This is a genomic window from Aeromonas sp. FDAARGOS 1411 (assembly GCF_019047125.1).
GTDB lineage: Bacteria > Pseudomonadota > Gammaproteobacteria > Enterobacterales > Aeromonadaceae > Aeromonas > Aeromonas veronii.
Window position 1 is genome coordinate 3799519 of record NZ_CP077214.1, and the last position, 57484, is coordinate 3857002.

Annotated in this window: 50 protein-coding genes, 1 tRNA gene and 1 pseudogene (2 of these 52 running past the window's edge); 27 read left to right on the plus strand and 25 right to left on the minus strand. The window is 59.5% G+C overall.

Going from position 1 to position 57484, the window contains the following annotated elements; translation table 11 throughout:
• From bacA to I6L41_RS17195, 5 genes and pseudogenes are all read right to left on the minus strand, one after another.
• Nucleotides 1–625, minus strand: partial view of an undecaprenyl-diphosphate phosphatase gene (bacA, locus tag I6L41_RS17175; protein WP_005355537.1) — the 5' portion only. The gene continues 191 nt to the left of window position 1, outside the view; the window shows 625 of its 816 coding nt (coding positions 1–625); its start codon is at nt 623–625; its stop codon lies off the left edge, out of view.
• 115 nt (nt 626–740) lie between these two features.
• A pseudogene (locus I6L41_RS17180) lies at nt 741–872 on the minus strand (galactose-1-epimerase); the annotation flags it as partial.
• Nucleotides 873–906: 34 nt separating this feature from the next.
• Nucleotides 907–1230 (minus strand): SemiSWEET transporter, encoded by a 324-nt coding sequence (locus tag I6L41_RS17185; protein ID WP_254203327.1) that lies wholly within the window; start codon nt 1228–1230, stop codon nt 907–909.
• A 264-nt stretch (nt 1231–1494) separates the two neighbouring features.
• On the minus strand, nt 1495–2841 hold the full coding sequence (locus tag I6L41_RS17190; protein WP_139408886.1) for an MFS transporter: 1347 nt from the start codon (nt 2839–2841) through the stop codon (nt 1495–1497).
• A 65-nt stretch (nt 2842–2906) separates the two neighbouring features.
• On the minus strand, nt 2907–4001 hold the full coding sequence (locus I6L41_RS17195; protein WP_254203329.1) for a cellulase family glycosylhydrolase: 1095 nt from the start codon (nt 3999–4001) through the stop codon (nt 2907–2909).
• A gap of 291 nt (nt 4002–4292) precedes the next feature.
• On the opposite strand from I6L41_RS17195, the gene I6L41_RS17200 reads away from it, so the two are divergent.
• Nucleotides 4293–5333: a LacI family DNA-binding transcriptional regulator gene (locus tag I6L41_RS17200; protein ID WP_139408882.1), complete on the plus strand. Its 1041-nt coding sequence runs from the start codon at nt 4293–4295 to the stop codon at nt 5331–5333.
• A gap of 305 nt (nt 5334–5638) precedes the next feature.
• Here the strand turns inward: I6L41_RS17200 and I6L41_RS17205 are convergent, their stop codons facing one another.
• From I6L41_RS17205 to galE, 4 genes are read right to left on the minus strand one after another with little or no spacing between them, the layout of a single operon-like run.
• Complete coding sequence (locus I6L41_RS17205; RefSeq protein ID WP_216960281.1) at nt 5639–6610, minus strand: aldose epimerase family protein; 972 nt, start codon at nt 6608–6610, stop codon at nt 5639–5641.
• Complete coding sequence (gene galK, locus I6L41_RS17210; protein ID WP_216960284.1) at nt 6607–7758, minus strand: galactokinase; 1152 nt, start codon at nt 7756–7758, stop codon at nt 6607–6609. Before galK ends, I6L41_RS17205 begins: the two co-directional genes overlap by 4 nt.
• On the minus strand, nt 7755–8813 hold the full coding sequence (locus I6L41_RS17215; protein ID WP_216963995.1) for a UDP-glucose--hexose-1-phosphate uridylyltransferase: 1059 nt from the start codon (nt 8811–8813) through the stop codon (nt 7755–7757). The genes galK and I6L41_RS17215 overlap by 4 nt, the downstream gene beginning before the upstream one ends.
• A gap of 60 nt (nt 8814–8873) precedes the next feature.
• Nucleotides 8874–9887: a UDP-glucose 4-epimerase GalE gene (galE, locus tag I6L41_RS17220; RefSeq protein WP_216960287.1), complete on the minus strand. Its 1014-nt coding sequence runs from the start codon at nt 9885–9887 to the stop codon at nt 8874–8876.
• Between the two features lie 202 nt (nt 9888–10089).
• Between galE and I6L41_RS17225 the strand changes: the two genes are divergently transcribed.
• The 6 genes from I6L41_RS17225 (at nt 10090) to I6L41_RS17250 (ending at nt 19966) form a co-directional block, all read left to right on the plus strand.
• On the plus strand, nt 10090–11097 hold the full coding sequence (locus tag I6L41_RS17225; protein WP_076494102.1) for a substrate-binding domain-containing protein: 1008 nt from the start codon (nt 10090–10092) through the stop codon (nt 11095–11097).
• Nucleotides 11098–11286: 189 nt separating this feature from the next.
• A complete protein-coding gene (locus tag I6L41_RS17230; RefSeq protein ID WP_216960290.1) occupies nt 11287–14346 on the plus strand; it encodes a beta-galactosidase in 3060 nt (1019 codons plus the stop codon).
• A gap of 244 nt (nt 14347–14590) precedes the next feature.
• On the plus strand, nt 14591–15580 hold the full coding sequence (gene mglB, locus I6L41_RS17235) for a galactose/glucose ABC transporter substrate-binding protein MglB (RefSeq protein WP_216960293.1): 990 nt from the start codon (nt 14591–14593) through the stop codon (nt 15578–15580).
• A gap of 53 nt (nt 15581–15633) precedes the next feature.
• The gene (gene mglA / locus I6L41_RS17240) at nt 15634–17154 is read left to right on the plus strand and encodes a galactose/methyl galactoside ABC transporter ATP-binding protein MglA (RefSeq protein WP_033136359.1); all 1521 of its coding nucleotides are present in this window, start codon (nt 15634–15636) and stop codon (nt 17152–17154) included.
• A 16-nt stretch (nt 17155–17170) separates the two neighbouring features.
• Nucleotides 17171–18181, plus strand: coding sequence for a galactose/methyl galactoside ABC transporter permease MglC (mglC, locus tag I6L41_RS17245; RefSeq protein ID WP_005342585.1), 1011 nt, complete (start codon nt 17171–17173; stop codon nt 18179–18181).
• A gap of 51 nt (nt 18182–18232) precedes the next feature.
• A complete protein-coding gene (locus tag I6L41_RS17250) occupies nt 18233–19966 on the plus strand; it encodes a methyl-accepting chemotaxis protein (protein WP_216960296.1) in 1734 nt (577 codons plus the stop codon).
• A 67-nt stretch (nt 19967–20033) separates the two neighbouring features.
• Here I6L41_RS17250 and trmA read toward each other — a convergent pair whose 3' ends face one another.
• Complete coding sequence (gene trmA, locus I6L41_RS17255; protein ID WP_139735457.1) at nt 20034–21167, minus strand: tRNA (uridine(54)-C5)-methyltransferase TrmA; 1134 nt, start codon at nt 21165–21167, stop codon at nt 20034–20036.
• Nucleotides 21168–21337: 170 nt separating this feature from the next.
• Between trmA and I6L41_RS17260 the strand changes: the two genes are divergently transcribed.
• Nucleotides 21338–22480 carry a DUF5610 domain-containing protein gene (locus I6L41_RS17260; RefSeq protein ID WP_216960299.1) on the plus strand — a complete coding sequence of 381 codons (1143 nt, stop codon included), beginning with the start codon at nt 21338–21340 and terminating at the stop codon, nt 22478–22480.
• Between the two features lie 89 nt (nt 22481–22569).
• Nucleotides 22570–23103 carry an ATP--cob(I)alamin adenosyltransferase gene (locus I6L41_RS17265; RefSeq protein ID WP_216960301.1) on the plus strand — a complete coding sequence of 178 codons (534 nt, stop codon included), beginning with the start codon at nt 22570–22572 and terminating at the stop codon, nt 23101–23103.
• Between the two features lie 99 nt (nt 23104–23202).
• On the opposite strand, the gene malZ is transcribed toward I6L41_RS17265, so the two are convergent.
• The 9 genes from malZ to I6L41_RS17310 all read right to left on the minus strand — a co-directional run bounded on the left by malZ (nt 23203) and on the right by I6L41_RS17310 (nt 31478).
• Complete coding sequence (gene malZ / locus I6L41_RS17270; RefSeq protein WP_216960304.1) at nt 23203–25032, minus strand: maltodextrin glucosidase; 1830 nt, start codon at nt 25030–25032, stop codon at nt 23203–23205.
• 5 nt (nt 25033–25037) lie between these two features.
• Nucleotides 25038–25886, minus strand: a complete 849-nt coding sequence (locus I6L41_RS17275; RefSeq protein WP_064341032.1) for an HDOD domain-containing protein — start codon at nt 25884–25886, stop codon at nt 25038–25040.
• Between the two features lie 70 nt (nt 25887–25956).
• The gene (locus tag I6L41_RS17280; protein WP_005340725.1) at nt 25957–26373 is read right to left on the minus strand and encodes an META domain-containing protein; all 417 of its coding nucleotides are present in this window, start codon (nt 26371–26373) and stop codon (nt 25957–25959) included.
• Nucleotides 26374–26538: 165 nt separating this feature from the next.
• Complete coding sequence (yegD, locus tag I6L41_RS17285; protein ID WP_216960307.1) at nt 26539–27900, minus strand: molecular chaperone; 1362 nt, start codon at nt 27898–27900, stop codon at nt 26539–26541.
• A gap of 92 nt (nt 27901–27992) precedes the next feature.
• The gene (locus I6L41_RS17290) at nt 27993–28982 is read right to left on the minus strand and encodes a 2-hydroxyacid dehydrogenase (protein ID WP_005340720.1); all 990 of its coding nucleotides are present in this window, start codon (nt 28980–28982) and stop codon (nt 27993–27995) included.
• Nucleotides 28983–29056: 74 nt separating this feature from the next.
• On the minus strand, nt 29057–29551 hold the full coding sequence (locus I6L41_RS17295; RefSeq protein ID WP_047436441.1) for a CreA family protein: 495 nt from the start codon (nt 29549–29551) through the stop codon (nt 29057–29059).
• Nucleotides 29552–29577: 26 nt separating this feature from the next.
• Nucleotides 29578–30024, minus strand: coding sequence for a DUF962 domain-containing protein (locus I6L41_RS17300; protein WP_216949964.1), 447 nt, complete (start codon nt 30022–30024; stop codon nt 29578–29580).
• A gap of 62 nt (nt 30025–30086) precedes the next feature.
• Nucleotides 30087–30944, minus strand: coding sequence for a hypothetical protein (locus tag I6L41_RS17305; RefSeq protein ID WP_042081792.1), 858 nt, complete (start codon nt 30942–30944; stop codon nt 30087–30089).
• Between the two features lie 147 nt (nt 30945–31091).
• The gene (locus I6L41_RS17310; RefSeq protein ID WP_005356952.1) at nt 31092–31478 is read right to left on the minus strand and encodes a TraR/DksA C4-type zinc finger protein; all 387 of its coding nucleotides are present in this window, start codon (nt 31476–31478) and stop codon (nt 31092–31094) included.
• A gap of 480 nt (nt 31479–31958) precedes the next feature.
• Here I6L41_RS17310 and I6L41_RS17315 point away from each other — a divergent pair, with 480 nt between their 5' ends.
• The 9 genes from I6L41_RS17315 to I6L41_RS17355 all read left to right on the plus strand — a co-directional run bounded on the left by I6L41_RS17315 (nt 31959) and on the right by I6L41_RS17355 (nt 41243).
• Nucleotides 31959–33290: a glutamine synthetase family protein gene (locus I6L41_RS17315; protein WP_013723370.1), complete on the plus strand. Its 1332-nt coding sequence runs from the start codon at nt 31959–31961 to the stop codon at nt 33288–33290.
• A gap of 276 nt (nt 33291–33566) precedes the next feature.
• Nucleotides 33567–34928, plus strand: coding sequence for an aspartate aminotransferase family protein (locus tag I6L41_RS17320; protein ID WP_115521507.1), 1362 nt, complete (start codon nt 33567–33569; stop codon nt 34926–34928).
• Nucleotides 34929–34981: 53 nt separating this feature from the next.
• Entirely contained in the window at nt 34982–36079 is a 1098-nt protein-coding gene (locus tag I6L41_RS17325) for an extracellular solute-binding protein (protein ID WP_005340709.1), read from the plus strand.
• A 119-nt stretch (nt 36080–36198) separates the two neighbouring features.
• A complete protein-coding gene (locus I6L41_RS17330) occupies nt 36199–37284 on the plus strand; it encodes a polyamine ABC transporter substrate-binding protein (RefSeq protein ID WP_005355476.1) in 1086 nt (361 codons plus the stop codon).
• Between the two features lie 78 nt (nt 37285–37362).
• Complete coding sequence (gene potA / locus I6L41_RS17335) at nt 37363–38517, plus strand: polyamine ABC transporter ATP-binding protein (protein ID WP_005340704.1); 1155 nt, start codon at nt 37363–37365, stop codon at nt 38515–38517.
• The gene (locus tag I6L41_RS17340) at nt 38514–39419 is read left to right on the plus strand and encodes an ABC transporter permease subunit (protein WP_005340703.1); all 906 of its coding nucleotides are present in this window, start codon (nt 38514–38516) and stop codon (nt 39417–39419) included. The genes potA and I6L41_RS17340 overlap by 4 nt, the downstream gene beginning before the upstream one ends.
• Complete coding sequence (locus tag I6L41_RS17345; RefSeq protein ID WP_041202837.1) at nt 39419–40261, plus strand: ABC transporter permease subunit; 843 nt, start codon at nt 39419–39421, stop codon at nt 40259–40261. The genes I6L41_RS17340 and I6L41_RS17345 overlap by 1 nt, the downstream gene beginning before the upstream one ends.
• A gap of 45 nt (nt 40262–40306) precedes the next feature.
• Nucleotides 40307–41011 (plus strand): MOSC domain-containing protein, encoded by a 705-nt coding sequence (locus I6L41_RS17350; RefSeq protein WP_216960309.1) that lies wholly within the window; start codon nt 40307–40309, stop codon nt 41009–41011.
• A 155-nt stretch (nt 41012–41166) separates the two neighbouring features.
• Nucleotides 41167–41243 (plus strand) — tRNA-Pro (locus I6L41_RS17355).
• Between the two features lie 259 nt (nt 41244–41502).
• Here I6L41_RS17355 and I6L41_RS17360 read toward each other — a convergent pair.
• Both I6L41_RS17360 and I6L41_RS17365 read right to left on the minus strand, forming a co-directional pair.
• Complete coding sequence (locus tag I6L41_RS17360; protein ID WP_005342628.1) at nt 41503–42030, minus strand: hypothetical protein; 528 nt, start codon at nt 42028–42030, stop codon at nt 41503–41505.
• Between the two features lie 124 nt (nt 42031–42154).
• Nucleotides 42155–42619: a thioesterase family protein gene (locus tag I6L41_RS17365; protein WP_005355465.1), complete on the minus strand. Its 465-nt coding sequence runs from the start codon at nt 42617–42619 to the stop codon at nt 42155–42157.
• A 133-nt stretch (nt 42620–42752) separates the two neighbouring features.
• Between I6L41_RS17365 and recQ the strand changes: the two genes are divergently transcribed.
• Nucleotides 42753–44588 carry an ATP-dependent DNA helicase RecQ gene (gene recQ / locus I6L41_RS17370; RefSeq protein WP_042054245.1) on the plus strand — a complete coding sequence of 612 codons (1836 nt, stop codon included), beginning with the start codon at nt 42753–42755 and terminating at the stop codon, nt 44586–44588.
• 67 nt (nt 44589–44655) lie between these two features.
• Here recQ and I6L41_RS17375 read toward each other — a convergent pair whose 3' ends face one another.
• Nucleotides 44656–44958, minus strand: a complete 303-nt coding sequence (locus I6L41_RS17375; protein ID WP_005340687.1) for a cytochrome c — start codon at nt 44956–44958, stop codon at nt 44656–44658.
• A 105-nt stretch (nt 44959–45063) separates the two neighbouring features.
• Between I6L41_RS17375 and I6L41_RS17380 the strand changes: the two genes are divergently transcribed.
• From I6L41_RS17380 to I6L41_RS17390, 3 genes are all read left to right on the plus strand, one after another.
• On the plus strand, nt 45064–46491 hold the full coding sequence (locus tag I6L41_RS17380) for a YdiU family protein (RefSeq protein ID WP_216960311.1): 1428 nt from the start codon (nt 45064–45066) through the stop codon (nt 46489–46491).
• Between the two features lie 10 nt (nt 46492–46501).
• Complete coding sequence (locus I6L41_RS17385; RefSeq protein ID WP_150997886.1) at nt 46502–46789, plus strand: DUF3630 family protein; 288 nt, start codon at nt 46502–46504, stop codon at nt 46787–46789.
• Nucleotides 46790–46948: 159 nt separating this feature from the next.
• Nucleotides 46949–47623: a 7-cyano-7-deazaguanine/7-aminomethyl-7-deazaguanine transporter gene (locus I6L41_RS17390; protein ID WP_216960313.1), complete on the plus strand. Its 675-nt coding sequence runs from the start codon at nt 46949–46951 to the stop codon at nt 47621–47623.
• 270 nt (nt 47624–47893) lie between these two features.
• Here I6L41_RS17390 and rraA read toward each other — a convergent pair whose 3' ends face one another.
• Nucleotides 47894–48379, minus strand: a complete 486-nt coding sequence (gene rraA, locus I6L41_RS17395; protein ID WP_005340678.1) for a ribonuclease E activity regulator RraA — start codon at nt 48377–48379, stop codon at nt 47894–47896.
• 146 nt (nt 48380–48525) lie between these two features.
• Here rraA and I6L41_RS17400 point away from each other — a divergent pair, with 146 nt between their 5' ends.
• The gene (locus I6L41_RS17400; protein WP_216960316.1) at nt 48526–50379 is read left to right on the plus strand and encodes a methyl-accepting chemotaxis protein; all 1854 of its coding nucleotides are present in this window, start codon (nt 48526–48528) and stop codon (nt 50377–50379) included.
• 122 nt (nt 50380–50501) lie between these two features.
• Nucleotides 50502–51152, plus strand: coding sequence for a chromophore lyase CpcT/CpeT (locus I6L41_RS17405; RefSeq protein ID WP_216960319.1), 651 nt, complete (start codon nt 50502–50504; stop codon nt 51150–51152).
• Nucleotides 51153–51252: 100 nt separating this feature from the next.
• Here the strand turns inward: I6L41_RS17405 and rpmE are convergent, their stop codons facing one another.
• Nucleotides 51253–51468, minus strand: a complete 216-nt coding sequence (gene rpmE / locus I6L41_RS17410; protein ID WP_005340673.1) for a 50S ribosomal protein L31 — start codon at nt 51466–51468, stop codon at nt 51253–51255.
• Between the two features lie 147 nt (nt 51469–51615).
• On the opposite strand from rpmE, the gene priA reads away from it, so the two are divergent.
• Nucleotides 51616–53823, plus strand: a complete 2208-nt coding sequence (priA, locus tag I6L41_RS17415) for a primosomal protein N' (RefSeq protein ID WP_216960321.1) — start codon at nt 51616–51618, stop codon at nt 53821–53823.
• 66 nt (nt 53824–53889) lie between these two features.
• Here priA and I6L41_RS17420 read toward each other — a convergent pair whose 3' ends face one another.
• Nucleotides 53890–54981, minus strand: coding sequence for a hypothetical protein (locus I6L41_RS17420; protein WP_216960324.1), 1092 nt, complete (start codon nt 54979–54981; stop codon nt 53890–53892).
• A 286-nt stretch (nt 54982–55267) separates the two neighbouring features.
• Here I6L41_RS17420 and I6L41_RS17425 point away from each other — a divergent pair, with 286 nt between their 5' ends.
• Both I6L41_RS17425 and I6L41_RS17430 read left to right on the plus strand, forming a co-directional pair.
• The gene (locus I6L41_RS17425) at nt 55268–56701 is read left to right on the plus strand and encodes a DUF2867 domain-containing protein (protein ID WP_075116212.1); all 1434 of its coding nucleotides are present in this window, start codon (nt 55268–55270) and stop codon (nt 56699–56701) included.
• Between the two features lie 169 nt (nt 56702–56870).
• Nucleotides 56871–57484 carry the 5' portion of an aromatic amino acid transporter gene (locus I6L41_RS17430; RefSeq protein ID WP_005355439.1) on the plus strand. It continues 613 nt past the right edge of the window, so the window shows 614 of its 1227 coding nt (coding positions 1–614); its start codon is at nt 56871–56873; the stop codon falls past the right edge of the window.

Genomic DNA, 57484 nt, shown 5'->3' on the forward strand with positions numbered 1-57484 from the left:
GATCAAGCCCGCTGGCCGCCACCATCATGGGCACTGCCATGATGAAAGAGAACTCGGCGGCGGCGTGACGGCTGATCCCCATCAGCATGCCACCACTAATGGTGGCGCCGGAGCGGGAGAAGCCGGGCCACAGGGCTAGACACTGGAACAGACCGATGCCGAACGCCTGCTTGTAGCTGATGTCATCCAGAGTTTCTGCTGTGACGGCCGGGCGGAACTTCTCGGCGATGATGAGCAGGATGCCCCCCGCGACCAGCGCGTACATTACGGTCTGCGGACCAAACAGGTTGGCCTTAATCCAGCTGTGGATGGCCAGACCGACCACGATGGCGGGCATCATGCCGAGGATGACATGCACCAGCGACAGGGTGGCGTGATCCCGGGACGGCTTCTGGCCGAAGTGGATGCCAATCAGGCCAAACAGGCGACGCCAGAAGACGGCGACCACGGCGAGGATGGAGCCAAGCTGGATCACCACTTCGAAAGTGGCAGCCTTGGGCCCTTCAAAGCCCAGCAGATGGCCGACGATAATCATGTGGCCGGTGGAGGAGACGGGGAGGAACTCGGTCAGCCCCTCGACGACGCCCAGAATAAAGGCGACCAGCAGGCTATAAGTGTCAGTCATCGAACAAACAATCCTTAACTTCGTTGATGTAAAAACGCCCCGAAAGGGTCTCGGGGCGGCATATCTTGCTCGATTGTGACTGCTGAGGCTATGTAAAAATCATGAATTCTTTAAGTTAGTCGCGGATAAAGCGGTAGCGGGTCTGGTGGTGATAACGCTCGCCAGGCTGCAGCCAGGGGTTGCCCAGCTCGGGGCGATTGGGGCTGTCCGGTAGCTGTTGCGCCTCAAGACAGAAGCCGTCGTGATCCCCGAGTGCCAGCCCCAGGTTGTATGAATGCTCATCAGTTCCTTTCGTTACGCAGCTTGAGCATCAGGACGGCGCAGGCCAGAGCGAGAGTAATGCTGTTTGCTATGGTGATGGGCATGTCGTTAGTGCGCAGGCCGTAGATCAACCATAGAAGTACGCCACAGCTGAAGGCCAGATACATATTGGTTGAGATGGCCTTGGTTTCTTGGGTCTTTATGATTTGTATAACTTGCAAGGCAAAAGATCCTGTGGTCAGAAAGGCTGCACAGAGACCGAGGTTGGCGGTGTCGAGCCAGAAAACCAGAATGCAGAGAGCGATTGGCACAATAACGATATTGTGCCAGAAATAAACCGACAAATTTGAACTCCTCAAAGATCAATGGAGGCAATGGATATTTATTATCGTGTAATATACTTTAGCCAAAATTTACCCAGTGGCTTTCGATGATTCATGTATCTTATGTTGGTTGCTTTTCCTATGCGCAATGCAACGAAAAAAATAATTTACCAATCATTATAGTTGTCATTTTCTTGAATGGAATTTGCCAGTCAAGTTGAATGGATAGAGGCGCTCAATTCGACTGGCAGTATATTTCATGGTAAAGCATTCATTGTTTTTATGTTAAAGAGACGAAATGGATCGCCATTTATTTAGAGCATGACGTACTTTGGCGTGCTTATCTTCGGTGAAATTGTAGCGGGTCATGATAATCACCCGTAATATGCTACCCAATATCGGCACAAGTGATATACAGATAAATAGTCCGTCCATCGTAGCCTGAGTCTGTGCCGCATTCGGTTGATAGCCAAGCCAGATCAGCAGGGTACCGGAAATACCACCTGCGATGGCCCAAGCCAGTTTGCCGGTAAAGGTCTGCCCCGAGAAAGCGATGGCAGCGCAACGGCGGCCAGACTTTAGTTCTGCATATTCGATGGTCTCACTCAACATGGCGGAGATAAGCGGATTGGTGATGACGTTGGCCGCATGGATCAAGGCGAGGAAGCTGAACACCATTATCAGATTGTCGTAGCCTGTCGTATAGAAACCGATGCGTAATGCAATCTCCAGCAGAGTGAGTAGCAGGAATAGATCACGTTTCCTGAGCTTGCTGGTCAATATCGGCATCAGCATACAGGCCATAGAGGTTGCTACACCGATAGAGCCCATCACTGAGAGCAGCCCGGCATCACCCATGTTGTAGGTGAAGAAGAAAATGTAGAGCCCGGTGGCCAGATTAAAGAACACGTTACAGAAGAAGGCGCCAAGTACATACGCCAACGGTTTGTTGGAACGCAGGACGCGGAAAGAGTCCCTAATGGTGATCTTGTCATTCGGATTGGGCTTGATGCGCTCTTTCATCTGGCTTGCTCCGAGCACCATCAGCGGCAGGGCGATCAGCATCAGGCAGATGGCACCTTCCATGTAGCCCTTGGTGCTGCTGGTTGCAGCAAACAGTTCGGTGAGCTTCGGGAATATAATGGAAGCACTGCCAATGCCGATATTGACGCCCAACATGGCGACGGTTACGGCCTTGGCTCGCTCCTGTGGCTCTTGGCTCATGACCGATGACATGGTCCAGAAAGGTACATCAGACAAGGTGTATATCATCCCCCACGCGATATAGGTGACTGCTGCATAAGCTACCTTGGTGGTCATGGGTAAATCCATGCCAATGAAGCTGAGAGAGGTGATCCCGGCAATCAAGAAGGGAACGAAAAGCATATATGGTGTGAATTTGCCACGTTTGAAATTAAGAGTGTCCATATAACCAGCGATAATAGGATCGTTGATGGCATCCCATACTCTGGCAATGAGGAAAATAGCCCCAGCTGCAGCTGGCGATATTCCAAGGATATCGGTGTAAAAATAGAGGATAAATGATCCCACCAAGCCGAAACTGAGGCATTGCCCGACGGCATAGCTGAAATATCCCACCAGCTCTCTATTGTGTATCTTTTGATCTGTCATCTGCCAACCTTTCCCAACATGAATGTGTTATGAGGGGCGCCACTAGGGTGGCGTCCTCTTTTGCGTTATGAACGGGTCAATGTGTGGAGCAGTTCTATTTCACTGGCAGAGTAGGGGGTACCATCCTCCTCCAGCAGGTCGTGAAACCAGACCCTGCGGAAATCGGGGTCGATATTGCGAACGAAAGGCCATGGCAGGTGAGTTTGCGTCTTCCCTTTTACCAGACCCCATTGATAGGCACCTATTTTTAACTCTTTGAAGAGTGGCAGTTGTTGTTCCATCACGCTGCCGACATGCCTGGCCAGCCACTCTGTGCAGAGGAGCGGGCGGCGATATTTGCTGACCACATCCAGAGAGATTTTCAGCCCCTCCATACGCTGATAGGAGTGGAAAGTGATGACATCTGATAGCTCCATAGCGCGCAGGTCGGTCGGATGAGTAAAGGTGTTTTCCGGAGTAAATTCCGAATCCCCCTGACCGATGCTGTAGGGTGCATGCCACGCGCCGACGGTGAGTGGCTGGGAGGGGTTCTCTTCTCGGGCCCAGACAAAAGCCAACTCCATCAGATAGTGGGCATATGTCTCCAGCGACTCATCGAAACGCACCTCGACATCGCCTTCCGAAAAGATGCCCCTGTTGGTCGGCTCATTGTACAGATCCCAGATAAAGATCCGCTCATCCTGTGCAAATGTACGTATCAGGTCGCGAATATAGTGTTCCACTTCGCGCCATTGGGTCGGGTCAATGACGACATTCCGACCGGGACTGGCCGCCGCCTGGCTATTGTGTACATCTTCCCGAGGTGGTTGCTGGCGGCCCAGATAGGGGTGATCGCCGGAGAAGCCACAGTCATCCATCAAGGTCATCATCACGCGGATATTGTGCTTGCTACACAGGCCAAGGAACTGCTCAATGCGCGCGAGCAGGCCATCCCGATCATGCTGCCAGACGATAAAGGGCAGATTGGTTCGCAGGGTGTTGTAGCCCAGTTTGTTGGCCCAACCCAGTTCCTGGTCAATGATGACTGGGTCGAAGGTTTCTCCCTGCCACATTTCGGTCCAGTTGACCGCTGTGCGGGGGAGATAGTTGAAGCCCAATAGCCAAGGTTGTTTGTTCCACCATTGCCAAGCTCGTTCTGTTGACCACTGTTGTATCGCCATCGGATATCCTTGCAACTAATTATTTAAACCTACAGCAATTAATATTAGCTAATATCTTTAGTTGCAAATCATGAAGGATAGAATTCAGGTATTAGTCACAAAATGAACAAATTTAGGGGGTTAACAGGCATGGCTGGCGAGCCATCTGTACTCGGGACGATAACCGAAAACCCTCTATCGTCCTTGTGGGCTGTTGTGCTGCTTGCTCATGTCCGTAATCATGAGTCATGATAAAAGATAAATAATTAATATTATTATCTGGGCGGTACTGCTCAAACTATGGCCATATCAATGAATAGTAAACGCATCACCATGAGCGCCATCGCTGCAGCTGCAGGTGTTTCCCAATCAACGGTTTCACTGGTGCTCAATGGTTCAACCACCATCAAACTGGCGGAGGAAACGCGGCGTAGAGTGCTTGAAAAAGCGGCCGAACTGGGTTACCAGCATAAGCGAGCTGAACATCTACCCAAGGGACCATCTGCTAGAAAAATAGCTTTTGTTTTCAATGGCCTGACTCCATATGACCCTTTTCTAGATGCGATCAATGCCTGCAATGAACGCGCTTGGGAGGCAGATCGCATGCTGGTTACATTCGATTATCGCAACAGCGCGGAGCTCACCAAGTTGATCGAGCAGGAGATCAATCAGGGGGATTATCTGGGGATGATTTTTGCCTCTTCCATGACACGACAACTTGCCGAGATGGAGCTCTCCCCGCAGGTGCCTACCGTTTTGCTCAACTGCTACCTGGAGGGCAGTGGCTCGTCCGAAAGTTATTCCATCCTGCCTGCCGATAAGCTGGCGGGTTACAAGGTGACGGCGCACCTGTTGGAGCAAGGCTGCAAACGAGTGGCTCTTATTCAGGGGGAGCCATGGATGGAGGCAAATAGTCTGCGGCTGGAGGGGTATCGTCAGGCGTTGATCAACCACGATTTGATACCGGATCCACAATGGGTGCGTGTGGGCAACTGGTCGCTACATGAGGCTTATGAGCAGACTCGGCAACTGCTGGCGCTGCCTCAGCCACCTGATGGTATCTTCTGTTGCAGTGATTACATGGCTCAGGGTTGTTACCAGGCGATAGCCGAGGCGGGATTGCGCATCCCGGAAGACATTCTGGTGGCGGGCCATGATAACCAGATGCTGGCCTGCGAAATGGAGCCCCCTTTGAGTTCTATCGAACTACCTTACGACGAGATGGGTAAACTGGCGGTGGACACCTTGTTGCAACTGGCCCAAGGAGAGAAGCCCATCGCTTTACTGATGAAGCTGGAAGGGGAGTTGCTGATCCGTGCCTCGACCAGGGGTCAGCCAGTTAACAAAATTTGATCCTCTCTCGATGACCTGTTGCGTAGTGGTTCCTTATGCCACAGGGCGTGCCCATATGTTCCCGTCATGCCTGCCAAGTTGTGTGGTTGGCGGTAAGAATGTAAAGCACATAATGGGTACTCAATGACTTTACCCGACACGAGCAGGTCAACGTCACTCTGAAAGCCATACACCCATCAGCACTGCACGCGGTGGCTGATATCGTAATGATGCCAAGCCGTAGCATGCTTCTTTCTTGGTTGTGATGAATAAGCCGGGCGGGAGAGATGCGACAAAGGGGCGCCTTGACGCGCCCCTTCAGTGGGTCAAGCCATAACCGGAATGAGCCGATAACGGGTTATGTGCTGATAGCGTTCTCCTGGCTCCAACCATGGGTTACCTAATTCTGGACGGTTCGGACTATCTGGCACTTGCTGTGCTTCCAGGCAGAGCCCCTGATAGTTGCCCCAATGTCCCCCCCCGCGTTTTGGGGTGCCAGCCAACCAGTTGCCGGTGTAGAGCTGGACGCCTGGCTGATTGGTGTACATCTCCATACACAGGCTGCCATCCCCTGCCATCAGGGTGGCTTGTGGTGAGGGCGAGGCATCAACAAACAAGAAACAGTGGTCGAATCCCAGACATTTTTTTTGCTGCGCATGGGCCATCCACTGTTCTCCGACCCGCTTGCCATGGCGTAGATCGAATACTCCTTCGACCGGCGCAATACCAAGCGGCAGCGAGTGTTCATCGGTTGGCAGATAGCGGTCTGCATTAATGATGATGTGGTGATCACGCACATCACCACCATCCAGGTTGAAATAGGCATGGCTGGTGAAATTGACCGGGGTCGGAGCATCTGTGGTGGCGCTCAGCTCGATCACCAGATCGGCCTGCTCCAGCCGGTATTCTACGGTGACGTCCAGATTACCAGGGAAACCCTGTTCGCCATCGGCCAGCCGAGTTTGCAGACGGATGCGATCTTCCGCCAGCCCGTCCAGTTGCCACTCCCGGTTGTGCAGAGAGTCACTGCCCCCGTGCAGGCAGGTGGTGCCCTCGTTGGCGTCTAGTTGCCACTCTTGCCCTGCTCGCTCTAGGCGGGCGTTGCCGATACGATTGGCAAAACGTCCTACTATCGCCCCCAAATAAGAGCGTTGATTGGGGTAATCCAGCGGATCACAAGCCAGCAGCACATTGCGATAGATGCCATTGACCGGGATCTCGAGGGCGGTGAGCGTTGCCCCGAAATCGAGTACGCTCAACCGCAGGCCGGCTGCATTCTGCAGATGGAACTCTTTCATGCGATGCCCCCTGCACCGGCGCTGGCGCGGCAGACGTAGCAGTCGGCCTTGAGGCCCGAGATGGCCGGATACTCTGCCTCGACGGCGGCAATCACCTCGGCCACTTTCTCCGGGCGCAACAGGGCGACCACGCAGCCGCCGAAGCCGCCGCCAGTCATCCGCACGCCACCTTCGGTGCCGATCCTGGCCTTGATGATCTCCACCAGACCGTCGATGGCGGGCACTGTGATTTCGAAGTCATCGCGCATGGCGGCGTGTGAATCGGCCATCAGCTCGCCGAGACGAACCAGATCCCCTTGCGCCAGCGCATCGGCGGCGGCCAGGGTGCGGGTATTGTCGCCTACCACGTGGCGCGCACGGCGGTAGCAGACCTCATCCAGTCCGGCCTTGCCCGCTTCGAGAGCCGCCAGATCGAGATCGCGCAGTGCCTTGACTCCGTAGTGGCGGGCGGCCGCTTCGCACTGCTGGCGACGGGTGTTGTATTCGCTGTCCACCAGACCGCGACGCACATTGGAGTTGACGATCAGCACAGCCAGATCCGCTGGCATGGGGATGAGGCGAGTCTCCAGCGAGCGGCAGTCGAGCAGCAGGGCATGATCGGTTTTGCCGCTGGCGGAGATCATCTGATCCATGATGCCGCAGTTGCAGCCGACGAACTTGTTCTCCGCCTGTTGACCGTTGAGGGCGATCTCGGCCTGGCTGATGTCGAGCCCCAACGCCTCCTTGAAGGCCTGACCGATGGCCACTTCCAGCGAGGCAGAGGAGGAGAGCCCCGCCCCCTGAGGCACGTTGCCGGAGACCACCAGATCGAGGCCGCGCAGGGCATAACCGCGCTCCTGCAGATACTTCACCACGCCGCGGATGTAGTCGCTCCAGCGTTGGCTGGGGTGGTGCTCGATGGGCTGGTCGAGGTCGAACTGGTCGCGCTGGTTGTCGTAGTCGGCGGCGATCACCTGCACTTGCCGGTCATCGCGCAGGCCGATGGCAACGCAGGTCTCGTAGTCGATGGCGCAGGGCAGCACGAAGCCGTCGTTGTAGTCGGTATGTTCACCGATGAGGTTGACGCGACCGGGGGCGCGCACCAGCAGATCGGGCGCTTTGGCAAATTGCTCGGCAAAAACGGTGCTGACGCGTTGGCTGGGGGTCATAGGGCCTCCTCATTGGTGTGGCTGGTCTGGGTGTAGTGAATGGGGCTCAGGGCGCGCAGCCGTTCGGCGGCTTGTTCGGGAGTGAGGTCACGCTGGGTCTCTGCCAGCATCTCGAAGCCGACCATGAATTTACGCACGGTGGCGGAGCGCAGCAGGGGCGGATAGAAGTGGGCGTGCAGCTGCCACGCCTCGGGACAGTCCGATTTGGGCGGTGCAAAGTGCCAGCCCATGGAGTAGGGGAAGCTGCACTCGAACAGGTTGTCGTAGCGGCTGGTGAGCTCCTTGAGCGCCACCGCCAGATCCTGTTGCTGGGCCTGGGTCAGGTTCAGCATGGAGGGGACGTGCGCCTTGGGCAGCAGCAGGGTTTCGAACGGCCAGGCGGCCCAGAAGGGGACCACGGCGAGCCAGTGCTCGGTCTCTACCACGATGCGCGAGCGATCCGCCAGCTCCCGCTCCACATACTCCAGCAGCATGGGACGGCCATGCTCGGCCAGCCAGTGACGCTGGTGCTGCTCTTCGCGGGCGATCTCGTTGGGCAGGAAGTCGCTGCCCCAGATCTGGCCGTGGGGGTGCGGGTTGGAGCAGCCCATGACGGCCCCTTTGTTTTCAAAGACCTGCACCCACTCCCACTGGGCCGACAGCTCGGCGACCTGATCCATCCAGGTGGTGATCACCCCCTCGATGGCGGGCAGCGGCAGCTCGGGCAGGGTCTTGCCGTGATCCGGTGAGAAGCAGATGACCCGGCTGGTGCCGCGGGCGGCTTCCAGTTTCAGCAGGGGATCGCTGGCGCAATCGGCGGCCGGGGTATCCTGCATCAGAGCAGCGAAGTCGTTGGTAAAGACGAAGGTGCCCTTGTAGTCGGGGTTGATGTCGCCAGTGACCCGGGTGTTGCCGGCACAGAGGAAGCAGTCGGGATCGTGGGCCTGTTTGGGGGCCTGACTCACCTTCTCCACCTGTCCCTGCCAGGGGCGTTTGGCCCGATGGGGGGAGACCAGCACATACTGGCCGGTCAGCGGGTTGAAGCGGCGATGGGGATGATCGACGGGGTTGAACATCATCTCTCCTGAATAAGGTATTGAAAAATAGGGTCGTCTATTAACAGGGAGCAGGCAGGCCTACTCCTCGTAACCGTTCGGATTGGCGGATTGCCAGCGCCAGCTATCGGCGCACATGGCGTCGATGTTGCGGGTCGCCCGCCAGCCCAGTTCCCGCTCTGCCTTGGCCGGATCGGCCCAGCAGGCGGCGATGTCGCCCGGGCGGCGCGGTTCGATGCGAAATGGCAACGGCTTGCCACAGGCAGCAGAGAAAGCGGCGACCAGCTGCAACACGCTCTGGCCCTCGCCGGTGCCCAGGTTGTAGGTGTGCACGCCACCCTTGCCGGCGCAGTGTTGCAGCGCCTTGACATGCCCTTCGGCGAGATCCATCACGTGGATGTAGTCGCGCACACCGGTGCCGTCCGGGGTGGGGTAATCGTTTCCAAAGACCGACAGGCAGTCGCGACGGCCGATGGCGACCTGGGTGATATAGGGCATCAGATTGTTGGGGATCCCCTGCGGGTCTTCACCCATGGTGCCCGATTCGTGGGCGCCGACCGGATTGAAGTAGCGCAGCAGGGTCATGCTCCAGTGGGGCTCGGCCAGCTGCAGATCCTCGAGGATCTCCTCGATGATCAGCTTGGAGCGACCGTAGGGGTTGGTAGCACTGCGGGGGAAATCCTCGCGGATCGGCAGGCTGGCGGGATCACCGTAGACGGTCGCCGAAGAGCTGAACACCAGATTGTGCACCCCGGCCCGTTTCATCGCCTGCAGCAGGGTGAGGGTGCCGCCGAGGTTGTTCTCGTAGTAATCCAGTGGAATGCGAGTCGACTCACCGACCGCCTTGAGGGCGGCAAAGTGGATCACAGCATCGATCTGCTGCTCGGCGAAGATCCGGTCCAGCAGGGCGGCATCGCGAATATCACCTTGATAGAAAACGGGTTGTTGGCCGCTGATGGCGGCGACTCTGGCCAGCACGCTGCGTTTGCTGTTGCCGAGGTTGTCGACCACCACGGGATTCATGTCTGCCGCTTGCAGGGCCAGACAGGTGTGGCTGCCGATATATCCGCAACCGCCGGTGACCAGAACGTTCATCTTGCTCTCCACTGAAAAAGCGTCTGGAAGCAGTCTAGCCGAGGGTGTGGCGACCAAACTGTGAGCTTGCTTGCAAAATGGTGTAAACGATTACACTGTTTTTGTGATCATCCTGACGGCAGATATGCGTTTCACCCCTGTTTTCAAAGGGTTTGCTGGGTATAATGGCGCTCTATTGCACAGTGAAAGAAGTGAAAACAGCATGAGCACCATCAAGGATGTCGCCCGTTTGGCCAATGTGTCGGTGGCAACGGTTTCACGGGTGATGAACAACTCCCCCAAGGCCAGCGCCGCGTCTCGCGAAGTGGTGCAGAAGGCCATGGCCGAACTGGGCTACACCCCCAACGCCAACGCGCGGGCACTGGTGAGCCAGACTTGCGACACCATGGGGGTGGTGGTCGGTGACGTGGCCGATCCCTTCTTCGGTGCACTGGTGAAGGGGGTCTCCGGCATCGCCGTCGAGCAGAACCTTCACCTGCTGATGGGTAACGGTTTTCACAAGGCGCGTCAGGAGCGTGAGGCGATCGAGCTGCTGATCGGCAAACGCTGTGAGGCGCTGGTGGTGCACAGCAAGGCGCTGAGCGACGAAGAGCTCTGCGACTACGCCATGCGGGTGCCCGGTATGGTGCTGATCAACCGCGATATTCCAGCCCTCAGGGGACGCTGCATCGCTCTCAACAATCGGCTGGGTGCGGCTACGGCGACTCGCCACTTGATCGAACTGGGTCACCGCCATATCGCCTTTATCAGCTCGGATCACGCCATCGAGGATGCCACCTTGCGCCTGCAGGGTTATCAGGATGGGCTAATGGAGGCGGGTCTGGCTGCCGATCCCGAGCTTATCGAGAGTGGCACCCCGAACGAGGAAGGGGGCGAGCGCGCCATGCTCAATCTGCTGGCCAAGGGGCTCAAGGTGACCGCCGTGGTGGCCTATAACGATGCCATGGCGGCTGGCGCCATCTCTGTGCTGGCGGACAACGGCCTGCGAGTGCCGGAGGAGGTCTCGGTGGTGGGCTTCGATGACATCATCTATGCCAGATATTTGCGCCCCAAGCTCTCCACCATGCGCTATCCCATCGAGCTGATGGCAGCCCAGGCGGCCAAGCTGGCCATTCAGCTGGCGGCGGGGGAGAGTGACGCGACCCAGAGCCGGATCTATACCCCCACCCTGATCAATCGTCACTCGGTGGCACCGGTTCGGGCCGGATAGCCCCCTTTTGTGGCCCTGTTCGGGGCCGTTTCTTGCACAGTTATTGTTTTACCTATTTTTAATCATTTTTACTCCGCTTTACTTAACAAAATTAGTGTAATCGTTTACATCTGTGTGAGCGAGATCGCCGTTCCCTGCGTCATACTTCTCTAGACTGAATACGTTTTCCAATCAGCAGGGAGAGAGTGAATGCTCAGGGAGATAGTGGCGCGTCAGGATTGGCAGACTCAGGCTATTACGTCGGTAAACCGGCTGGCAGCCCATACCCCCATGTTCAGCTGGCGCAGCGAAGCGGATGCCAGGGGTGATCTGGCCTCTTCCTCCCGTCTCTTGCTCGATGGCGAGTGGCGCTTCTCCTTCTTTGCCGCTCCCGAATTGGTGCCCGAGAGTTGGCTGGCGCAGGATCTGGTGGATGCTTGCCCCATTACAGTGCCGGGCAACTGGCAGCTGGATGCCGCCTATCCGGCCGCGCGGCCGCCCACCGATGGCCCCATCTATACCAATATCAAGTACCCCTTTCCCTGCGATCCACCGCGAGTGCCGGCAGAGAACCCCACCGGTTGCTACTCCCGCGAGTTCGAACTGCCCGCCGACTGGCTGGCAAGCGGTCAGAGCCGGATCATCTTCGACGGGGTGAGCAGCGCCTTCCACCTGTTCTGCAACGGTCGCTGGGTCGGTTACTCTCAGGACAGTCGCCTGCCCGCCGAATTCGATCTGACCCCATATCTGCTGGCCGGTCACAACCGGCTGGCGGTGCTGGTGTTGCGCTGGTCTGACGGCTCCTATCTGGAAGATCAGGATATGTGGTGGCTGTCTGGGATCTTCCGCTCCGTCAGCCTGTTGCACAAACCGGCCCGTCATCTGATGGATATCCGGGTCACCCCCGATCTGGATGCCTGCTATCGGGATGGCCGTCTCAAGATTGCCCTGCAAGCGGCCAATGCGGCCGGTCTGTCGGTAGAGGCCAATCTCTATGACGGTAGCGAGCGGATCGCGACCCTGCGCCAGCCGATAGGCACCCAAGCCATTGATGAGAAAGGGGCGTATGACGATCGTGCCGAGCTGTGGCTCGACGTGGCTGCGCCGCGCAAGTGGAGCGCCGAGACGCCCCATCTCTATCGCCTGACCCTGACCCTGCTGGACGAGCTGGGCCAGGCCATCGAGAGCGAGGCGTGCGATGTGGGCTTTCGGGTGGTGGAGATCCGTGGTGGCCTGCTGCGGGTCAACGGTCAGCCGCTGCTTATTCGTGGTGCCAACCGTCATGAACACCATCCCGCCAAGGGTTATGCCATCGATCGCGCCACCATGGATCGGGATCTGGTGCTGATGAAGCGGCACAACTTCAATGCGGTGCGCTGTTCCCACTATCCCAACCACCCCGATTTCTATCGCCTCTGCGATCGGCTCGGTCTCTATGTGGTGGACGAGGCGAATCTGGAGACTCACGGCATGACCCCCATGGGGCGGTTGGCGCGGGATCCTGCCTGGAGCAACGCCTTTCTGGAGCGGGCCACCCGCATGGTGGCACGGGATTTCAACCACCCCTCTATCATCATCTGGTCGCTGGGCAACGAGTCGGGTTACGGCCCAGCCCACGATGCCATGTATGGCTGGATCAAGCGCAGTGACCCGAGCCGTCCGGTGCAGTACGAGGGGGGAGGGGCCGATACCCCGGCCACCGACGTCATCTGTCCCATGTATGCAAGAACCCATCAGGATCAACCCTTCCCGGCGGTGCCCAAGTGGGCGCTGGCCAAGTGGATTGGCCTGCCGGAAGAGACCCGACCGCTGATCCTCTGCGAATATGCCCATGCCATGGGCAACAGCCTGGGGGGCTACGCCCACTACTGGCAGGCGTTTCGCGACCATCCACGCCTGCAGGGCGGGTTCGTCTGGGATTGGGTCGATCAGGGGCTCGACAAATACACCGCCGATGGTCGCCACTACTGGGGCTATGGCGGTGACTTCGGCGATGTGCAAAACGATCGCCAGTTCTGCTGCAACGGCCTGCTGTTCCCGGATCGCACTCCCCATCCTGCCCTGTTCGAGGCAAAGCGCGCTCAGCAGCCGTTCCGCTTCACTCTGCTTGAGCACACCCCGCTGCGAGTGCGGATCGAGAGTGAATACCTGTTTCGGGAAACCGACAATGAGCGGCTGTGCTGGCAGCTGAGTGAAAACGGCCAAGTGGTGCTGGAGGGGGAGGTGTCTCTCGCGCTGGCAGCGCAAGGGGTGGTCGAGTTGACTCTGACCGGGACGCTACCCGCCTTTGCGGCGGGCTCGCAGGCCTGGCTCGATCTGGCCATCTTCCAGCCGAATGCCACCCCCTGGTCTGCGGCTGGGCACGAGGTGGCGCGCCAGCAATTCATGCTGCCGTCACCGCTGGCGCTACCTGCACCAGTTAGCCCTGCGGTTATGGTTGAGCTGGTCGACGGCTGGCTGGTCACCACTGCTAACAGTCAGTGGCGGCTCGACAAGCAGAGCGGCCGCATCACCAGCTGGCTGAAGTCGGGGCTGGAGCAGTTGCTGACGCCGATCATGGATCACTTCTACCGCGCGCCGCTCGACAACGACATCGGCACCAGCGAAGCGGATCACGCCGACCCCAACTCCTGGATTGCCCGCTGGCAGGCATGTGGCCTTGAGCAGTGGCAGCACCGCTGTCTGGGCGTGGTGGTTGGCGGTAGTGAGCTGCGGGTGACTCACGGCTATTTCCATCAGGAGCAGTTGCAACTGCTGAGTCATTGGCACCACCGTTTTGCTGACGACGGCACCATGAGTCTCGACATCGAGTGCGAACTGGCGCAGGCGCTGCCTTCGCTGCCGCGGATCGGTCTGCTAATCCATCTGGCTGACCCGGTTGAGCAGGTGCAGTGGCTGGGACGCGGCCCCCACGAAAACTATCCGGATCGCCTGCTGGGAGCTGATCTGGGGCGCTGGAGCCTGCCGCTGGAGGCGATGCACACCCCTTACGTCTTCCCGACCGACAACGGCTTGCGCTGCGATACCCGCGAGCTGCAGCTGGGTGGACTGCGGGTGAGTGGCGCTTTCCATTTCAGCGTCAGTCGCTTCAGCCAGCAGCAGCTGGCCACAGCCCGTCACCAGAGCGATCTGGTGGCAGAGGAGGGGCTGTGGGTCTGCCTCGATGGTGCTCACATGGGAGTGGGCGGGGATGACTCCTGGAGCCAGAGCGTGCGCCCCGAGTATCAGCTGACCGCCCGTCGCTATCGCTGGCACTGCACCCTTGGTTGAGCTTTTTGACAACAGCCCGTTAGCGACTAGCCTCAATGCTGCGGAATAGATTGAGTCCAAAAATTAACGCTCGGATTTATGTTTTTGAAAAATAAGAAAAAGATTCAATGTAACAGAGTGTAATCGTTTTCATTTTGTCGTCATGATCACAGAAGAAATGACAACAAATTGATTACATTGAATGGCGATTGCTCAATAGCTCGCCACCCTACAACTCATGGATAGATACATCGGAGCACACACAATGAAAAAAATGACGACCGTTGCTGCCCTGCTGCTGGGCCTGATGGCTGGTGCCACTGCTGCCCACGCTGAAACCCGCATCGGGGTGACCGTCTACAAATATGACGACAACTTCATGGCGGTGGTACGCAAGGCGATCGAGAAGGAAGCGGCTGCCAACCCCGGGGTTGAGCTGCTGATGAACGACTCCCAGAACGACCAGTCCAAGCAGAACGACCAGATCGACGTGCTGCTGGCCAAGGGCGTGAAGGCGCTGGCCATCAACCTGGTTGACCCGGCTGCCGCTCCCGTGGTGATTGAAAAGGCCCGTGGCGAAGATATTCCGGTAGTCTTCTACAACAAGGAGCCGAGTGCTGCCGATCTGGCCAGCTACGACAAGGCCTACTACGTGGGCACCGACTCCAAGGAGTCAGGGATCATCCAGGGTCAGCTGATTGCCAAACACTGGAAAGCCCATCCGGAGTGGGATCTGAACAAGGATGGCGTGATCCAGTTCGTGCTGCTGAAAGGGGAGCCGGGCCACCCGGATGCCGAAGCGCGCACCTCCTACGTGGTCAAGACCCTGAACGATGGCGGCGTCAAGACCGAGCAACTGCACATGGATACCGGTATGTGGGATACCGCGATGGCGAAAGACAAGATGGACGCCTGGATCTCCGGCCCCAACGCCAGCAAGATCGAAGTGGTCATCGCCAACAACGACGGCATGGCAATGGGTGCGGTTGAGTCACTGAAAGCCCAGGGTAAGACTGCCATTCCGGTATTCGGCGTCGATGCGCTGCCGGAAGCGTTGGCCATGGTCAAGAGCGGTGCCATGGCGGGTACCGTGCTGAACGATGCGGCCAACCAGGCCAAAGCCACCTTCGAGCTGACCAAGAACCTGGCTGAAGGCAAACCGGCCGGTGAAGGCACCAAGTGGAATATCGTCGACAAGGTAGTACGTGTTGCCTACGTCGGTGTGGATAAAGACAACCTGTCCCAATTCGAGTAATTCCCTCCTCCAGGGCAAGGGAGATCCCCTTGCCCTTTTTTCAACCAGATGTGATGGCTGATATGACAACACAGCAACAATCAGAATGGCTGTTGGAGATGATTGACGTCAGTAAGAGCTTTCCCGGCGTCAAGGCACTCGATAATGTCAATTTACGGGTCCGTCCTCATTCTGTGCATGCGTTGATGGGCGAGAACGGAGCGGGAAAATCCACACTGCTCAAGTGCCTGTTCGGCATTTACGAGAAGGATCAGGGCAAGATCTTCTTCAAGGGGCAGGAGATCAACTTCACCTCCTCCAAAGAGGCGCTGGAAAATGGCGTCTCCATGGTGCATCAGGAGCTCAACCTGGTGTTGCAGCGTACCGTGATGGACAACATGTGGCTCGGCCGCTACCCCACCAAGGGGTGGTTTATCGACCACGGCAAGATGTATGACGACACCAAGCGCATCTTCGATGAGCTGGATATCGACATCGACCCCAAGGTGAAGGTCGCGACCCTGTCGGTCTCCCAGATGCAGATGATCGAGATCGCCAAGGCGTTCTCCTACGATGCCAAGATCGTCATCATGGATGAGCCTACCTCCTCCCTGACCGAGAAAGAGGTGAACCACCTCTTCAAGATCATCAACAAGTTGAAGGATAAGGGGTGCGGCATCGTCTACATCTCTCACAAGATGGAGGAGATCTTCCAGCTCTGTGACGAGATCACCATATTGCGGGATGGCCAGTGGGTGGCAACCCAGCCGCTCAAGGGCATGACCATGGATCAGATCATCGGGATGATGGTCGGCCGTGAACTGACCCAGCGTTTCCCGGAAAAGACCAACCAGCCGAAAGAGGTGATCCTCGAGATCGAACACCTGACGGCGAAGAACCAGCCCTCCATTCAGGATGTGACCTTCAACCTGCACAAGGGGGAGATCCTCGGCATCGCCGGACTGGTCGGGGCCAAGCGCACCGACATCGTCGAGACCCTGTTCGGCATTCGCGATCGCAGCCAGGGCAGCATCAAGCTGCATGGCAAAGAGGTGGCCAACCACAACGCCCACGAAGCGATCCGCAACGGCTTTGCGCTGGTGACGGAAGAGCGCCGCTCCACCGGTATCTACTCCCGGCTCGATATCGCCTTCAACTCCTTGATCGCCAACATGGACAGCTACAAGGGCTCCATGGGGCTGCTCAGCGACAACAAGATGAAGAGCGATACCCAGTGGGTGATCGACTCCATGCGGGTCAAGACGCCGACCCAGCAGACCCAGATCGGTTCCCTCTCCGGGGGCAACCAGCAGAAGGTGATCATCGGTCGCTGGCTGCTGACCCAGCCGGAGATCCTGATGCTCGATGAGCCCACCCGTGGCATCGACGTCGGGGCCAAGTTCGAGATCTACCAGCTCATCCTGGAGCTGGCGAAGAAGGATAAAGGGATCATCATCATCTCGTCAGAGATGCCGGAATTGCTGGGGATCACCGACCGCATCATGGTCATGAGCAACGGCCGGGTCGCCGGGATCGTCAATACCAAAGAAACTGACCAGAGCGAGATACTGCGCCTGGCATCTCTGTACCTCTAGAGACAGGAAGACATTTATGGAGTCGGCTAAAAATTTCAATCTGATGCAGGCGCTCAAGGAAAACGCCATCTATCTGGTGCTGCTGGTGCTGCTCATGGTCATCGTGATCCAGGAGCCCTCCTTCCTGAGCCTCACCAACTTCAGCAACATCCTGACCCAGTCTTCGGTGCGGGTCATCATAGCACTGGGGGTGGCGGGTATCATTATCACCCAGGGGACGGATCTCTCGGCCGGTCGTCAGGTCGGTCTGGCGGCACTCATAGCGGCAACCATGCTGCAGGCGCTGACCAACGTCAACAAGGTGTTCCCGACGCTGGGGGAGGTGCCCATTCCTGCGGTGATCCTGCTGGTGTGTGTGGTGGGGGCGCTGATCGGGCTGGTTAACGGCCTCATCGTGGCCTACCTGAACGTCACCCCGTTCATTACCACTCTGGGCACCATGATCATCGTTTACGGTATCAACTCCCTCTACTTTGACTCGGTCGGGGCCTCGCCGGTGGCCGGGTTTGACCCTCGCTTCTCCAGCTTCGCCCAAGGGTTTATCCGGATAGGAGGATTCAAGCTCTCCTATCTTACCTTCTACGCGGCCATCGCCAGCGTCTTTGTCTGGGTGCTGTGGAACAAGACCCGCTTTGGCAAAAACATCTTCGCCATCGGCGGCAACCCCGAGGCTGCCAAGGTCTCCGGCGTCAATGTTGCGGTCAATCTGGTGATGATCTATGCGCTGGCAGGGGTCTTCTACGCCTTCGGCGGCATGCTGGAAGCGGGCCGTATCGGTAGCGCCACCAACAACCTCGGCTTCATGTACGAGCTGGATGCCATCGCGGCGTGCGTGGTGGGCGGGGTGTCGTTTGCCGGCGGGGTGGGAACGGTCGCGGGTGTGATTACCGGCGTACTTATCTTCACCCTGATCAACTATGGCTTGACCTATATCGGCGTCAGCCCTTACTGGCAGTTCATCATCAAGGGCGGCATCATCATTCTGGCGGTGGCCCTGGACTCCATGAAGTACGCCAAGAAGAAGTAACGATTGGCAGGGAGGGTTGGCGTTGCCAGCCCTCTCTTCTGGAGGGAACCCATGCCATTCAAGGTCAAGATTTACCTCTTGCTGCTACTGGCCATTCTGGTCACCATCGGCACTGCCGGGCTCAGCGTGAATCACTTCATCAGTGGTTACATTCGCACTCAGGCCACCCACAACATCAACGAACAGATCACCTTGGTCAAAGAGAAGCTGGCCAGCGACATCAATCAGAAGATCCTGTTGGCCGCCAACCTCAACTTCGGGGTGACCAACGTCAAGAAGACCCTGCAAGAGACCGGCTTTCACAACATCGTCAAGGTGATCGGCGACATGGCCTTCGACGTGAGCGGGGTCATCAACGACAACGCCAAGGTCGATGCCCTGCGCAAGCTGATCCCCGCCGCCAACAACCAGATCACCGTCAGCCCGCTGCAACAGGTGGATGGCAAGCCGGTCATCACCATTCTGGTGCCGCGCGGTGCCGATTCCGCCTATCTCTACTACCTCGACATGAGCGAGTTCAAAAGCCTGCTGGAGAAGATGAGTGGCGATGGCCGCTACTTCTCGTTGGCCGACAGTCAGGGCAACAGCCTCTATGACAGCAAGCCGCAAGGGGAGAGCGAGGCACGCCCCAACCAGCTGGATATTCGCGGCAGCAGCTGGACCCTGACCGGCTACATCGATCTTGACTACATCCGTGCCATGACCCGGGCCCTCAACGGCCAGATCATCATGGCGCTGTGCGGCGTGGCGATCGTGGTGATGGTGCTGGCGATGCTGGCGCTCAATGTGGCCTATCGCCCCATCCTCTCGCTGCGGGATCTGGTGCTGGAGCTCTCCCGTGGCAGTGGCGATCTCACCCGCCGGCTGGCGGTGACCAGCAAGGATGACCTTGGCCAGATCTCGGCCGGCATCAACCGCTTTATCGAGCGGTTGCAGGAGATGATGGGGGAGGTGCGACAGGCGAGCGGCCAGCTCAACAGCGGTATCGAGGGGCTGGCCAGTCAGACCGGCGCCGCCCAGTCTCTGCTGGCGGACCATGTGCGTGAGACCGAGCAGGTGGTGACTGCCATCAACGAGATGAGCCGCACCGCGGTCTCCGTCTCCGAGAGTGCGGCCAGCACCGCCCAGCTCACCGGCCAGAGCCAGCAGCTGGCGAGCCAGTCCCGTCAGGTGGTGGATCAGGCGATGGCCAGCGTGATGGCGCTGGTGGACGAAGTGGAAGCCACTGCCCGCTCCATCGAAGCGATGCAGCAGGATGTGCAGCAGATTGGCTCAGTGCTCGGGGTGATCGGCAGCATTGCCGAACAGACCAACCTGCTGGCCCTCAACGCCGCCATCGAGGCGGCCCGCGCTGGTGAACAGGGGCGTGGCTTTGCGGTGGTGGCAGACGAAGTGCGTTCCCTCGCGGCCCGTACCCAGCAGAGCACAGCCGAGATCCAGACCATGCTGGCCAGTCTGCAGCGGGGCACCCGCACCGTGGTGGATGCCATGGGCAACACCAAGCAGAGCTGTCAGGGGGCGGCCGAGAACACCACAAAGGTCAACGAGTCGCTGGATCTGATGGCAGGAGAAGTGGTGGAGATCAACGATCTCATCAGCCATATCGCCACGGCGGCGGAGCAGCAGAGCGCGGTGGCCGAAGAGATCAACCGCAACATGAGCGCCATCGCCGAAGTGATCCGCCGGCTGACCCACAATGGCGAAGCGACGGTCGCCAGCTCTGCGGCGATGCAGCAGACCTACGACCGGCTGCGGGAGATCGTGGGTCACTTCCGGCTGGAGTGAGGCCGATGTTCAGTCAATAACAAAACAGGGCCATCCGGCCCTGTTGTTGTTTTCCTGTCTGCCTGAATCAACCGGCCTTGCGGCGCAGATAGACCCCGGCTTCCATGTGATGGGTCCAGGGGAACTGGTCGAACAGGGCGAAACGGGCGATCTCGTGGGTTTCGCCCAGTACCGCCATGTTGGCCTGCAGAGTCTCGGGGTTGCAGGAGATATAGAGGATGTTGTCGTACTCCTGCACCAGCTTGACGGTGGCATCGTCGAGACCGGCGCGGGGCGGGTCAACGAAGATGGTGTTGCACTGGTAGCTCTTGAGATCGACCCCCTTGAGGCGGTTGAACTCCCGCTCGCCACGCATCGCCATGGTGAACTCCTCTGCCGACATGCGCAGGATGATCAGGTTGTCGACGCCGTTGGCGGCGATGTTGAACTGGGCGGAGTCGACGCTCGGCTTGGCGATTTCGGTGGCCAGCACCTTGCGGAAGTTCTGCGCCAGCGCGATGGAGAAGTTGCCGTTGCCGCAATAGAGCTCCAGCAGGTCCCCTTCGCTCCCCTTGGTCACATCCAGCGCCCAGGCCAGCATCTGCTCGTTGATGGCGGCGTTGGGCTGGGTGAAGCTGTTCTCCACCTGCTTGTAAGTTAGCTGGCGACCCGCCACGTTGAGCTGTTCGATGACGAAGTCATCCCCCAGACAGATCTTCTGCTTGTGGGCGCGGCCAATCAGCTGTAGCTCGAACCCCTTGGCACGCAGATCTGCCTGCAGCGCTTCGGCGGCCTGTTGCCACTCGGCCTCCAGCTTGCGGTGATAGAGCAGGCTGACAATGATCTGGCCGGACTGGGTGGAGAGGTAGTCGATCTGGAACAGCTTGCGGCGCAGCACCGGGTGTGGGCGCAGCCCCTCCAGCAGCAGCGGCATCAACTGGTTGATGAGGCGGCTGGCGGTAGGGAAGTGGTCTATCTTGATGATCTCTTTGGTCGCCGGGGCATACATGCAGTGGAAGAGGTCATCCCCTTCGTGCCAGATGCGAAATTCGGCGCGCATCCGGTAGTACTCCGCCGGTGAGCTGTGCACTTCCAGTGCCGGGAGGGTGAAGCCGGCAAACAGCTCGGTGAGGCGAGCGCGCTTTTCGTCGAGTTGGGCCTGATAGTCGGCCGCGGTTCTAGGCGCCGGAGCGTTCGCGGAAGGCTGTTGGGATTGGGTCATAAATACCTCACATGCACACCGGCCGGGCCGGGTCGAAATCGGGGGAAGGCAACAGGCCACCCAAAGGGGCCCGATTTTAAAAGCCAGCCGCAGATTGTCCAGCATTTTGTGGTCAAGAAGTGTTCAGTCAGGCCGATAGCTGATCTACAGGCATGGTGGGAGGACACATTATGCAGATCGAAGGCGTGGGCGCAGCCCAACCCAAGGGAGTGGGTGTTTCTCCCAAATCGCCCCAACAGGCGGAGCAGAAACAGGTCAAGAGCGAGGAGGCTGTCTCCTTGCACAAGCCGCCCAAGTGGGCGCAGGTTTTGATCCAGCAGGCATTGCAGTTCTCGCTGGAGATCAACGGCCAAGGCTATCAGGCGCCGAAGGTGAAAGAGCCCGAGGAGATCACGCCGGAGACCCTGTTCGACTTCCAGTCGGTGGCTGACAACGTGCTGCAGTTTGTGACCGGGCGGCTTGGCGCCGCACGGGCTGATGGCAAATCTGACGACGACCTGACCGGGATGATGGAGCAGGCCCGCAAGGGGGTCGACAAGGGCTTTGACGAGGCGAAGAAGCAGCTCGGCAAGTGGGCGACCGACAACGACGACATCAAAACCGGTATCGATCAGAGCTACAAGCTGATCCAGAAAGGGCTCGAGGAGTTCGAGAAGGAGTTCTTCGGCAAGGTTTCTCCGACCGACATGGGGCAGGCCGAGATGGCCAGCCGCCAGCAGGGGTATCTGGAGATCCAGACCAAGGATGGCGACAAGGTGGTGCTGCGCTTCAACGACAGCTGGCAGACCAAGTCCCAGACCAGCGAGAGCGGCAGCCAGTTCAGCCTCAAGTCGAGCCAGAGCTTCAGCTTCTCGCTGGAGGGGGACCTCAGCAGCGACGAGATGGAGTCCATCGGCAAGCTGGTCAAGGGAATCGATGAGCTGGCGGGGAACTTCTTCTCCGGCAACTTCGAGGATCTGCTGGACAAGGCGGGCGAGCTGAAACTGGATGACAGCCAGCTGGCCTCCTACTCTCTCAAGCTCAAGCAGAGCGTCAAGCTGAGCCAGACCTATCAGGGGGCGCACTCCCTGCAGGATCTGATCAAGCCGTTTGCCGACTACCTGCCCAAGCTGGATCAGGTGCAGAAACAGGCGGATAGCCTGCTGCCCCCAGCCCAACAACAGGCGTTGACCCCGGCCGTGCTGGCCGCGAGAGGGGAAGGGGAACCGGCGCAGGTCGATCGCTTCACCAGCTTCAACCAGCGGATGCTGGAGGCGCTGCGGATGATCAACCAGTTCCAGCCCTCCACCGAGCCCGCCAGTAAGAACGCCTGAGCCACAGTGCGTAACGCAAGTAATGACCTGCCGTTTGCCAGCCCTTCCCGGGGCTGGCAAACTGGCCTTTTCTCCAATCCGGTTGCCCCATGAACCCCAAGAAGCCAAGAGACAAGCGCGAGCTCTGCTACCCCTTTATCTTCGAAACCTCGTTCAAATGTGATTTTGAAATCGCCACCGACGAGCTCTGCTGTCAGGTCGGGGCCGTGCTGTCACACCTTGCGCCGGATGCCGATACCGAGCCCATGCTGGCGGATCTCGCGGCGTTGCAGCGGCTTATCTACAACCTCAACGGCTCGGTGCGCGGCAAGCTGGGGATCTTCAATGCAGATCTTGAGTGGCTCAAGGCCCGTTACGACCACTACAACGAGGCGAGTCGCGGCAGCGTCACCGGTTTTGTGCTGCCACAGGGGCCACAGCCCATTCCCACCCTCCATCTGTGCCGCTGCGGTAGCAAGAAGGTGGTGCGGCTGCTGGTCCGGCTGGAAGAGAGCGAGGTGGCCTTCGATCCCATTCTCTATCGCTTCGCCAACCTGCTGGCCAACTTCTTCTTCGTGCTCACCGTCTACCTCAAGCAGCGCTGGCAGGTGCCGGAAGTGCCCTACGTCAGCATCAATTACTGATGGCGGCTGGTTAGCGGCCAGACGTCATGGTGGATTGAACGGAATAAAAAACCGGAGCCTTGGGCTCCGGTTTTGCTTTTCAGCGCGTAAGTTGCCCGCTCAGCTGGAGATCAGCACCCGGGCCGAGTTGGCGGGGATGGTGAGCTGCACCTCGCCCTGCACCACTTCAAACTTCTCACCGTTGAAGGCGTCGGTGAAGCGGCTGGCAGGGCTGGCGGTCTGCCACAGGGGCAAGCTGATGGTGCGCGGCTCGCTCGGGTGGCGGTTGCAAGCCACTACCACCTGATCGCTTTGCAGGGTACGGGCGAACACATAGCTGTGGGGCCCGGCGTAGAGGGTCTGGATATCGCCACGGCGCAGGGAGGGGCGCTGACGGCGGATCTGGATCAGCCGGCGATAGTGGTCGTGCAGCACGTGATCCCAGTCTGTGGTATCCCACGGGAAGCAGCGGCGACAGTCCGGGTCGTTGCCGCCAGAGAGCCCCACTTCATCGCCGTAGTAGATGGACGGCACGCCGATATAGGTGAGCAGCAGGGTGGCCGCGAGGCGCATCCGCTGCTTGTCTTCGCCCAGCAGGTGGAGGAAGCGTGCAGTGTCGTGGCTGTCCAGCAGGTTGAACTGGGTCAGCTGGTTCTTGAACGGGATGTGAGCCCGCGCCAGTTTGAGCCAGCGATCCAGCTCTTCGGCGCTGATCTTGATGGGGTGGTAAGCGATATCCTGCCCCGCGAGGAAGGCGCGGATCGGGTGGGCGAAGCCGTAGTAATTCATGGCACCATCCTCCTGATCCCCTTGCAGCCACTGGCTCGCCTCGAAGAAGTGTTCGCCGAGCACATAGGCGTCCGGGTTCTCCTGCTTCACTGCCCCGCGAATGGCGCGTACATGGCTGCGGTTGCCCTCGGCGGTGCCGCGCTCGCCCAGCATGTGGATGACGTCAAAGCGCCAGCCATCGATCTGGTAGGGGGCGCGCATCCAGTAACGGAGGATGGCGTCGTCGGCCCGATAGACGGCGTCCTGTACCTTCTCGCAGGAGAAGTCGAGCTTGGGTAGGCTGCGAATGCCCTTCCAGCTGACGTAATCCCCTTCTTTGTCAAAGGTGTAGAAGCTGCGCCACGGGGAGTCCGGGTTGCTCTGGGCCCCCAGTGGCGGGCAGAACCAGGGGTGCTCGGTAGAGGTGTGGTTGACCACCGCATCGAGGATGATCTTCATGCCACGCTGGTGCAGGTTGCGGGTCAGCTCGGCGAACTGCTCGTTGCTGCCGAGGTGGGCATCGACCTTGAAGTAGTCCTGAGTGTCGTACTTGTGGTTGCTCGGTGAATCGAAGATGGGGTTGAGGTAGAGCGCCGTCACCCCGAGAGATTGCAGATAGTGCAGCTTGGCATCGATCCCCGCCAGATCGCCGCCGTAAAATTCGCAGGCGCCGTGGCCCTCTTCATGACGGCTGACCGGCTCGCCCCACGCTTTGCTGATCACCGCTTTGCCGCGGTACTCGTACTCGTGATGCTTGACGCTCAGCGACGGATCGCCGTTGCAGAAGCGGTCGGGGAAAATCTGGTAGAACACCTGATCCTGCACCCAGGCCGGTGGCTGGTGCAGGCTGTTGAAGCGAAAATGCTGCTCCCGTGGCGGCATGGACGCGCTGACGCCCGCCCCGTGCAGCCACCACTGCTCCTCGTCGGTGAGGCACTTGAAGCTGTAGAGGTGGATATCTTGTCCCTTGATGAGCGGCAGAGTCGCCTGCCATACCTGCAGCCGATCGCGGGTGGAGACTGCCGTCATCGGGATCAGGTACTCCTCGTTATCCGGCTCGTGGCGCAGCCACACCTCGCGGATCGGCGCATCCAGCTCGCTAAAGAGGGTCAATTGCAGTGCGTCGGCGCTCTCTTTGAACCAGGGCGCCACCTGGGGATGAAACAGAAACGGATGGGTCATGATGCTTATTGAGTCAGAAGATCGGCGAGGGCATTACCCTGTTCATGCAGTGTTTCGAGCTGGCCTGCCAGCGACTTGGGATCCAGTCCCAACTGGTCGGCGAGCGGTTTGGGGAAGCGGGCGATGATGGCCTGGGCAGGCACGCCCGCGTTCCAGGCGAAGGAGATAAACACGGCGAGGCGGATCAGCACCGCCTCCTTGCTGACCGGATCGTGGGAGAGCGGGTCAAGCTGTTGGGAGATGGCATCGACGAAGGCCTCGGAGAGGTTCCAGCGCCGCGCCAGCTCGGCACCAAGCTGGGCATAGTCGTAGCCCAGCATCTCCCGCTGGGCCTCGACCCGGCTGCTGCCGTTCTGGATCGCCATGTTGATGAGCTCAGCCTCTTCCGGCAAGGTGCTCTGGATAAGCAGTTCGCCGATGTTGTGGATCAGGGCGCAGGTAAAGGCGGTCTCGGGATCCATCACCTTGGCCTCCTGCGCCAGGGTCTTGGCGATGGTGGCGACCTGGAAGGTCTCGGTCCAGAACTTGTTCTTGTCGAAGCTGGGCGGGGCCTTGAAGGTACCGATGATGCCGGAGGCGACCACCACGGAGCGCAGCCGGTTGAAGCCGAGCCGGATCACCGCCTGTTCGATGGAGGTCACTTCGTTGCCCCGGCGCAGGGCGGCCGAGTTGGCCATCCGCAGCACCTTGACGCTGATCACCTGATCCATGGCGATCTTGGCCGCAATCTCGTCGATGCGGGCATTCTCGTCGTTGAAGCTCTGCATCAACTCGTGCAGCAGCTTGGGAATAGTGGGGAGTTGTTTGATCTTGTCAAACAGGCGATCCATCGACATGGCTGAGGCAGCCTCCATTGCGAACTCTGCCTCATATTGTGCCACAGCCGGACAACATGTTCCTGTTTGTGATGCGGCTTTGTGAGCGCTAGAACACCCAGTCGCGCAAGGTGTATTCCAAACGGTGCTGTTTGCCCTGCAGGATCAGGTTCTGACTGGTGCCGCTCAAGGTCGCCCCCTCGGTAAGGGTGGTCAGTACAGCCTGTTCGATAGTGTCGAGCGGCGGCATGCAGGCCATTTCGGTGCTGCCCAGACTGGTGACCCACAGCTTGTCATCTTCCAGATGGCCCTGACCGAAGTAGCGGTTGCAACCGGCGATGCCGTTGACGGTGAAGTGCTCGCCGATCTCGAAATCGGGGGGATTGTCGCGGGGGGCCTTGATCGGTTCGCCATCCAGTTTGCTCAGTACCCAGTGGTGGTGTTGCAGATCTTGCTGAACAAAGGCGGTCGAGCTGCAGCCAGCGAGCAGTAACAGGGGGATCAGCAAAAAGGGCAATCTGGGCATGAGGCGGCTCCGGTTGGGGGAGCGTCAAGAATACCCTTTTTGGGCAGTCGGGAGCAGGGCGGGAGAGGGGACGACCGACCGCTTCTGTCGCCCCTTGTCCCGCACGACTGTCGCTTAATGGCAACACACGGGTGATGTTGCCATCAATTTACGCTATCTCAGGGATCAGTTGGTGAATAGGCGCTCGGCATAACGGGCGAGACCGGCGGCCACCGAGCCGAAGTCATCGCCACCCTCAAGCGGGATGGAGGGGAGCTTCTGGCGGATAAAGCTGGCGATCAGCGGCGAGCGGGCGCTACCACCGGTGACGAAGATGCGATCCGGCTGCACACTGGCGGCGGCAATTGCTTCGTCCATCAGCTCGCCAATCTTCTCCAGCAGCAGGGCCGAGGCGTTGGCCAGCTGTTCGCGGGTCAGTTCCGCTTCCAGCCCTTTTTCCAGCTCGGCCAGCGACTGGCGATTGAGTTCCTGCTCCGAGAGGGCGATTTTGCCCTGCTCGGCACGCCATACCAGCTGGTGGCTCAGCTTGTGTGCCCGCAGGTTGGCCAGACGCCCCAGCTTGCTGCCGGGCTGGCTGTCGAGCTGCAGATCCTGCAGCTGGCGGGCGGTGTCGAGGCTGTAGAAGCGGCTCTGGGCGCTGACGTCATTGATGGCGGCCGCATCCCAGAACAGCGGGTGGGGCAGCGGCTTGCCGGTCTTGAGGGTCTCGTGCATGCCGAGCAGCGGCATCATCCCTTCCACCGTCAGGCGGATGTCGAAGTCGTTGCCGCCGATCCGCTGGCCGCTGTGGCCAAGCAGATCGCTGCTGCGATCCAGCTGATCGCGGTAGCTCGGGCCCATCCGCAGCATGGAGCAGTCGGTGGTACCGCCGCCGATATCCACCACCAGTACCACGGCGTCTTCGGTGAGGCGCGCCTCGAATTCAAACCCGGCGGCCACCGGCTCGTAGAGGAACTCCACCTGCTCGAAACCGGCCAGACGGGCCGCCTCGGTCAGGATGGCGATAGCTTGCTGGTTGCTCTCTTCCCCCGCCAGCCCCTGGAAGTTGACCGGTCGACCGATCACCGCCTGGCGGATAGGGGCGCCGAGCTGCTGCTCCGCCTGTTGGCGGACATGGAGCATCATGGCGCAGACAATGTCTTCAAACAGGGCGATCTGGGGGGCCTTGAGGCCATAGGCACCGAGGAAGGATTTCGGCGATTTGATGTAGTAGCCGTCGTCCGGCTCTTCCAGATAGCGCTCCAGTGCAGCGCCGCCAAAGCTCAGCTCGTCGATCAGTCCCTCTTCGCGCATCTGGCGGCGAACCATCTGGGCACGGGTGACCACGGGGCCACGCAGCTTGAGGTACTCCGCCTGCTGGGCGGGGGCCAGCCCTTCGGCCAACAGACCGGCGATAGCATCCCGGTGGGGGGCATGCAGGGTGGAGGGGAGATAGCGGGATGCACCAAGATTCAGCAGCCTGGGGCTACCTTGTTCCATCACGGCCACGGCACAGTTGGAGGTGCCGTAATCAAATCCGATAAACATGGGCGCCAGACTCCTGAATAAAAAAGGGGGGGTAGCCTACCCGAAGGCGCCGGGTCTCACAACCCGGCGCGTGACGAAGAGAGGGCGAGCCCTTATTCCACTTCGTTGTCGCAGCGGCCCTGGCTCTCGATGGCGCGGATATTGCCGAGGGTGGTATCGGCGATGGCGTGCAGCGCCTCGCGGGTCAGGAATGCCTGATGGCCGGTGAACAGCACGTTGTGGCAGGCGGACAGACGGCGGAACACGTCATCGGTGATCACCTCGTTGGACTTGTCGGAGAAGAAGAGATCCTCTTCCTCTTCGTAGACGTCCAGCCCCAGTGCGCCGATACGGGAAGTCTTGAGCGCCTCGATGGCGGCGTTGGAGTCGAGCAGGCCCCCACGGCTGGTGTTGATGATCATCACCCCGTCCTTCATCTTGGCGAATGCCTCCTTGTTCAACAGGTGGTAGTTCTCTTTGAACAGCGGGCAGTGCAGGCTGATGATATCGGATTGGCGGAACAGGGTATCGAGATCCACATACTCGGCTCCCAGCTCGATGGCTGCCGGATTCTGGTAAGGATCGTTGACCAGCAGGCGAACCCCGAACCCCTTGAGGATGCGCAGGGCGGCCAGACCGATCTTGCCGGTGCCGATGACGCCGACCGTCTTGCCATGCATGTTGAAGCCGACCAGCCCTTCCAGCGAGAAGTTGGCGTCGCGGGTGCGCTGATAAGCCTTATGGATGCGGCGGTTGAGGCACATCATCATGCCGACGGCGTGTTCTGCGGTCGCCTCGGGGGAGTAGGCGGGCACCCGCACCACTTTCAGCCCCAGCTCTTTGGCGGCGGCCAGATCCACGTTGTTGTAACCGGCGCAGCGCAGGGCGATCACCTGGGTGCCGTTGGCAGCCAGTTCGGTCAATACCTCGCGGTCGGCATCGTCATTGACGAACAGACACACCACCGGGAAGCCGTGAGCCAGTCGGGCCGTTTTGGCCTCCAGCCGCACATCGAAAAACTCCAGGTCGAAGCCGTACTGGCTGTTGGCCTGGTTGAAATGCTCTTTGTCATAGCTCTTGGTACTGAATACGGCGACTTTCATGGTATGTGCTCCGCAGCGTGTGTGTCGTCAAATTACAACAAAATGGGTCAGCTATCACCGGACAAACCGGCTGGTTATTGTCCCCACGGCATAATGGGAACGGCGCTGACTGCACTCTTGTACGAACCATCCACCAGTTTGGTGCTGTAGGTCAGGTAAACCAGTGCATTGCGTTTCTTGTCGTAAAAACGCACCACTTTCTGCTCCTTGAACACCAGCGAGGTGCTGACATCGAACACCTCTTCCCCCGCTTTCAGCTTTTCGGGCAGGGTGATGGGGCCGATCTGGTGGCACGACAGGGAGGCGTGGGAGGGATCTTCCGCCAGTCCCAGCCCGCCTTTTACACCACCTGTCTTGGGGCGCGCCAGATAGCAGGCGACGCCGTCGATGCGCGGGTCGTCGAACGCCTCCACCAGGATCTTGTGGTTGGGGCCAAACAGCTTGAAGGCGGTGCTCACTTCACCGACGGTATCAGCCTTGTCGGCCAGCGCCGGGCCGGCAAACAGGGCCCCCAGTAGCAGGGGCAGGGCGCGGCGCAGGGCGTTATGTCGCGTGTGGTTATGTGTCATGGTCTCTCCTGTTGGCCCGGCATTCCTCAATAGGGAATGCCCAGGCGACGATAGAGGCTGGCAAGCACCCAGGCGGGGCCTATCAGCAGAAATTGCAGGTCGGCGAGGAAGGAGGGGCGCTTGCCCTCGATCTTGTGGCCGACAAACTGGGCTATCCAGAGCAGCACGAACGCTGCCACCGAGGGCCACAGCAGCGGCCCCTGCCACTGGTGGCAGAAGGCCAGCCCGAGCGCGGTCAGTCCGGCCATCCCCGCGAACAGCGAAAACGACAGCTGCAAATAGAACAGCAGCACCGGAATGGCTGCCACTGCCGCCCAGTTGAGGGGCTCTGGCAAGGGCCCGTGTGGCAGACACCAGAGCAGCGCCAGCGAGCAGAGATAGATGCCCGGCACCGCCAGTTTGTGGATGGCGACGTTTGTCGGATGGCGATGGCTCTGGCCGTACTGCGCAAACCACTCCTGGATTCCCTTCATGGCACCTCCCTGGCGCACTGTGTTCTCGCTGCCTGACCTTCGTGGTCAGGCGCTCGCGATGCTTATCCCTGCGGTGGATACTCCCAATATTGGGCCGGAATGGATTTTAGCAACGGGGTCATATCCGGATTGGGCAGGGCGATGGTGACCCGCTGATCGAGGTTGGCGCTGGCGAGCGCTTCGCGGATCTTGGGGTTGTCATTGAAGAACTTCATAAAGCTGCCATCGGCATAGGCCCGCTCCAGCCCGGTCTGAATCGCCTTGGCCAGCTTGGGGTATTCGGGGCTGACGAAGAAGAACTGGGCGAAGGGGTAGCGGATCAGCAGATGCTGCTCGATAGCGAGGTTGGGATACTGCGCCACCAGCTCGCTGCGCTCGGCGAAGATCTCCACCAGGGCGCGCGGGAAGAAGTCGATCTTGTCGCCGTCGTTGATAAGGCGAAACAGGCTGCTGTATCGGCCGGAGAAGGTCGGGATGCCCGCATTTTCCAGAATTTTGTTATCGGCCCAACCGACCCCTTGCGCCGCCTTAAGCTGTTTGAGGTCGGCCAGGGTATTGATCTGGTTGAACTTCTCCTGAGCGTCCGCGTGGATGAACGACAACCGCAATCCTTCCAGCCCGCGAAACAGCGGAATGGGGACGGCAATCAGGGAGGATTCGAGTGCGCTGGAGGTGCCCATCCAGAAGACGTTGATGGTCTTGCCCTTGCTCAGCTGCTGCTGGAGGGTGAACTGGTTGAGGTCGAGTTCGACAGGCTGGATGCGAAAGGGTTGCCCGGAGCGGGTCAGGGCCAGTTCGAGCAGCTTGTACTGGTACTCCTGGTCAAGATTGTTGACGGGACGGCTGGGGACCTTGACCGTCAGAACCTGTGCTTGTGCCAGCAGTGGCAGGCACAAACACAGCTTGATGAGCCATTTCACTCTCTGTTCTCCTGTAGATTCCGGAAGGTGTCCGGAGTCTAACAGAACTTGTCACCATCTTGCTGCGAGGCGTTGTGCAAGGTTTGAGCGCGGGGCCCTGCCTTGCTGGCGTCTGTTGCACCAGAATGGTGACGGTTCTTCGAAGAATCAGGCGACGCGACGGAACACGTGGGTATCGTTAAATTCCTTGGTGCTCTGGCACTCGACGCAGAAACGGGATTCCGGACGGGCATGCAGCCGCTTGAGGGAGATCTCGTCACCGCAAGATTCGCAGTAACCAAAATCCCCTTCGCTGATGCGCTTCAATGCGCCCCGCAGCTTGCGCAGGTGCAGCTTGTCGTGCTCGATGCGGTTCAGCTCCAGACGGCGGGCTTCCTCGATACTGGCACGGTCAATTTCATCAGCCATCTCGTTGGTGTCGGTGGCGATGGCCTGGCTGGCCTGGGAGTTCAGGCGCTCTTCGAGCTCGACGATCTGTCGCTCGATCTGCCCCTTGTAAAAGGCCAGTTGGTCTTCAGTCATGAAATCACACATACGATTAACTACCAGTCAGTTTACTAACCCAATTATCCCTGTTTATGGGGGCTGTCTGCCTACAGACCAAGCCCTTGTATCCCGATTTGCACCTGTTTCATGCAAGAGAGTGCAAATCAGGGCGGGCCTTGTACCAAAAAAATGCAGCCAAGCAAAGCAAATAGGATAAGGATTGTGCGCCCTTGCAAAAAAATGGTCCGTTCCTGCGGGGGATTGGTCGGGATCTGGCGCCTGCTTCACCCTCTGTTGGCATCGCCTTTGCAACGATGAGAAGGGTGGGCTTCGTACGGATTTGAGTGTTTAGTATTTGGTGCCGCCTTGGTCATTATATACGCCGTTATTTGTAGTTTTTTAAACACGCCCGCTTGACATTGCCCTTGATGGCGGGCTTTTATGGTGATGTTGATTACAATTTTATAACAAGGGTGTTCCATATATTAGACACCCTTGCCAATGGCAACCGTAAAGTCGGGGTTTAACATGGACAGTATCAAAGGCTGGATGGAGAGCAATCGCATCACGGAAGTGGAGTGCCTGTTCCCGGATTTCACCGGCAACGCCCGGGGCAAGATCATCCCAGCCAACAAGTTTTTGCGCGAAGGGGGCATGCGTCTGCCCGAGGTGATTTTCACCCAGACGGTGACCGGCGAATATCCGGATGACGACAGCATGATCGACCCGCTGGAGCGGGACATGCAGCTCTATCCCGACCCCAACACCATCCGTTTTGTCCCCTGGGCGCTGGAGCCCACTGCACAGGTGATCCACGACTGTTTCGACGTCAACGGCAAGCTGATCGACATCGCGCCGCGCTCCGTGCTGCGTCGGGTTCTGTCATTTTACGAGAAGCAGGGCTGGAAGCCGGTGGTGGCGCCCGAGCTGGAATTCTATCTGGTCACCCGCAACGAAGACCCCGACTATCCGCTGGTGCCGCCGGTCGGTCGCAACGGCCGCCCTGAGACCGCCCGCCAGTCGTTCAGCATCGATGCGGTCAACGAGTTCGACCCCATCTTTGAAGACATGTATGACTACTGCGAGGCGCAGGAACTGGAAGTGGACACCCTGATCCACGAGTCGGGCGCCGCCCAGATGGAGATCAACTTCCTGCATGGTGATGCCATCGATCTGGCGGATCAGGTGTTCCTGTTCAAGCGCACCATGCGTGAAGCCGCTCACCGCCACGGCATCTATGCCACCTTCATGGCCAAGCCGATGAGCGACGAACCGGGGTCGGCCATGCACATCCACCAGAGTCTGGAAGATGTGAACGGCCACAACCTGTTCGGTACCCCGAACGGCGGCAACAGCGAACAGTTCATGCACTTCATCGCCGGTTTGCAGAAATACACCCCGGCGGTGACAGCCCTGCTGGCCCCCAACGTCAACTCCTACCGCCGCCTCACCTTTGGCGAGAGCGCGCCGCGCAACGTCCAGTGGGGGGTGGAAAACCGCACCTGCGGCCTGCGCGTGCCCTTCTCCGATCCCAGTGCCCGCCGGGTGGAGAACCGCTTCGCCGGTGCCGATGCCAACCCCTATCTGGCGCTGGCCGCCACTCTGGCCTGTGGCTATCTCGGCATGATGGAGAAGCTGGAGCCGCTGCCGGAGATGAAGTCGAGCGCCTATGACCTGCCCTACAGCCTGCCCCGCTCGCTGGAAGAGGCGCTCAGCCATCTCGAACAGTGCGAGCCCATCAAGGAGATGCTGGGGGAGCGCTTCACCCGCGCCTTTGTTGCGGTCAAACGCAAAGAGTACGAGACCTACTTCGGGGTGATCAGTCGCTGGGAGCGGGAGTTCCTGCTGCTGAACGTCTGATCCCCCTGTAACGGGGAGGTCGGAGTCGGCCTCCCCGATCCCTGTATCGAAGAGACCGGAACGCGAGTCAGGTGGCGGCAGCCACCTGTGAGTGGTTGTGGCCGAAAGAGCGCTGCCACCTGGATTGATTAACGACTGAATCTTGCCAAATCGAAGGCGCAGGGGAGTAACGAATGCAGCAGACACGCCGTGAGTGACTGTGGCTGCGAACGTGCCGACTCACCTGACTATTTGACGACTGAATCTTGCTAAATCGAAGGAACCGAGGAGCAACAAATGCAGCAGACAACCCGTGAGTGGCAACAACTGGATGCCAGCCACCACCTGCACCCCTTTACCGACTTTCAGGCCCTGAACAAGAAGGGCTCGCGCATCATTACTAAAGCCAGCGGCGTCTATCTGGAGGATTCCGAGGGCAAACGCATTCTCGACGGCATGGCGGGCCTGTGGTGCGTCAATATGGGCTATGGCCGCCAGGAGCTGGTGGATGCCGCCACCCGCCAGATGCAGCAGTTGCCCTATTACAACCTTTTCTTCCAGACCGCTCACCCGCCGGTGATCGAGCTGGCGACCCTGCTGGCCGAGGTGACGCCAGCCCATCTCAACCACGTCTTCTTCACCGGTTCCGGCTCCGAGTGCAACGACACCGTGCTGCGGATGGTGCGCCACTACTGGGCCAGCAAGGGTCAGCCTGACAAACAGGTGATCATCAGTCGCCATAACGCCTATCACGGCTCCACCGTGGCGGGGGCGAGTCTAGGTGGCATGAAGGGGATGCATGCCCAAGGCTGCCTGCCCATTCCCGGCATAGTGCACATCGATCAGCCCTACCACTTCGGTGAGGGGCAGGGGATGAGCGCCCACGAGTTCGGGCTGGAGCGGGCCCGTCAGCTGGAGCAGAAGATTCTGGAGCTGGGGGTGGACAAGGTGGCTGCCTTTATCGGCGAGCCGATCCAGGGGGCGGGCGGCGTCATCATTCCGCCTGACAGCTACTGGCCGGAGATCCAGCGCATCTGCGATCACTACGGCATTCTGCTCATCGCCGACGAGGTGATCTGCGGCTTTGGCCGCACCGGCCACTGGTTTGCCAGCGAAGGGTTTGGCATCAAGCCGGACCTGATGTGTCTGGCCAAGGGGATCACCTCCGGTTATCTGCCGCTCGGCGCAGTGATGGTCAGTGACCGGGTTGCCAAGGGGTTGGTGGAGGAGGGGGGGGAGTTCAACCACGGCTTCACCTACTCGGGTCATCCGGTCTCTTGCGCCGTGGCGGTGGCCAATATCCAGCTTATGCAGAAAGAGAGCATAGTTAAGCGAGTGCATGATACTATCGGCCCCTATTTGCAGCGCCGCTGGGCGGAGCTGGCCGATCATCCGCTGGTGGGAGAAACCCGTGGCAAAGGATTGGTCGCCGCGCTGGAAATCGTTGAGGACAAGCAGACCAACCGGCGTTTCCCGGCTCAGGCAAATGCGGGGATGACTTGCCGGGAGTTCTGCTTTAACAATGGCTTGGTGATGAGGGCGGTAGGGGATACCATGATCATATCGCCCCCCTTGGTCATCACCGAGGAACAGGTTGATGAATTGGTCGATCTGGCCAGGCGCAGTCTGGATCTGACAGCCGCAAAGCTGAAGGGTTGAGGTGGGTCAGGCAGGTTGGCATGCGCATACAATTTGCTTAGGAGACAAGGATGATGTCTTTCAAAACAGGAGTGATCGCTGCCTCTGTGGCTCTGGTCATGGCAAGTGCCGGAGCAATGGCTGAAGAGAAGGTGCTGCACGTCTACAACTGGAGCGACTACATAGCGCCGGATACCCTGGATAACTTCCAGAAGGAGACGGGGATCAAGGTGGTCTATGACGTGTTCGACAGTAACGAGGTACTGGAAGCCAAGTTGCTGGCGGGTAGTTCGGGCTACGATATCGTGGTGCCATCCAACCCCTTCCTGGCCAAGCAGATCAAGGCGGGCGTGTTCCAGAAACTGGACAAGTCCAAGCTCTCCAACTGGCAAAACATGGATGTCGACCTGCTCAAGGCGCTCGAGCCGAGCGATCCGGGCAACCAGTACTCCATCCCCTACCTGTGGGGCACCATCGGCTATGCCTACAACGCCGAGAAAGTGAAAGCCGTGCTGGGGGCCGATGCCCCGGTCAACTCCTGGGATCTGGTGTTCAAGCCGGAGAACATGGCCAAGTTGAAAGAGTGTGGCGTCTCCTTCCTCGATTCACCGACCGAAATGCTGCCGGCTGCCCTGCAATATCTGGGCTTCAAACCGGATAGCCAGAAACCGGCCGAGCTGAAGAAGGCTGAGGAGCTGTTCCTCTCCATCCGTCCCTATACCGCCTATTTCCACTCCTCCAAGTACATCTCGGATCTGGCCAACGGCAACCTTTGCGTAGCGGTCGGTTACTCCGGTGACTTGCAGCAGTCCAAGGCGCGGGCAGCCGAGGCCAAGAATGGCGTCGCGCTCACCTACACCATTCCGAAAGAGGGGGCAGGCAGCTTCTTTGACATGATCGCCATTCCGGCAGATGCCAAGAACGTCGAGGCGGCCCACACCTTCATCAACTACCTGATGAAGCCCGAGGTGATCGCCAATATCACCAACGTGGTGCAGTTCCCGAACGGCAACAAGGCGGCGACCCCGCTGGTGGATGAGGCGATCCGCACAGATCCGGGTATCTACCCCGATGCGGCGACCCTGCAGAAGATCTACACCTTCCCGGATCTGCCGGCCAAGGTGCAGCGTCTGATGACCCGCAGCTGGACCAAGATCAAGTCCGGCAAGTAAGTAACGAATGCCCCTCCCGGTCCGCAGTTCGGCCGGGAGGGTAGTGATGCCATCCATCCGGATGGGCCGCGCGAATGGATGCGCAGACGGTCAACCACTGAAACAGGAGAACTGACACCGTGAATACAACCAGATTGCTAACCATAGCGCTGACCATGGGATTGGCGAATGTGGCCCAGGCTGCCCCTGTGCTGCACTTCTACAACTGGTCTGACTATATCGGCGAGACCACCCTCAGCGATTTCCAGCAGGCGACCGGGATCAAGACAGTCTATGACGTGTTTGACTCCAACGAGACCCTGGAAGGCAAGTTGCTGACGGGGCGGACCGGTTACGATTTGGTGGTGCCCTCCAATAATTTCCTGGCCAAGCAGATCAAGGCGGGAGCCTTCCAGAAACTGGACAAATCCCTGCTGCCCAATCTGGCCAACCTGGATCCCGTGCTGCTCAAGCAGCTCGACAAGGTGGATCCGGGTCATCAGTACGCGGTGCCCTATCTGTGGGGGACCAACGGCATCGGCTACAACGTCGACAAAATCAAGGCGGTGCTGGGGGTCGACAAGATTGACTCCTGGGCCACCATCTTCGAACCGGAAAACATGGCGAAACTCTCTCGCTGCGGCGTCGCCTTCCTCGACTCTGCCGACGAGATGATCCCTGCTGCCCTCAACTACCTCGGGCTCGATCCCAACAGTCATGCGACGGGGGATATCAAGCAGGCCGAGGCGCTGCTGCTCAAGGTGCGGCCCTATGTGGCCTACTTCCACTCCTCCAAATACATCGGCGATCTCGCCAATGGCGATATCTGCGTGGCGGCCGGTTTTTCCGGCGACATCCTGCAAGCCGCAGCCCGCGCCGATGAAGCTGGCAAGGGGGTGAAAATTGCCTACAGCATTCCGAAAGAGGGGGGCAATCTCTGGTTCGACATGATGGCGATCCCATCCGATGCCACCAATGTCAAAGAGGCGCACGCTCTCATCAACTACGTCCTGCAGCCCGAAGTGATCGCCAAGGTCAGCGACTATGTGGGCTACGCGAATCCCAACTCAAGGGCGGGCGAGTTTATGGATGAGGCGGTGCGCAACAATGAGGAGGTTTATCCCCCTCAGGCCGTGCTGGAGCGACTCTATGTGCAGGAAGCACATCCCCGCTCGGTACAGCGTCTAATCACCCGGAGTTGGACCAAGATCAAGTCCGGTACCTAACCTTGGTGCCCGTTCGGGGGCGCCAAATCGCTTTTATGGATCGGCCGCAAGGCCGGTATCACGTTGGGGAGTTTGGTAATGGCGATAGCCTCCAGTGCCTACAAGAAAGCCCTCGAGGGCAGTCAGCAGCGCAAAGAAGTGCTGGTGAAAATTGATCGGGTAAGCAAGCAGTTCGACGAAACGCTGGCGGTCGATAACGTATCTCTCAATATTCACAAGGGGGAGATTTTCGCCCTGCTCGGCGGGTCCGGTTCCGGCAAATCGACCCTGCTGCGGATGCTGGCCGGTTTCGAGCGCCCGACCGAGGGGCGGCTGTTCCTCGACGGGGTCGACATCACCGACATGCCCCCCTATGAACGCCCCATCAACATGATGTTCCAGTCCTACGCCCTGTTCCCCCATATGACGGTGGCCCAGAACATCGCCTTTGGCCTCAAGCAAGATGGCCTGCCCAAGGCCGAGATTGATGCCCGGGTGGAGGAGATGCTCAAGCTGGTGCAGATGACCCAGTATGCCCGTCGCAAACCGCATCAGCTCTCCGGTGGCCAGCGTCAGCGGGTGGCGTTGGCTCGTTCCCTGGCCAAGCGTCCCAAGTTGCTGCTGCTGGATGAACCCATGGGGGCGCTCGACAAGAAGCTGCGTTCCAAGATGCAGTTGGAGCTGGTGGAGATCATCGAGCGGGTCGGGGTTACCTGCGTCATGGTGACCCACGATCAGGAAGAGGCCATGACCATGGCGGAGCGGATCGCCATCATGCACCTCGGCTGCATCGAGCAGATCGGCAGCCCGATGGATATCTACGAGACCCCGGCCAGTCGGCTGGTGTGCGAGTTCATCGGCAACGTCAACCTGTTTGACGGCCTGCTGGTGGAGGATGAACAGGACCACGCCACCATCGCCTGTGCCGATCTGGAGCAGCCCATCTATGTAGGCCACGGCATCAGCTCCCGCGCCGAAAACAAGAAGGTGACCTACGCCCTGCGGCCGGAAAAACTGCTGATGAGTCTGCAAAAGCCGGAGGAGATCGAGCACCCGGACTTCAACTGGACCAAGGGTGAGGTCTATGACATCGCCTATCTGGGCGGTCACTCGGTTTATCACATTCAGCTGCCCTCGGGCAAAATCGTTCAGGCTTTCATCGCCAATGCCGAACGCCACGGCAAGCGGCCAACCTGGGATGACCAGGTGTTCCTCTACTGGGAAGATGACAGCGGCGTGGTGCTGCAATCATGAAGTTCTTGCAACGACTGAAGCGGGTCGGGGGGCGCCGACTGGTGATCGGCATCCCCTTCTTCTGGCTGTTCCTCTTCTTCCTGCTGCCCTTTGTCATCGTGGTGAAGATCAGTTTTGCGGAAGCGGATGTGGCGATCCCGCCCTACACCGACGTGGTGAGCTGGGCCGACAATCAGCTCACCATACTGCTCAATATGGGCAACTACCTGCTGCTGCAGGAGGATGAGCTCTATATCGCGGCCTATCTGGGCTCCCTCAAGATGGCCTTCGTCAGCACTTTGCTCTGCCTGCTGATTGGCTATCCGATGGCCTACTCCATCGCCCGGGCCAACAAGGAGACCCAGACAGTTCTGCTGCTGCTGATCATGATGCCGACCTGGACCGCCATTCTGATCCGGGTCTATGCGTGGATGGGGATCCTCAGTAACAACGGCCTGCTCAACAGCGTCTTGCTGGGGATCGGGGTGATCGACGAGCCGCTGCAGATCCTCAATACCAACCTGGCGGTCTATATCGGCATCGTTTACTCCTACCTGCCCTTCATGGTGCTGCCGCTCTACGCCAATCTGGTCAAACACGATCAGAGCCTGCTGGAGGCGGCCTCCGACCTGGGGGCCCGCAACCTGACCCGCTTCTGGCAGATCACGGTGCCGCTCTCCAAGAACGGCATCATCGCCGGCTGCATGCTGGTGTTCATTCCGGTGGTGGGAGAGTTCGTTATTCCGGAAATGCTGGGCGGCCCGGAGACCCTGATGATCGGCAAGGTGCTGTGGCAGGAGTTCTTCAACAACCGCGACTGGCCGGTTGCCTCTGCGCTGGCGGTAGTGATGCTGGCGGTGCTGATTATTCCGATCATCCTCTTCAACCGTAACCAGGCCAAAGAGCTGGAGGGCAAGGCATGATGAAGCGTTTCGGTTTTGCCAAACTGATGCTCTGGCTGGGGCTGCTGTTTATCTACCTGCCCATGATCATCATGGTGATCTACTCCTTCAACGCCTCCAAGCTGGTGACGGTGTGGGGTGGCTGGTCGCTCAAGTGGTATTTCGGCCTGCTCGATAACAAGCAGCTGATCGGGTCTGTGTTCCGCTCGCTGGAGATCGCCTTCTACACCGCGATCGCCGCGGTGGCGCTGGGGACGGTGGCAGCCTTCGTGCTGACCCGAATTCCCCACTTCCGTGGTCGCACCCTGTTCGGCGGCATGGTGACGGCGCCGCTGGTGATGCCCGAGGTGATCACCGGTCTGTCGCTGCTGCTGCTGTTCGTGGCGATGGCCCAGCTGGTGGGCTGGCCCGCCGAGCGGGGCATGCTGACCATCTGGATCGCCCACACCACCTTCTGTACCGCCTACGTGGCGATCGTGGTGTCGGCGCGCTTGCGGGAACTGGATCTCTCCATTGAGGAGGCGGCGATGGATCTCGGCGCCAAGCCGTGGAAGGTGTTCTTCCTGATCACCATCCCGATGATCGCCCCCTCGCTGGCGGCAGGCGGCATGATGTCGTTCGCCCTGTCGCTGGATGATCTGGTGCTGGCGAGCTTCGTCTCCGGCCCGGGCTCGACCACCTTGCCGATGGAGGTCTTCTCGGCGGTGCGGCTTGGGGTGAAACCCGAGATCAACGCGGTAGCCAGCCTGATCCTGCTGTCGGTATCGCTCTTTACCTTCGGCAGCTGGTATCTGATGGCCAGGGCGGAGAAGCGCCGTCGCGCCGAGATCGCCATGACCACCCAGATGCAGGCCGTCGTCTGACGCCATGATAAGATCCGCCTACTCTCGTCAACCTGGAGGATGAGTATGCGGATCTCCCTTTTTAGCGGTCGTGGCACCGAGCTGGTGCCCGGCCTCACCAGCGCCATTAACAAGCAACCGATCTCTGCACCAGTTCGCTGTACCTTTGCCGGTCTGGAAGGGGATGAGCAGAGTGATTTGCGCCACCACGGTGGCCCGGATCGGGCGCTCCACTACTATCCTGCCGATCACTATCTCTGGTGGCAGACCTGGCAAACCGCGCTGGGCTTGTCTGCGCCACGTACTCCCTGGCAACCTGCCGCCTTTGGCGAGAACCTCTCCGGTCTCGGGCTGACCGAGGCGCAAGCCTGCATTGGCGATGTCTATCGACTCGGCGAGGCGCTGATCCAGATCAGCCAGCCGAGATCCCCCTGTTTCAAGCTCAACCAGCGCTTTGGCTATGGCCAGATGTCGCAGGTGATGCAACTGAATGGCCGTTGTGGCTGGCTGCTGCGGGTGCTGGAGGAGGGCATGATCGCGCCTGACACGGCCATGGAGCTGGTAGACAGACCCTATCCCGAACTGACGGTGAAGCGCACGGCGGATATCCTGTTCAATCAGGTGCGCAATGAAGCGGATCTGCTGATGCTGCTGGAGAATCCTGCTCTCTCCCCCAACTGGCGCCAGCATGCAGCCGACTGGCTGGAGCATGGCACTGTGGCTGACTGGCAGCGCCGTCTGCTGGGGCCGGCATCCCTGCGCCTGGCCTGACGTCCGGTTGCCGGAATGTCACCATCTGGCTGCATTTCGGTAAACGAGGGTCAAGGATGTTGAATAGTTGAGCAAACGGCCCTTTTTTTCTATTTAAATGCAAAAAAGGCTTGTGTCTGATCGGGGCTTTCGGTAAATTCCCGTCCCGCAGACATCGGTGTGTAGCGCAGCTTGGTAGCGCACTTCGTTCGGGACGAAGGGGTCGGAGGTTCGAATCCTCTCACACCGACCAAATTTGAAAAGGCCGCTCAATAGAGCGGCCTTTTTGCATTTTCCTTCCAGTTACTCGGTTTTTCATTAGCTGCTGACCTGTTACCTGGCCAAGTGATCTGACTTGATGTATGCAGGGTCGAAGCAAGCCCACAGACATTAAAAGGGCCACCGCTCGGTGGCCCATCGGTGGAGTCTGATCCTGACTCCGGCACTCTAGATTGTGGCAATCTCGCTATGGGTCTTGTCTATGGTGCCCTCCTTGCGCGCCAGGCGCTTACTCAGATATGCCAGTGCTGATGCCGCAAAGCCTTCAAGCTGTGTTGAGGTTGCAAGGCCGCGTGCTTGGGGTACTCACAAATGAAATGTTCGATTCCCTCCATCAGTTGTTCACGTAGTGACATCACGGGCTCATGCCAGGCTTGCAGGCATAAATGGCCGGGGATCAACTGCTCCTGATAATCTTCCAGCAGCTGTTCTGGCCAGGGTTCAATACCGGAATTGCGTTGCAGCAAATAGTGGGCGGCGGGTTCACGGGCATAAATGAACTGAATTTGGGCCAGATCGCGTTGGCATAGCGTTTGACTGTTGATATGACAGGTCAAATATTTTCCCGTTTTCAGATCCAGAAAGTGACCGCGTTGCCGACAGGGAACGATGCGATACCAAGGCAGGGGTGAGGAGAGAGAATACCCCTCAAGCTCCTGTTCCAACCAGTGGCGACACTCGGGTGTCTGCACCTCGTCGAGCATGGACTCGAGCTGTGTCAACAAGGCTCTGGATGGTTTGATGGCCAGTTTCGCACTCATCGCCTGCAATCCTCCCTCTGCACACAATCCCGACTCTCAGTATGGACCTTGTTCGGCTAGAGGGGGTAAGGAATCTAATGATTAAAAGTGGATTAGCCGCGTGGTTTTTATGCACTAACTTGGTTCAACCCACCAGATAGGTACCGGTGCCGAAGGCGATGTGGGTGCCCTCTTCGTTGTGCAGCTCCATCCGGGCGACGGCCACCTTGCTGCCAGCCCGGATGATGTGGGCGGTGGCGATAAACTCGTTGCCGCGCCCTGGGCGCAGGTAATCCACCCGCAGATCTATGGTGCCGAGGCGGGCGAAGCGCTCCTTGAGATAGCTGGGGGAGAACTCCTCCAGCTCGTCGATGCAGGAGGCGGCGACTATCATACCGCCCGCCACATCCAGCAGCGTGGCGGTGACGCCGCCATGCAGGATGTTGTGGAAAGGGTTGCCGATCAGCTTCTCATCCATCTTGATGCGCAGCTCCACCTTGTCGAAGTCGTAGTGGGTCACCTGCATGCCAATCAGCTTGTTGAAGGGCATCTTCTCGGCAAACAGGTTGGCAATGCCACTGAGCGCCATCTTCTTGAGCATCTGTTTCATTCTCTGATCCCAATCCTTGTCATCAAAGCCGAGTAAAAACTCCAGCCAGTCTGCAACAGTTCATTAACAGTCGCAATGGCAGGTTTATTGTGGGCGGCGGCTGCTTTAGAATGGCGACCCCAAAGGAGAGCCCATGACCGCGATTGCCGAAACCCTGCCAGATCCTCAGCCAGAGAGTCCGCTTGCCCTGCTGCAGGCAGTCTTCGGCTATCAGCAGTTTCGGCCGGGTCAGCTCGAGATCATCGAGCAGATCGTCGCGGGGCGCGATGCGCTGGTGCTCAAGCCCACCGGTGGCGGCAAGTCGCTCTGCTACCAGATCCCGGCACTGCTGCGGCCCGGGCTCGGTGTGGTGGTCTCTCCCCTTATTTCGCTGATGAAGGATCAGGTCGACAGCCTGCGCGCCAACGGCGTAGCGGCGGTCTACATCAACTCGGCCCTCAGTCGGGAGGAGATGATCCAGAACTTCGCCGCCATGCGCCGCGGCGAGATCAAGTTGGTCTATGTCTCCCCCGAGCGCTTGCTGCAGCACGAGTTTATGGATCGGCTGGCCGAGCTGCCGCTCGGGCTGTTCGCCATCGACGAGGCGCACTGTGTCTCCCAGTGGGGCCACGATTTCCGGCCTGAGTATGCGGCACTGGGGCGACTCAAGCAGTGGTTCCCGCAGGTGCCGGTGGTAGCGCTTACCGCCACCGCCGACGAGGCGACCCGCAGCGACATGCTGCACCGCCTAGAGCTGAACGATCCCTTTATCCACACCGCCAGCTTCGATCGTCCCAATATCCGCTACAGCCTGGTGGAGAAGTTCAAGGCGGCTGAGCAGCTGCTGCGCTACGTGCAGAGCCAGAAGGGCAACTGCGGCATCGTCTACTGCTCCAGTCGCAACCGGGTGGAGGAGGTGGCCGAGCGGTTATCCCGCCACGGCTGCAAGGCGGCGCCCTATCATGCGGGGCTGCCGCTCGAGCTGCGCCAGCAGACCCAGGATGCCTTCCTCAAGGATGACATCGAGATAGTGGTGGCGACGGTGGCGTTCGGTATGGGTATCGACAAGCCCAACGTACGCTTCGTGGTGCACTACGACATTCCGAAGAACATCGAATCCTACTATCAGGAGACCGGTCGCGCCGGGCGCGATGGCACTCCCGCCGAGGCGCTGCTGCTCTACGATCCTGCCGATATCGGTCGGGTGCGCCGCCTGCTCGACAACATCGAGAACCCCCAGCAGTTGCAGGTGGAGCAGTACAAGCTCAACGTGATGGCGGCGTTTGCCGAGGCGCAGACCTGCCGCCGTCAGGTGCTGCTCAACTACTTCGGCGAGTACAACGACAAGCCGTGCGGCAACTGCGATATCTGTCTCGATCCGCCCAAAAGTTATGACGGCACCGAAGATGCCCAGAAGGCGCTCTCCTGCGTCTGGCGGGTGGGGCAGAATTTCGGGGTGGGCTATGTGGTGGAGGTGCTGCGCGGTTCGCTGAACCAGCGCATCAAGGATCACGGCCATGACAAGCTGTCGACCTATGGCATCGGCAAGGATCAGAGCCACGAATACTGGATGAGCGTGATCCGCCAGCTGATCCACAAGGGGCTGCTGACCCAGAACATCACCCGCAATCTGGTGCTGCAGTTGACCGAAGCGGCCCGCCCGGTACTGCGTGGCGATGTTAAGCTGGAACTGGCGGTACCCCGCTTGCAGCCCATCTCCAGCCGCAAGGAGAAGCGCAACGGTCTGCTCGATAACGCCAACTACGACAAGCGGTTGTTCAAGGAGCTGCGCGGCCTGCGCAAGCAGATTGCCGAGGATGAAGAAGTGCCGCCCTACGTGGTGTTCAACGATGCGACCCTGGTAGAGATGGCTCAGCTGATGCCGATGACCGAAGACGAGATGCTGGCCATCAACGGTGTCGGCCACCGCAAGCTGGAGCGCTTCGGTGAAGCCTTTATGGATCTGATTATCGACTACTGCCGTCGTTAGGGTCGATTAGGCTGCCTAATCGACCAGGGTAAGCGCGGCTCGGAAGAACCTGGGGTCAGACGCGAGGTTATTTCAGGCTGGCGTAGAAGGCCGCCAGATTGTCGATATCCGCATCGGTCAGCGGCGCCATGAAGGGGTCCATCAAGGGCTCTTTGCGGGTGCCATCCTTGAACGCTTTCAACTGTTTCACCAGATAGGCGGCATTCTGACCCGCCAGATGGGGATAGTTGGGGATCATCGCCTTGCCTTCCACGCCGTGACAGGCGGCACAGACCGCCGCCTTGGCTTTGCCGGCTTCAATATCGGCAGCCTTGGCCTGATGACCCCACGCCAGTGCCAGCAAGGGCAGGGCATATACCCATTTTTGCATCTTCTTCTCCTTGAATTGAAAAATGATGGTTGCCAGTGAGCACAAGCATGGCTGACGGCAGTATAAAGAGTGACACGAGCATACGCAGGGACGAATGGCACAACCATGAAGTTGATCAACACTTTTGCGACCGAGTTGCCCTGGGCCTGTGAACCCGTGGCCCCCCAGCCGCTGCAGCAGCCCCGGTTGCTTCATCTCAACCGGGCTTTGCTGGATGAGCTGGGATTGGGAGGCGTCAGCGAGGCTGACTGGATTGCCTGTTGTGGCGAGGGAAAAGAGCTGCCCGGCATGCAGCCGGTAGCTCAGGTCTATGCCGGCCATCAGTTCGGCGGCTATAGCCCGCGGCTTGGAGATGGTCGCGCGCTGCTGCTGGGTGAGCAACTGGCGCCGGATGGTCAGCGTTGGGATCTCCACCTGAAGGGAGCAGGTAAAACCCCGTTCTCCCGCTTTGGTGACGGCCGCGCCGTATTGCGCTCCAGCATTCGCGAGTATCTGGCCTCCGAGGCGCTCCATGCCCTCGGCATCCCGACCACCCGGGCGCTGGTGCTGGTGGGCAGCCAAGAGCCCGTTTACCGCGAACAGGTGGAGACGGGGGCGACCGTGCTGCGGACCGCCCCCAGCCATCTGCGCTTCGGTCATATCGAGTATTTCGCCTGGAGCGGGCAGGGGGAGAAGATCCCGCTGGTTATCGATTATCTGCTGCGCCACCACTTCTCCGAGCTGGAGAATGGCGCCGAACTGTTTGCCGAGGTAGTGCGTCGTACCGCACGGCTGATTGCCAAATGGCAGGCTGCGGGCTTCTGTCACGGGGTGATGAACACCGACAACATGTCGCTGCTCGGCCTGACGCTGGATTACGGCCCCTACGGCTTTATCGATGCCTATGTGCCGGACTTTGTCTGCAACCACTCGGATCCGGCGGGCCGCTACGCGCTGGATCAGCAGCCTGCGGTCGGTTACTGGAATCTGCAAAAACTGGCGCAGGCGCTGGCTGGCCATGTAGACGGTGATGCGCTGGCTGCTGCGTTGGCCCAGTACGAGCAGCAGCTGATGTTGCACTACTCCGAGTTGATGCGGGCCAAGCTCGGACTGGCAGTGTGGGAGGAGGATGACCCGGCTCTGTTCCGCGAGCAGTTCCGGTTGCTGGCGGCCCACAAGGTGGATTACCACCTGTTCCTTCGTCGTCTCGGTGAGGTAACGCAAGAGGGGGCGTGGCCTGCGTCTCTGCTGGCCCTGTTGTCTGAACCTGGTGTTTGGCAGGAGTGGCTGGAACGCTATCGGGCGCGGCTAATGCGCGAAGGCAGCGAGGATGCTGTGCGTAAGGCGCAGATGGATGCCATCAACCCCAAGTATGTGCTGCGCAATGCGCTGGCCCAGCAGGTGATCGACGCCGCCGACGTAGGGGATATGCAGCCGTTTGAGCGGCTGTTCGCCGCCTTGCAGCACCCCTATGATGAACAACCCGAATATGAGGATCTCGCCACCCCGACTCCGGCATGGTATTTCGGTGGTGAGCTATCCTGCAGTAGCTGAGAGACAGGGAATGAGTTGGCAAATCAAACAGGTAGATAACGAAGCTGGCGTGGTGACGCTGGATTGTCCGGCGCTCGACTGGGACTCGTTTCCGCTGTTAGCGCAGGCCTTGCTGCGAGAGTGGGAGCTGCAGCCGCTCGAGCAGGATGCGGGGGCCGACCGCCATAGCTGGTTGCTGGAGTTTGAAGAGAGTCAGTTTCGGCTGGAGTATGAACACTACAGCGGCTGCTGGTTGGAGGCGGTGCGCCCGGTGGATCGGGAGGCGCTGCTCTGGCTCGCCAGACAGCACAAGGCGTGACTATCGCCCACAAGGCCTGCTTTGTCGCAGGCCAACCTGGACAAGCGTAATCGCATAAAGATTGAACTATCGGTTTTGGGGCGTATAATCTCGCCCCTCGATTATCGCCAATGGTGGCGATATGGGTTCCCTAACCCCATTAACCAAAAAGGTCACAAGATGAATCTGACCCCTGCGCAGTACCAAACGGCGCTCGTTCGCCTGTCGTTGTTCCACATCCTGATCATTGCCAGCAGCAACTATCTGGTGCAGCTGCCGATCACCGTGTTTGGCTTCCACACCACCTGGGGTGCGTTCAGCTTCCCGTTTATCTTCCTGGCCACTGACCTGACGGTGCGGATCTTCGGTGCCGGTCTGGCACGCAAGATTATCCAGACCGTGATGCTGCCTGCGCTGGCGGTCTCCTATTCGCTCTCCGTGCTCTTCTTCGAAGGGAGCTTCCAGGGCGTGGGTCATCTGGCCGAGTTCAACCTGTTCGTGGCTCGTATCGCGCTGGCCAGCTTTATGGCCTATCTGGTAGGGCAGTTCATGGATGTGGTGGTGTTCAACCGCCTGCGTCTGCTCAAGCAGTGGTGGATTGCGCCAGCGGCCTCCACCCTGTTCGGTAATCTGGTTGATACCATCGCTTTCTTCAGTGTGGCCTTCTGGCGCACCACAGATCCTTTCATGGCAGAGCACTGGGTCGAGATCGCAACCGTCGATTACGTATTCAAGTTGCTGATAAGCCTTGGTTTGTTCGTGCCGCTCTACGGTGTCTTGCTGCGCTACCTCAGCCGCAAGCTGGTGGGCGAGGCCGGATTATCCAGCCTGCAAACGGCCACCCGGCAAGCCTGACCAGATTGACCACCCTTCGCGGTGGTCAATTTTTTTGCACTTTCTGCAAATAGCGCTTGCCTAGTTAAATGAGAATGATTATTGTTAACTTGTTTTCCGGGAAAGACTTCATTCGTTCCAACGTGATGGACTTCTTGTGAAGGCACGACATTGCTCACATTGCTTCCAGTTAAGGGCCAGTTTATCTGGCCCTCTTTTTTTGTCATTTTTCAGCAAGTTGCAGGCATAAAAATCGGGAGCCAAGGCTCCCGTCGTCACGCTGTTTGTGGCTTACTCGATATCGAGTGCCTCGGGGGAGAGGATCACCCCTGTGGTATCGGCGTAGAGGTGGTCGTCAGGCAGGAAGGTCACGCCACCGAAGTTGACCGGCAGATCGGTCTCCCCTACATCCTTGCTGTCGGCACCGACCGGAATGGCTGCCAGTGCCTGAATGCCGATATCCAGATCTTCCAGAATATCGACTTCGCGGACGCAGCCGTAGCAGACAATCCCTTCCCAATCATTCTCGGCCGCCGTGGTGGCGATGTCGCTGTCAATCAGGGCACGGCGCATGGAGCCACCGCCATCGATCAGCAAGACACGTCCCAGTCCGTTCTCTTTTACGAGTTCACGAATCAGGCCATTCGATTCGAAGCATTTGACGGTGGTGATGACGCCGCCGAAAGAGGCGCGGCCGCCGAAGGAGCAGAGCATGGGTTCAAGCACATCCACCATGTCCTGATAGATGTCGCACAGTTCAGAAGTATTGTATTCCATAGTGTCAAATCCACGGCTGGAAACAGGTGCAACCAGTATAAGGAGTGGGTGTGGCATTTCAATGAATATTCCTTGCACAGATCACCTGTCGCCGCTTTTCTGCATAAGCTCAATGCAGTTCACTGCCAGTTTGCGAGAGGTCCATCGTGCTTATCCGTCATAAGTTGATCCTGAATACCGTGCTGGTTGCCGTTGCCATGCTGGTACTGAGCGGCCTGTTTATCTACTCCAGCCAGGTGCACCGTCATCTGACCGAAGCCCAGCGTAATATCGACCAGCTGGAGATCGCCATGCTCAACCTGCGGCGGGCCGAGAAGGATTTTCTGATCCGCAAGGATATGACCTTCGTCGAGCGCTTCAATCAGGGGCTGTCAGATTTTCACCAGCACAACCGGGAGCTGGTGACTGATGACAATCTGGCGGCCGTCGAGGGGGAGCTGACCAGACTGGATCAGCAGATCAGCGGTTATGGCAAAGCCTTCAATGATCTGGTGGCCCAGCAGCAGAAGATTGGTCTGGGGCCTGAGGAGGGGCTCTATGGCAAGCTGAGGGCGGCGGTGCATGAGGTGGAGAATGGGCTCAAGCAGCTGGATCAGCAGGGGCTACTCATCACCATGCTGCAACTGAGGCGGGCGGAGAAAGACTTCATGCTGCGTTCCGATATCCAGTATCTGGAGCGTTTCGAGACCTTGCACAAGAGTTTTCAGGATAGCCTTGCCACTTTGCCGGAGGCGGGTCGCGGCAAGCTGGAGCAGGCCAGCAAGCAGTACCGGCAGGACTTTGTGGCGCTGGTGCAGGGGATGCAGGTACTGGGGCTGAAAGAGGATGAGGGGCTGCGCAACCAGATGCGGGATCTGGTGCATCAGACCGAACAGGGGTTTGCCGCCGTCGATCAGCACATTGTCGCTGAGCTGGAGCGGCAGAGCGCTCGCCTCAACAGCCTGATGCTGGTCTGTGGCGGGGTGATTGTGGTGCTGATCGGCATCATGAGCGTGCTGCTGGGGCGCAGCATCGACCGTCCCATTACTAAGGTGAATGATACCGTCAACCGCATTCGTCAGGATAATGACCTGCGCCTGAAGATAGAGCTGCGCGGGGCAGATGAAATGGCCCAGCTGGCAGGTAATCTCGACGTGATGCTGGGCGGGTTTCGCGACCTGATTGGCGATGTGAAGCAGAGCGTGCACACCCTGACCGAAGCGGCGGATCACCTCTCGGCCAACGTCAAACGCACCAGTGAAGGGGCGGCGCGCCAGCTGCAGGAGACCGATATGGTGGCGACCGCGTCCACCGAGATGGGCTCCACCATCGAAGAGATCGCCCGCAACACCGAGCAGGCGGCCAACAATGCGCAGGCGACCAACAACAAGGCGATGGAGGGGCGGACTGCGGTCGAGAACACTGTCGAGCAGATCCGCTCGCTGGCGGGCAATCTGGAGAGTTCATCTCGCGAGGTGAGCCAGCTGCAAAAAGAGAGCGAGACCATCGGCTCCGTGCTCGATGTGATCCGCGGCATTGCCGAGCAGACCAACCTGCTGGCCCTCAACGCGGCCATCGAAGCAGCCCGGGCAGGGGATCAGGGGCGCGGCTTTGCGGTGGTGGCCGATGAGGTGCGCAATCTGGCCATCCGTACCCAGAAATCGACCCAGGAGATTGCCGGCATCATCAGCTCGCTGCAGAAACAGACCGGCAGCATCGTCGAGGTGATGGCGACCTGCCGCGAGCAGGGCAACCGCAGCTCGGATCAGGCCAGTACTGCAGGGGAGTTGCTGGGGCAGATCACTCAGGATGTTACCAACATCATGGACATGAGCACCCAGATTGCCGCCGCCATCGAACAGCAGAGTCTGGTGGCCAACGAGGTGAACCGCAACGTCAACAACATCCGCGACATCGCCCAGGAGTCGAGCATCATGGCAGAGGAAAATGCGAGATCTAGCGAGGGTCTCAACGAGCAGGCCCAGCTGCTCAACAAGGCGGTGGCAAAATATCGGGTTTAGTGAGCGGACTGGCATCCTTGTGAGGTTTTTGCACCAGAGTGGCAATGATTTGATCGTAATGGCTGTTATTGGGGTAATTCGCTCATATAATCGCCGCCACTATGATGATTCGGAAGGATTCGATGGTAAAGTTGCTGGTGGCCGTATTCGGGCTGCTCTGTTCCTGTCTGGTGTTGGCAGGATCGGCGCCTCAGGCTACCCCACTCAAGCCCGGTATGGAGCCGCTACTCAGCTGGTTCAACGGGGCCTTTACGAGCCGGGAGCAGGCCAGTTACGACAGCCGCTTTACCAGTGCCGAGCTGCGCCTGATGGAGATCTGGCCCGGCTATCAGGGCTATCGCTGGGTCTATGCCGAGCAGTACCTGAGTCTGCGCTCCGTCCGTCCCTTCCGCCAGCGCATCTATCGCTTCTCCCCCGCCCCTGACGGGCGGATCCTGATGGCAGAGCTGACCATGCCCCGTGCCACCGATTTTGCCGGTGCCTGGCATGATCCCGCCCTGCTCGACAGTCTGACCCCGCAGCAGCTCTCCTTGCGCCACGGTTGCGAGATCTGGCTGACACGCACTCCCTCCGGCGAATATGCCGGTCACACCCGGGTGGGCCATTGCTCCACCGATTTTGGCGGTGCCACGACGCTGGTGCAGCATATCTGGATTGGCCCCGATAGCGTCAGATTGCTGGATCGCGCCTATGACAACGCAGGGAGCCCGCGCTGGGGCAGCCCTGGTGAGGGGTATGTCTATTTGCGTCGTTCCAAAGGATTTGGCCAGTAGGGGAGAGTGCGTCTGGCTGCGGGAACATGAAGGATGAAAAATAGGGATCGTAAAAAAGGCGCCCGATGGGCGCCTTTTTCAGAATTCTTCAGAAGTAAAATTACTTCTTGGTGGTCATCGCACCGAAACGCTTGTTGAACTTGTCTACGCGGCCGCCGCTAGAAACTTCTTTCTGCTTGCCGGTGTAGAACGGGTGGCACTCGGAGCACACGTCCAGGTTCAGATCTTTACCGATGGTAGAGAAAGTGTTGATGACGTTACCGCAAGAGCACTTGGCGGTGATGGCTACGTAGTCAGGATGGATACCAGCTTTCATGGACAACCTCAATTAATAGGCCGTGTCGCCATCCGATCTCTTGTCGGACACCACACGATTGTTGAACACAGTTTCAAAGGCTGCGAATAATATAGGAAATGCCTGAGATCAGGCAAGTGGCTTCGCAGAAAAAATAGGCAACCCCTGGTGAATTCTTCCCAAACGCTGGATCTGGTTCGTGTCGCTGTCCCGGTACCGTTACGCCGTCACTTCGACTATCTCTCTCCCCTGCCGTTACCTGCCCCTGGTTGCCGGGTCGAGATCCCTTTCGGTCCCCAGACCCTGGTCGGGCTGGTGGTGGATCATCCGGTTGACAGCCAGGTGCCCCGCAACAAGCTCAAGCCCATCAAACGGGTATTGGACACGGCTCCGGTGCTGGGGCCGGATATTCTGGCGCTAATGAACTGGAGCGCCAGCTACTACCAGCATCCGCTGGGTGAGGTGTTGCCTCACGCCCTGCCGGTGCTGGTGCGCAAGGGGGAGCCAGCTGCTTATCGAGAGTTGGAGTTCTGGTTTGCTACCGAGGCTGGCATGGCCATCGACCTTAACGAGCTCAAGCGGGCGGCCAAGCAGCAGCAAGCGCTCGCCTTGCTGCGCAAGGGGCCGCAGACACCTTCCGCCCTCAAGCAGGAGGAGATCCAGAGCGCAGCTCTCACCGCGCTGGAGAAGAAGGGGCTGCTGGAGAAGCGCTCGCTGGAGCCAAGCCATGACGGCGACTGGGCCGCCCGTTTTGAACCGGGGGAGGGGCTGCGCCTCAACGGCGAGCAGGCGCTGGCCGTCTCTGCCGTTACCAGCCAGAGCGACAAGTTCGGTGCCTTCCTGCTCGATGGCATCACAGGTTCCGGCAAGACCGAGGTCTACCTGAGCATCCTCGAGCCCTTGCTCAAGGCGGGCAAGCAGGCGCTGGTGATGGTGCCGGAGATCGGCCTCACCCCGCAGACCATCAACCGCTTCCGCCGCCGCTTCAACGTGCCGGTGGTAGCGATGAACTCTGCCATGAACGATCGGGAGCGGCTCGACGCCTGGCTCGCCTGCCGCGACGGCGGCGCCGCCATCCTGATCGGCACCCGCTCCGCGGTGTTCACCCCGTTTCACAACCTCGGCATCATCATCATCGACGAAGAGCACGACGGCTCTTTCAAGCAGCAGGACGGTTTTCGCTACCACGCGCGGGATCTGGCGGTGATGCGGGCTCATCGTGCCGGTATCCCCATCCTGCTTGGCTCGGCCACTCCGTCGCTGGAGACGCTGCACAACGCCCGCACTGGCAAGTATCACCATCTCAGCCTGACTCGCCGCGCCGGCAATGCCCAGACTGCCCGTCAGGTGATCCTGGATATCAAAAACGTGCGGTTGCAGGCCGGGCTCTCCCCCCAACTGGAGCAGCTGATGGCGGAGCATCTGGCGGCGGGCAATCAGGTGATGCTGTTTCTCAACCGCCGTGGCTATGCCCCGGCTCTGATCTGCCACCAGTGTGGCTGGAGCGCCGCTTGTGAGCGTTGTGATGCCTGGTACACCTGGCATCAGGCTGGGCGACGACTACACTGCCACCACTGTGACAGCGTACGCCCGCTGCCCCACCACTGCCCCGAGTGTGGCAGCAACGAGCTGATTGGATCGGGAGTGGGCACCGAGCAGCTGGAGCAGTTGCTCACCACGGTTTTCCCGCAATATCCTGTAGTGCGCATCGATCGGGACAACACCCGCCGCAAGGGGGAGCTGGAGACCCACCTCGGCGACATCAAGGCGGGCAAGTACAAGATCCTGATCGGCACCCAGATGCTGGCCAAGGGCCACCACTTCCCGGATGTGACGCTAGTGGGTCTGCTGGATGTGGATGGTGCCCTGTTCAGCGCCGATTTTCGCGCCGCCGAGAAGCTGGCCCAGCTCTACACCCAAGTGGCGGGCCGTGCCGGTCGTGCCAGCAAGCCCGGGCTGGTGGTGCTGCAGAGCCACCATCCGGAACATGCCCTGCTGCAGGATCTGACCCAGAACGGTTACGGCCACTTCGCCGATACGGCGTTGAAAGAGCGCCGCCTGTTGGGGCTGCCGCCGTTCAGCTATCAGGGGCTGTTCCGCGCCGAGGCCAATGGCCGCGACGAGGTGCAGCTGTTCCTCGCCTGCCTCGCCGATACCCTGCGCAGCGCCCGCTATCCCCACGTTCAGGTGCTCGGGCCCATCAGCGGCTTTATGGAGCGCAAGGCGGGCAAGTTCCGCATGCAGTTGCTGGTGCAGGGGCCGAACCGGGCACCGCTGGCCCAACTGCTGGATTGGGCGGTGAAGGAGCTGGAAGGCTGGCCTGAGACCAAAAGGGTGCGCTGGAGTCTGGATATCGACCCCACCGAGCTGAGTTGATGGTGGCACCGGCGCCGGTCGCTGGCAGTTATCGTCAGCGACCGATGGGTGATTTCATTTCAAGGCTCAGATCCGCAGATCGATCTGCTGCACCCAGCCTCCTTTACCCTGTTCGGTGAGATAGAGGCCGGATTGGCGCAGCACCCCCTGATTGCCGCTCTCCCCCAGATGGTTGAAGGGGGTGTCGAGGGGGCGCAGCAGGATGGCGCCGATCCCCAGTTCGACCAGCGCGATAGGTGCGTGCTCCGGATGCCAGAACTGCAGTGCTGAAAACTGGCTATCCCCCTCATCCAGCACCCCGTTGCCATCCTCATCCAGGGTAGCCAACTCGCCGAAGCCATTGCCGGAGCGTGCACCAAACAGCTCGCCCCCATCGTCTATGGTGCCGTTGCCATTGCGATCCAGCGCCACAAAGCCGCTCCCTTCCCGCAGACCCGGCAGGCTGTCCTCCTTGCCATCCTGATCGATATCGAAAGTGACCCGAGCCTCGGTCAGATCGGCAATCTTGCCATCCAGACTGAGCACCAGCGGGTCTTTCAGGGCATTGAGGGTGGTGCGCCGCTGGCTCACCTCCAGCTGACGCCAGTCGAGCACAAAGCCGAGATCGAGCTGAATAGTCTGACCATCCCGAGTCGCTACGCTGGCCGATGCCACCACCTTGAGCTGCTCCTGTTGCAGCAGGGTGTCCGTCACCTCCACCAGTTGATCCGGCTCGGCGGCTTGAGCAGTTGCATCTCCTTGGGTCACTCCATCGCCTCCCTCTTCGGAGGGGGTGATCGGCTTGGGCAGCTCGATTTCGTGGCCCAGCATCGCCTCAATCATCAGCTTGATCAGTCGCTGGCGGTTATCCAGTCCATCGTCGGGAATACCATCCTGCTCTTTTCCGACGTCCGCTGCGGGCGGGGCGGGAGGCGTTGAAGCTTGCTGACTGGCGGCCGATTGCCTCGCGGTTTGCAGCGTCAGGGCGCTGGTGAGGGTCAGGGTGCTGCTGCGTTCGCCGGCCACTGCCGCGTTGTTGCCTTCCGGTGGATTGACGACGGGTGGCACGGGCCCTAGGTTGCGCACCTTGCGGCTCTGGGCCTGCTGTTGCCGGTATTGCACCTCCCCCTGGAGGTCGTAGTGATCGATGCGCATACATTCGCCCTCGGCGCTATACATCTGGTCAGTTATCGACCTGTTAGTGAGCAGGGCTTAACACCAAATAGGACTAATCAGGGAGGTGGTTAGTACTAGGTTGCAAGGTGGTGGCGTGGCAGGATGGCAAGAGACTGGATGGTGGCGCTCTAGTTGAACATTTTCAGGTAACGCGGCGCACTCTGGCTGACAAGCGGCATCGGTGAGGATAGGGAGAATTACATGGGAAATTGTCTGGTGATGGACGTGGCGGGCTATGGTGGATTCCTGTCTGGCGCCCCTTGCATCAATGATGTTGAGGGCTTCACTCATGCGTAACTGTCTGGTGATGGGAGCGGCAGGCTATATCGGTTCCTATCTGGTGCCCCACCTGCAAACCCTGGGCTACAGGGTGATTGCCGGGGCGCGCCGTCCCTGCCGCTTGCCTGAGGGAGTCGAGTTTCGCCTCGCCGATAGCCTCAAGCCCATCACCTTGCTGCCTGCGCTGGCGGGCATCGATACCGTCTTCTATCTGGTGCATGCCATGGGGGCGGGGGCCGATTTTCACCGGTTGGAGCAGCAGGGGGTAAAGAATTTTGCCGCCGCCGCCCGTGCCGCCGGGGTGCGCCGCATCATCTATCTCGGGGCAATCCAGCCCGAGCAGTGCAACAGCCGCCATCTCAACTCCCGCCGCCACTGTGGCGAGCTGTTTCGCGAATCCGGTGTGCCGACGGTGGAGCTGCGCGCCGGCATCATCATCGGGCCCGGTTCGGCTGCGTTCGAGGTGATGCGGGATCTGGTATTCAACCTGCCGCTGATGGTGACGCCCAAATGGGTGCGCTCGCGCACGCCGCCGATTGCGCTGTCCAACCTGTTGCACTATCTGGGCGGGCTGGTGGAAGCCGACGAGGTGGATGGCCGCATCTTCAATGCGGTCGGCCCCGAGCTGCTCAGCTATCAGCAGCAGTTGCAGAAGTTCGCCGCCCATATCGGCAAGCGCTGCCCCATCATTCCCATTCCGTTTCTGAGCCCGCGTCTTTCTGCCTGGTGGCTGCAGTTTGTCACCTCGGTGCCGCAGCCTGTGGCCAAGGCGCTGGTGGGTGGTCTCAAGCACGATATTCCGGCCGACGATGGCCCGCTGCGCGCCCTGCTGCCCCAGACCCTGCTCAGCTTCGACGAGGCGCTGGCGGAGAGTCTGGCGCTGGAGCAGAAGCTGGGTGCCGAACAGCAGGGGCAGGAGACGCCGCTTGGCCTGCGCTGGCGTCATCCCGAATATGGCTTCTACGACCGCACCGCCAGCGGCGATGCCATCTGCCTCGCCTCTCCCGAGGTGGTGTGGCAGGTGTTGCAGCAGCTGGGGGGTGAGCAGCGCTACTTCTACATGAACCAGCTGTGGGTGGTGCGTGAATGGATGGATCATCTGATCGGCGGCCCGGCCCGCACCCGTGGCCGCACCAATCCGGATCGTTTCGTGAAGGGGGATATGCTCGACTCCTGGCAGATCCTCGGGGTGGATGAGGGGCGCAGGCTCGATCTCTTGTTCAACATGAAGGCTCCGGGCGTCGGGCGGCTGGAGTTCAACATCCTGCCGGAGGAGTCCGGGTTGACCCGCATCCGGGTCACCGCTCACTGGCACCCGCAGGGCGCCTGGGGGCTGGCCTACTGGCTCGCCATGCTGCCGTTCCACCTCTTTATCTTTCAGGGCATGACCGAGGCCATCGCCCGTCAGGCCGAAGCGAGGGCAGGTATCCCGGTGATGGATTAACCCCTCTTCACACCATTCCCGCTGATAGAGTGCCCCGTTCGGGGCATTTTTTATGCGGCGACCATGCCCGGTAATGGCAGATAGTGGTAGGCGTCTCATGGCAAAGGCTGGCATCATGCCGCGGTCTTGTTTACCGCGGATAGATAATCAGTCAGAAAAAGAAGGGATTATGAAGAAAAAACCGTCAATTTTGGGGGGCGCCTGCATCATTGCCAGCGTCTGCGTGGGAGCCGGCATGCTCGGTCTGCCGAGTTCGGGGGCGGGGGCCTGGACCCTCTGGTCGGTGCTGGCGCTGACCGTCACCATGGTGATGATGACCCTCTCCGGCTGGATGTTGCTGGAATCCTTCCAGCACCACGATATGCGGGTCTCCTTCAATACCGTGACTCGCGAGTTGCTGGGGGAGAAGCTCAATCTCCTCAACAACCTCTCGGTCTACTTTGTTGGCGGCATTCTGCTCTACGCCTATATCACCTCCTCCGGTGCCATCCTGCAGGGGATACTGGGGATCGACAGCAAGCTCGCGTCCGTGCTGTTCGTGGCGCTCTTCTCTGCGGTGGTGTGGCACTCGACTCGCGCCGTTGACCGTATTTCGGTGGTGCTGATCGCCTTCATGATCCTCAGTTTCGCCCTCGGTGTGGCCGGGCTGCTCGGCAGTATCAAGCTGCCGACCCTGCTCGATCTGGCGGGCAGCGAGAGTCGCTACGCCCCTTATGCCATGGCGATGCTGCCGGTGGCGCTCACCTCGTTCGGCTATCACCACTCTGTTGCCTCCCTGCGTGC

What these genes read in the sequence shown, in the direction of transcription:
- I6L41_RS17225 (WP_076494102.1), top strand. Translation starts at nt 10,090, where the DNA reads ATGAGCACCATCAAGGATGTCGCCCGTTTGGCCAATGTGTCGGTGGCA.
- I6L41_RS17195 (WP_254203329.1), bottom strand. Translation starts at nt 4,001, where the DNA reads ATGGCGATACAACAGTGGTCAACAGAACGAGCTTGGCAATGGTGGAAC.
- I6L41_RS17340 (WP_005340703.1), top strand. Translation starts at nt 38,514, where the DNA reads ATGAAGTTCTTGCAACGACTGAAGCGGGTCGGGGGGCGCCGACTGGTG.
- I6L41_RS17390 (WP_216960313.1), top strand. Translation starts at nt 46,949, where the DNA reads ATGAATCTGACCCCTGCGCAGTACCAAACGGCGCTCGTTCGCCTGTCG.
- mglB (WP_216960293.1), top strand. Translation starts at nt 14,591, where the DNA reads ATGAAAAAAATGACGACCGTTGCTGCCCTGCTGCTGGGCCTGATGGCT.
- galE (WP_216960287.1), bottom strand. Translation starts at nt 9,887, where the DNA reads ATGAACGTTCTGGTCACCGGCGGTTGCGGATATATCGGCAGCCACACC.
- I6L41_RS17380 (WP_216960311.1), top strand. Translation starts at nt 45,064, where the DNA reads ATGAAGTTGATCAACACTTTTGCGACCGAGTTGCCCTGGGCCTGTGAA.
- rpmE (WP_005340673.1), bottom strand. Translation starts at nt 51,468, where the DNA reads ATGAAAGCTGGTATCCATCCTGACTACGTAGCCATCACCGCCAAGTGC.
- I6L41_RS17260 (WP_216960299.1), top strand. Translation starts at nt 21,338, where the DNA reads ATGCAGATCGAAGGCGTGGGCGCAGCCCAACCCAAGGGAGTGGGTGTT.
- I6L41_RS17425 (WP_075116212.1), top strand. Translation starts at nt 55,268, where the DNA reads ATGCGTAACTGTCTGGTGATGGGAGCGGCAGGCTATATCGGTTCCTAT.
- I6L41_RS17420 (WP_216960324.1), bottom strand. Translation starts at nt 54,981, where the DNA reads ATGTATAGCGCCGAGGGCGAATGTATGCGCATCGATCACTACGACCTC.
- galK (WP_216960284.1), bottom strand. Translation starts at nt 7,758, where the DNA reads ATGACCCCCAGCCAACGCGTCAGCACCGTTTTTGCCGAGCAATTTGCC.
- I6L41_RS17190 (WP_139408886.1), bottom strand. Translation starts at nt 2,841, where the DNA reads ATGACAGATCAAAAGATACACAATAGAGAGCTGGTGGGATATTTCAGC.
- I6L41_RS17280 (WP_005340725.1), bottom strand. Translation starts at nt 26,373, where the DNA reads ATGCCCAGATTGCCCTTTTTGCTGATCCCCCTGTTACTGCTCGCTGGC.
- mglC (WP_005342585.1), top strand. Translation starts at nt 17,171, where the DNA reads ATGGAGTCGGCTAAAAATTTCAATCTGATGCAGGCGCTCAAGGAAAAC.
- recQ (WP_042054245.1), top strand. Translation starts at nt 42,753, where the DNA reads ATGACCGCGATTGCCGAAACCCTGCCAGATCCTCAGCCAGAGAGTCCG.
- I6L41_RS17385 (WP_150997886.1), top strand. Translation starts at nt 46,502, where the DNA reads ATGAGTTGGCAAATCAAACAGGTAGATAACGAAGCTGGCGTGGTGACG.
- I6L41_RS17230 (WP_216960290.1), top strand. Translation starts at nt 11,287, where the DNA reads ATGCTCAGGGAGATAGTGGCGCGTCAGGATTGGCAGACTCAGGCTATT.
- I6L41_RS17200 (WP_139408882.1), top strand. Translation starts at nt 4,293, where the DNA reads ATGAATAGTAAACGCATCACCATGAGCGCCATCGCTGCAGCTGCAGGT.
- I6L41_RS17310 (WP_005356952.1), bottom strand. Translation starts at nt 31,478, where the DNA reads ATGTGTGATTTCATGACTGAAGACCAACTGGCCTTTTACAAGGGGCAG.
- I6L41_RS17360 (WP_005342628.1), bottom strand. Translation starts at nt 42,030, where the DNA reads ATGAGTGCGAAACTGGCCATCAAACCATCCAGAGCCTTGTTGACACAG.
- I6L41_RS17365 (WP_005355465.1), bottom strand. Translation starts at nt 42,619, where the DNA reads ATGAAACAGATGCTCAAGAAGATGGCGCTCAGTGGCATTGCCAACCTG.
- trmA (WP_139735457.1), bottom strand. Translation starts at nt 21,167, where the DNA reads ATGACCCAATCCCAACAGCCTTCCGCGAACGCTCCGGCGCCTAGAACC.
- I6L41_RS17315 (WP_013723370.1), top strand. Translation starts at nt 31,959, where the DNA reads ATGGACAGTATCAAAGGCTGGATGGAGAGCAATCGCATCACGGAAGTG.
- I6L41_RS17405 (WP_216960319.1), top strand. Translation starts at nt 50,502, where the DNA reads ATGGTAAAGTTGCTGGTGGCCGTATTCGGGCTGCTCTGTTCCTGTCTG.
- I6L41_RS17215 (WP_216963995.1), bottom strand. Translation starts at nt 8,813, where the DNA reads ATGTTCAACCCCGTCGATCATCCCCATCGCCGCTTCAACCCGCTGACC.
- yegD (WP_216960307.1), bottom strand. Translation starts at nt 27,900, where the DNA reads ATGTTTATCGGATTTGATTACGGCACCTCCAACTGTGCCGTGGCCGTG.
- I6L41_RS17345 (WP_041202837.1), top strand. Translation starts at nt 39,419, where the DNA reads ATGAAGCGTTTCGGTTTTGCCAAACTGATGCTCTGGCTGGGGCTGCTG.
- I6L41_RS17265 (WP_216960301.1), top strand. Translation starts at nt 22,570, where the DNA reads ATGAACCCCAAGAAGCCAAGAGACAAGCGCGAGCTCTGCTACCCCTTT.
- I6L41_RS17275 (WP_064341032.1), bottom strand. Translation starts at nt 25,886, where the DNA reads ATGGAGGCTGCCTCAGCCATGTCGATGGATCGCCTGTTTGACAAGATC.
- rraA (WP_005340678.1), bottom strand. Translation starts at nt 48,379, where the DNA reads ATGGAATACAATACTTCTGAACTGTGCGACATCTATCAGGACATGGTG.
- mglA (WP_033136359.1), top strand. Translation starts at nt 15,634, where the DNA reads ATGGCTGATATGACAACACAGCAACAATCAGAATGGCTGTTGGAGATG.
- I6L41_RS17375 (WP_005340687.1), bottom strand. Translation starts at nt 44,958, where the DNA reads ATGCAAAAATGGGTATATGCCCTGCCCTTGCTGGCACTGGCGTGGGGT.
- I6L41_RS17320 (WP_115521507.1), top strand. Translation starts at nt 33,567, where the DNA reads ATGCAGCAGACAACCCGTGAGTGGCAACAACTGGATGCCAGCCACCAC.
- I6L41_RS17350 (WP_216960309.1), top strand. Translation starts at nt 40,307, where the DNA reads ATGCGGATCTCCCTTTTTAGCGGTCGTGGCACCGAGCTGGTGCCCGGC.
- I6L41_RS17205 (WP_216960281.1), bottom strand. Translation starts at nt 6,610, where the DNA reads ATGAAAGAGTTCCATCTGCAGAATGCAGCCGGCCTGCGGTTGAGCGTA.
- I6L41_RS17325 (WP_005340709.1), top strand. Translation starts at nt 34,982, where the DNA reads ATGTCTTTCAAAACAGGAGTGATCGCTGCCTCTGTGGCTCTGGTCATG.
- I6L41_RS17250 (WP_216960296.1), top strand. Translation starts at nt 18,233, where the DNA reads ATGCCATTCAAGGTCAAGATTTACCTCTTGCTGCTACTGGCCATTCTG.
- malZ (WP_216960304.1), bottom strand. Translation starts at nt 25,032, where the DNA reads ATGACCCATCCGTTTCTGTTTCATCCCCAGGTGGCGCCCTGGTTCAAA.
- I6L41_RS17290 (WP_005340720.1), bottom strand. Translation starts at nt 28,982, where the DNA reads ATGAAAGTCGCCGTATTCAGTACCAAGAGCTATGACAAAGAGCATTTC.
- I6L41_RS17300 (WP_216949964.1), bottom strand. Translation starts at nt 30,024, where the DNA reads ATGAAGGGAATCCAGGAGTGGTTTGCGCAGTACGGCCAGAGCCATCGC.
- potA (WP_005340704.1), top strand. Translation starts at nt 37,363, where the DNA reads ATGGCGATAGCCTCCAGTGCCTACAAGAAAGCCCTCGAGGGCAGTCAG.
- I6L41_RS17295 (WP_047436441.1), bottom strand. Translation starts at nt 29,551, where the DNA reads ATGACACATAACCACACGCGACATAACGCCCTGCGCCGCGCCCTGCCC.